Below are 57,671 nucleotides of genomic sequence, written 5' to 3'. Positions count from 1 at the left end.
GAGCCGAACTCCTTCTGGAGGTCGCGGATCAGGTCGAGGATCTGCGCCTGGACGGTGACGTCGAGGGCGGTGGTCGGCTCGTCGGCGATCAGCAGCGAGGGGTCGTTGACCAGCGCCATCGCGATCATGGCGCGCTGGCGCATGCCGCCGGAGAACTCGTGCGGGTAGTTGTCGACCCGCTTGTCGGGCTGCGGGATGCCGACCCGGTCGAGCATCTCGACCGCCCGGGTGCGGGCCTCCTTCTTGGAGGCGCCGGGGTGGTGGGCCCGGTAGCCCTCGACGATCTGGGCGCCGACCGTGTAGTAGGGGTGCATCGCGGTCAGCGGGTCCTGGAAGATCATCGCCATCTTCTGGCCGCGCAGCTTGCGCACCCGCTCGGGGCCGGCCGCGACCAGCTCCTCGCCGTCGAGCCAGATCTCGCCGGTGATCCGCGGGGCGCCGCGCTTGGTGCCGGTGCGGTGCAGGCCCATGATCGACAGCGAGGTGACGGACTTCCCGGAGCCGGACTCGCCGACGATGCCGAGCGTCCTGCCGCGCTCCAGGTCGAAGCTGAGCCCGTTGACGGACTTGACCAGTCCGTCGTCGGTGGGGAAGTGCACCTTCAGGTCGCGGACGGACAGGAAAGGCTTGTCGGTGTTGCTCATGTCAGCCTCACCCGGGGGTCGACGACGGCGTACAGCAGGTCAACCGCGAGGTTGGCCATGATGATGAAGAACGCGGCGAACAGGGTCACGCCCATGATCACCGGGAGGTCGCTGGACTGGATCGAGGTGACCGCCTCGTAGCCGAGTCCGCGCAGGTTGAAGGTCTTCTCGGTGAGCACCGCGCCGCCGAGCAGGCCGCCGAGGTCCATGCCGAAGATGGTCAGGATCGGGGTCAGCGTGGAGCGCATGGCGTGCTTGCCGATGACCACCGGCTCCCGGAGGCCCTTGGCCCGCGCGGTGCGGATGTAGTCCTCGCCCAGCACGTCCAGCAGGGTGGCCCGGCTGAGCCGGGCGTAGGTCGCGGCGAACAGGAACGCCAGGGTCACCCAGGGCAGCACCAGCCCCTGGAACCAGGAGACCGGGTCGTCCGCGAAGTCGGTGTAGTTGTTGGGGAACCAGCCGAGCTGGTTGACGAACACCGCGAGCGCGACCAGGCCGGTGAAGTACATCGGCAGCGAGACGCCGGCCAGCGCGACGGTCATGGTGACGCGGTCCAGCGCGGTGCCGCGGCGCAGCGCGGAGATGATGCCGGTGGCGGTGCCGAACACCAGCCAGAGCACGGAGGCCCCGACCGCGAGCGAGATGTCGACGCCGACCCGGTTGAGCAGGAGCGGCCAGACCTCCTGCTCGGTCTTGAACGAGTAGCCCAGGCAGGGGGCAGCGCAGTGGGTCAGGTCGGTGCCGGCGTTGAAGTCGCGGCCGGCGAACACCCCGCGCAGGAAGAGCCAGAACTGTTCGATGATCGACTTGTCGAGGCCCATCTTGTGGCGGATGCCCTCGACCGCCGCCTTGTCCGCGATCTTGCCCACGTAGAGCATCGCGGGGTCGGTCCCGGTGAGCTTCGGCACCATGAAGAAGATGCCGAAGGTCACCGCGGCGACCACCAACAGCATGAAGGCGACGTTGAGCAGTCGCCTGACGAGATACACGAGCACTGCGGTCGGCCCTGCCGCGGGCCGGCCGGGTCTCCCCGGTGGGGGAGCTCCCGGCCGGCCCCGGCAGGGCCTTCACCTGCCCTTCGGACTAGCGGTGAGAACTCAGGAGAAGGTCAGGTCACTTGCCGTCGGAGACGCCGAGCGCCTGGAAGTCGACCTCGCCGTAGGCGTCGGTGATGTAGACGTTGGTCAGGCGCGGGTTGCGCCAGTTCAGCGCCTTGTCCGCCACGATCGGCAGGTAGTAGGCGCCGTCGACCACCTTGTGGTTGATCTTCTTGTACAGGTCGGCGGCCTTGGCCGGGTCGGTCTCCTGCGCGGCCTGGTCGAACCAGCCGTTGATCTCCGGGTCGTTGATCTCGGCGTAGTTGTTGTTGCCGTTGCTGGCGATGAAGCGGCCGTCGACCAGCGGCTGGAGGTAGCCGGAGCCGGTCGGGTAGTCGGCGCCCCAGCCCATCACGATCAGGCCGTAGCCCTTGGACTTGACCACGTCGGGCGCGCCGATCACCGAGGAGATCAGCTTGCCGTCGTACTGGTCGACGGTGACGTCGATGTTGGCGGCCTTGAGGGCGGTCTGCAGCGCCACCGCGGAGTTGACCTCCTTCGGCTTGTTGCCGCGCACCGCGATGGTGGTGTGGAAGCCGTTGGGCTGGCCGCAGGCCGCCAGCTCCTCCTTGGCCTTGTCCAGGTTCGGCTTGCCCTTGGTCAGGCCGAACGGGTCGTAGTCGTCGGAGCCGAGGATGTTCGGGGGCAGCATCGAGCCGAACAGCGAACCGGCCACCGAGCCGCCGCGGGCGGTCTGCAGGGCGGTGGAGTCGGCCGCGTACAGCACCGCGTTGCGGCAGTGGATGTTGTCGAACGGGGCGACCGACGGGGCCATCGTGACGTACCGGATGAAGCCGTTGTACGGGTCGTCGGTGTTGGCCTTGAGGGTCGGGTCCTGGAGCACCTTGACCTGGGCGGCCTGCGACAGGCCGGTCTGGGCCCAGTCGAGGTCGGCGGTGTTCGCCAGCAGGCGGGCGTCCATGTCGTCGGCGTTGGTGGTGACGGTCAGCTTGACGACGTCCGGCAGCGCCTTGCGGAACGGGTCGGTGGAGGCGTCCCAGTTCTCGTTGCGGACCAGCTCGTAGCCCTTGCCCGGCTCGACCGACTTGAACTTGTACGGGCCGGAGGAGACCGGCTTGTCGCCGTACTTGGAGCCGGTGTCCAGCTTCTGCGGGACCGGGGCGGCGGAGCCCATGGCCAGCAGGTACGGGAAGTCCGAGTTCGGCTTGGCCAGGTGGAAGACGATGGTGGTGTCGTCCGGGGTCTCCACCGTCTTGAGGCCGAGCTTGTTCGGGTCGGCGTCGGTGTAGGGGCCCTTGTAGCCCTGGCCCTGGTCCAGCTCGTTGATCAGGTAGGTCGGGCCGCCGGAGACGACGTCCTGCGCGAAGATGCGCTCGATGCCGTACTTGACGTCCTTCGAGGTGATGACCGAGCCGTCCTCGAACTTCAGGCCGGACTTCAGCTTGAAGGTGTAGGTCTTGCCGTCGGCGGAGATCTCCGGCTTGGCGGTGGCCAGGTCGGGGACGAGGTTCAGGCCGTCCTTGCCCGGCTTGCCGTCGAAGGCCAGCAGGGTGCGGGTGTAGAAGCGCTCGTAGTTCCACACCGAGGCGTAGTACGCGCGACCGGGGTCGAGCGAGTCCACGTCGGTGGTGGTCCACAGGTTGAGGGTGCCGCCCTTCTTGTCGGACGGGTTCACCACCTTCTCGGCCGCCGCGTTGAACCCCGCCGAACCGCCCTTGCTCGCGTTGTCGCCGCCCGAGCCGCCCTTGCTGCCGCCGCAGGCCGCGGTGGTGAGGGCGAGGGCGGCCACCAGGGCAGCGGCCGCGAGCGTCCTGTTTCGCTTCATGGGTTGGAGATCCTCCAGAGTTGCGGGCTCAGTTGCCCTTGGGGTCGAGAGCGTCACGCAGGCCGTCACCGAAGAGGTTGAAGGCGAGCACGGTGATGAAGATGGCGAGACCGGGGATCACCATGTAGGTGGGATCGGCCTGGTAGATCCCGACCGCGTCCGAGAGCATCTGGCCCCAGGACGGGGTGGGCGGCCGGACGCCGGCCCCGAGGAAGCTGAGCGCCGCCTCGTTCAGGATGTTGGTGGGGATGATCAGGGTCGTGTAGACCAGGATCGGCGCCACCAGGTTGGGCAGCAGTTCGCGGAACAGGATGTGCGCGCGGCCGGCGCCGAGGCTGCGGGCGGCGTCGACGAACTCGCGTTCGCGCAGCGACATCGCCTGGCCCCGGACGATGCGTCCGATGTACGGCCAGCCGAAGAAGCCGATCACCGTCATCAGCACCAGGACGCGCACCGTCGTGTCGCCCAGTCCGAGCACCGAGTTGGGGATCACCGAGACCAGCGCGATGCTGAACAGCAGCTGCGGGAAGGCCAGCAGGACGTCCATCACCCGGCTGATGACCGAGTCCACCCAGCCGCCGAAGTAGCCGGCCATGATGCCCAGCACCACGCCGATGACGATCGCCACCGCCGCCGCGCCGAGCGCGACCAGCAGCGAGATCCGGGCGCCGTAGAGGATCCGGGAGAACACGTCACGGCCGAAGGTCGGGTCGACACCGAGCAGGTAGTCGCCGCTGATGCCGCCGAAGGCGCCCTTGGGCAGGCCCAGGTCGGGGTTGATCTGGTCCGCGTGCGGCTCGTCGACCGGGTGCCCGAACAGCGCGGTGAGCACCGGCGCCAGGAGGGCCGCGAGGATCAGCAGGATCACCACGGCGCCGCCGGCCAGCGCGACCTTGTCGCGCTTGAGGCGCTCCCAGGCGATGCGGCCGGGTGATCGTCCCTCGATCTTCTTGGGCGGCTCGGCGGTTGACGAGCCGTCAGGCTGTGCGTCGGCCGCCGAACCAGGGGTCTCGGTGGGTGTGGTCATGAGTCAGTTCGTTCCCCTCGCCGACGGTGGCCGGCCCACGGAGTCGCGTGCGGTGCGGAAGTGCAGAGCGGTTTCGGTGGTGCCGGGCGCCGATGCGGCGGTGCAGAAGTGCGTTGAGCAAGCAGGGCGTTGCTGGTGGTGCGGGCATCCCTCGGTCGCCTCCGGCCGGAGGCGCGCCGAGCTGGGGCGCTCCGGGTCAGGAGGCCTCCGACGTGCACGGTGCTGCCGCACGGAGAAACGCGTCGTGCGGTTCATGCGCTGGCGGGGACGCGTTCACCTTCGTGGGGTTCGAGTCGCGCTCCGCATTGCGCAGCACTCTCTGTCATGGGAAGTGCCCGGCGGAAGACCCCCATGCCGAAGGATGCCTAACTGTGATCTGTTGGCATGCAATTCCGTTGTCGACGCATATCGTTCTTCACACAGCTGTTACGCGTCCGTCAAGGGGCACACTGACGACACCCCGCCAGTGGCGGGAAAACGCCAGGTGGCACGCGGGGTTGCGCGCGTAGATCATGGGGCGGTAAAAAACCCCCGCCGACCGGGCAAAAGGTCGAGGCGGGGGTTTTCCGACGGGGCGTCAGGGTAGGTTCAACGGCCCGGATAGCCCGGCCAGGGAGCCTGCGGCCACCCCGGGGCCGGCCCGGCCGGCGGTTGCGCTGCGTAACCGAAGCCGGTCGGCCCGGGCTGCGGGGCGCCCTGCCGGTCGAAGAACGGGCGGGTGTTGGCCCACATCCACATCGCCACCGGGTCGAACTCGTCGGCCAGCATCACGGTGGACACCCCGGGCCCCTCCGGCGCCTGCGCGGCCGCCCGCTGCACCAGCGCCCGGGCCGCCTCCACGGACGGCGGGGAGGTGTCGTACAGGTCCAGCCCGACCGCCAGGTAGCCCTCGCCCAGCACCGGCTGCACCCAGGCCCGGCGCAGCGAGCGCAGCGGCCGCACCTCGCCCGCCTGCCGCTCCAGCACGGTGAAGAACGGCGAGCCCTGCACCGGGGGTTCGGAGATCCGCAGCGGCCCGGCCGGCAGCCGGTCCAGGCCGAGCGCGATCCGCCGCAGGTCGGCCCAGGGCACGCCGACGCCGCCGCCGGGGCGGTGCGGGTCGAGCCACAGGCCCCAGCGCGAGCGGTACAGCGCGGCGGCGATCTCCAGCCCGGAGACCACCTCGTGGGCGCGCGTCCAGCCGCTGGCCGCGAGCTGCCCGGGGGAGGTCGCGCAGGGCGCGTAGCCGTGGCCGCCGACGTCCATGTTCCCGTACTGGGCGTCCGGACTGCCGGGGCTGCCGTGCCAGAGCAGCATCCAGACCTGCCCGCCGGCCAGGGCCCGCAGCAGCCCCTCGTACGCCTCCCAGCGCTCCGGCGCGACCGCTGCGAGGGCGCGTTCGACCGCCCCCGGGTCGCCGGCTGCTCCCGTCACGTCGCCGCCTACTCTCTTCGTCCGTTCCGCCGTGCTCCGGTGTTCCGGGCAACCCTATGGGGCGCACCCGACAGCCGTCATGCCGCCGTGCCCCGCGCGGCGGACCGGGGCCGCCGTCACGGCCGCACGTAGAAGGGCTGTACCCGCCCCAGCATCCAGTCCACCACCGGATCGGCGACCAGGTCGAGCAGCACCAGGTGGACGCCCCAGCTCGGCGGGGCGGTTCCGAGCGCCCGGCCCAGCGCGGTGTTCACCTCGGCCGGGTCGGCGGGGGCCGCCGGGTCCAGCTGCACGCCGACGTACAGCAGGGTCGGCTCGCCCTCCACCCGGGCCAGCGCCCGACGGGCCGTCAGGACCCCGGGCAGCGCGACGAGTTCGCCGGTCGCGGCGGCCAGGAAGGCGAACGGCTCCTGGTGCGGCTCGGGCTCCTTGAGCGCCACCCGGGCACCCTCGGTCACCCCCTGCGCCTCCCACTGCTCGCCGCGCGGCCCGCGCCGCAGCTCGCCGACGCCCTCCGGCGGCACCGGGATGCCCACCGGCGCCTCCGGGTTGACCGCGACGCCGATGCCCAGCGGCAGCCCGCGGGCGAACTCCCACATCGGGGCGATCGCGAACGGGATGCCCGGGCAGTGCCGGAGGTACTGCTCCTGCGAGGAGTACACCGGGACGTACGGCGCCCCGGCCAGCTCCAGCGTCGGCAGGTCCAGCGCCTCGGCGTCCGGGGAGGTGCCGGACGGCAGCGGGATCCACACCTGGCTGCGGGCCAGCACCTCGATCACCCGGGGCGTCGCCCCGGGGTCGCCGAGCGCGGCCGTCAGCACCTGCTCCAGCTCGTTGGCCGGCCAGGCCCCGCCCTCCAGCACCCCGTCCAGCGGGAACCCCATCTCGCCCTCCACATCCGCGGTTGCGCTCAGGTTAGCGGCGCGCGGCCCCGGTGCGGCGGCCCGGTGGGCCCCGTCCACCGCGGCCCGCTCCGGCCCCGTCCGCCGCGGCCCGCTCCGGCCCCCTCTCCCGCGACCCGCCCCCGGCATGCCATGATGGGCCCGCCCACAACTTCACACCGGCCGCTCGAACCCGCGCGGGAGAGCCGGAACGGCCTGGCGACAGGCCGCGACCGGCGCCGAAGGAGCAAGTCCTCCCCGGAATCTCTCAGGCCCCCCTACCGCCCGGGCGAGGCAGATCTGGAAAGTGGACACGGCCGCGCCGTGCGCCCACCCACGGTGCAAGCCGCCATCCTGTTCAGGAGGCGGCGAAGCTCTCAGGTTCGACGACAGATGGGGAGATTCGCCCCAGCCTGCCCGTTTCCAGATCCCGGGAGTCCTGTCGTGTCCCTCCGCCTGACCGCGCTCGACGCGCTGCACCGCTCGCTCGGCGCCACCATGACCGACTTCGCGGGCTGGGACATGCCGCTGCGCTACGGCAGCGAGCGCGAGGAGCACCTCGCGGTCCGCACGAAGGCGGGCCTGTTCGACCTCTCGCACATGGGCGAGATCACCGTCTCCGGCCCGCAGGCCGGCGAGCTGCTCGACCACGCGCTGGTCGGCTTCATCTCCGCGCTCGGCGTGCTGCGCGCCCGCTACACCATGATCTGCCGCGAGGACGGCGGCATCCTGGACGACCTGATCGTCTACCGCACCGCCGAGCAGGAGTACCTGGTGGTGGCCAACGCCTCCAACGCCCAGGTGGTGCTGGACGCGCTGACCGAGCGCGCGGCCGGCTTCGACGCCGTCGTCCGCGACGACCGGGACGCCTACGCGCTGCTCGCCGTCCAGGGCCCGGAGGCGAACGGCATCCTGGCCAAGACCACCGACGCCGACCTGCCCGGCCTCAAGTACTACGCGCTGCTGCCCGCCACCGTCGCCGGCCGCCAGGTCTGGCTGGCCCGCACCGGCTACACCGGCGAGGACGGCTTCGAGGTGTTCTGCGCCCCGGCCGACGCCGCGCACCTGTGGACCGCGCTGACCGAGGCGGGCACCGCCGAGGGCCTGGTCCCGTGCGGCCTGTCCTGCCGCGACACGCTGCGCCTGGAGGCCGGCATGCCGCTGTACGGGCACGAGCTGTCCACCGGGCTGACCCCGTTCGACGCGGGCCTGGGCCGGGTGGTGCGCTTCGACAAGACCACCAACGACGGGCGGTTCGTCGGCCGCAAGGCGCTGGAGGAGGCCGCCGCCGCGGCCGGGTCCAACCCGCCGCGCAAGCTGGTCGGCCTGGTCTCCGAGGGCCGGCGCGTCCCGCGCGCCGAGTACGCGGTGGTGGACGCCGAGGGCGCCGTGATCGGCCGGATCACCTCCGGCGCGCCGTCCCCGACCCTGGGCAAGCCGATCGCCATCGCGTACGTGGACGCCGCGCACGCCGAGCCGGGCGGCACCCTCGCGGTGGACGTCCGCGGCCGGGCCGAGCCGGTCGAGGTCGTCGCGCTGCCGTTCTACCGGCGTGCCCGCTGACCTCGGCCTTCCCCCGACCCCACCCCGAGCCGGTCCTCCTCCGGTTCGTCCGCCCAGCGGACGGCCGCGCCCTCCCCTCCCGCGATCCTGGAGAATGACGCCATGAGCAACCCCACGCACCTGCAGTACACCAAGGAGCACGAGTGGCTGACCGCCGCCGTGGACGGGGTGTCGACGGTCGGCATCACCGCGCACGCGGCCGACGCCCTCGGCGACATCGTGTACGTCCAGCTCCCCGCGGTGGGTGACACCGTCACCGCGGGTGAGACCTGCGGCGAGCTCGAATCCACCAAGTCGGTCAGCGACCTCTTCTCCCCCGCCACCGGCGAGGTCACCGAGGTCAACCAGGCCGTCATCGACGAGCCGGCCCTGGTCAACTCGGAGCCCTTCGAGGGCGGTTGGCTGTTCAAGGTCCGGGTCGAGGCGACCGACGAGCTGCTCGACGCCGACGGCTACACCGCCTTCACCGGCGCCTGACCGGGAGACCCCCCTGATGACGGTTCTCAACCAGTCCCTGCACGCGCTCGACCCGGAGATCGCCGCCGCGGTCGACGCCGAGCTGCACCGCCAGCAGACCACCCTGGAAATGATCGCCTCCGAGAACTTCGCCCCGGTGGCGGTCATGGAGGCCCAGGGCTCGGTGCTCACCAACAAGTACGCCGAGGGCTACCCCGGCCGCCGCTACTACGGCGGCTGCGAGCACGTCGACGTGGTCGAGCAGATCGCCATCGACCGGATCAAGGAGCTGTTCGGCGCCGAGCACGCCAACGTGCAGCCGCACTCCGGCGCGCAGGCGAACGCCGCGGCGATGTTCGCGCTGATCCAGCCGGGCGACACCATCCTGGGCCTGAACCTGGCCCACGGCGGCCACCTGACCCACGGCATGAAGATCAACTTCTCCGGCAAGCTCTACAACGTGGTCGCCTACCACGTGGACGAGAAGTCCGGCCAGGTCGACATGGCCGAGGTCGAGCGCCTCGCCAAGGAGCACCGGCCCAAGCTGATCATCGCCGGCTGGTCCGCCTACCCGCGCCAGCTGGACTTCGCCGAGTTCCGCCGGGTCGCGGACGAGGTCGGCGCCCTGCTGATGGTCGACATGGCGCACTTCGCCGGCCTGGTCGCCGCCGGGCTGCACCCCTCCCCGGTGCCGTACGCGGACGTGGTCACCACCACCACCCACAAGACCCTGGGCGGCCCGCGCGGCGGCGTCATCCTCTCCAAGGCCGAGTGGGCCAAGAAGATCAACTCCGCGGTCTTCCCCGGCCAGCAGGGCGGCCCGCTGGAGCACGTGATCGCCGCCAAGGCCGTCGCGTTCAAGGTCGCGGCCTCCGAGGAGTTCAAGGAGCGCCAGCGTCGCACCCTGGAGGGCGCGAAGATCCTCGCCGAGCGCCTGCTCCAGGACGACGTGACCGCCTCCGGCGTCTCCGTCCTCTCCGGCGGCACCGACGTGCACCTGGTCCTGGTCGACCTGCGCCACAGCGAGCTCAACGGCCAGGACGCCGAGGACCGCCTGCACGAGGTCGGCATCACGGTCAACCGCAACGCCGTCCCGAACGACCCGCGCCCGCCGATGGTCACCTCCGGCCTGCGGATCGGCACCCCGGCGCTGGCCACCCGCGGCTTCGGCGCCGAGGACTTCCGCGAGGTCGCCGACGTCATCGCCGAGGCGCTCAAGCCCGGCTTCGACGAGGCCAAGGCCGAGGCGCTCAAGGCCCGGGTGACCGCGCTCGCGGCCGCCCACCCGCTCTACCCGGAGCTGTAGGACCCCGCTCGGCGGGCCGCCCGACCGGCGGCCCGCCCGGGCTTCCCGGGGCACCACGCACACTGGAGAGGTGCGCGCGGTGCCCCGTTCCATGCCGCGCCCCGCCCCACCGGGCGGGAACCGGCACACCACCACGAGACCGGACAAGGACGTCACCCCGTGGCCATCAGCGTCTTCGACCTCTTCTCCATCGGCATCGGCCCCTCCTCCTCGCACACCGTGGGCCCGATGCGCGCGGCCCGGATGTTCGCCCGCCGGCTCGGCTCCGAGGGCCTGCTGGAGCGGGTCGCCACCGTCCGCGCCGAGCTGTACGGCTCGCTCGGCGCCACCGGGCACGGCCACGGCACCCCCAAGGCCGTCCTGCTCGGCCTGGAGAACCACTCGCCCCGCACGGTCGACGTCGACCGCGCCGACCTGGACGTCGAGCGGATCCGCGCCGACAAGCGGCTCAGCCTGCTCGGCCGGCACGAGATCCCGTTCGACCCGGACCACGACCTGGTCCTGCACCGCCGCAAGGCCCTCGCCTACCACGCCAACGGCATGGCCCTGTGGGCGTACGACGCCTCCGGCGAGACGCTGCTGGAGAAGACCTACTACTCGGTCGGCGGCGGCTTCGTGGTCGACGAGGACGCCCTCGGCGAGGCCCGGATCAAGCCCGACGACACCGCCCTGCGGTACCCCTTCCGCACCGGCGAGGAGCTGCTGCGGCTGACCAGGGAGACCGGCCTGTCCATCTCCGGCCTGATGCTGGAGAACGAGAAGGCGTGGCGCACCGAGGCCGAGATCCGGGCCGGGCTGCTGGAGATCTGGGCCGTCATGAAGGAGTGCGTCGCGGCCGGCATGTCCCGCGAGGGCATCCTCCCCGGCGGCCTCAAGGTCCGCCGCCGGGCCGCCTCCGCCGCCCGCGCGCTGCGCGCCGAGGGCGTCAACCCGGGCAACGCGATGGAGTGGGTCACCCTCTACGCGATGGCCGTCAACGAGGAGAACGCCTCCGGCCGCCGGGTGGTCACCGCCCCCACCAACGGCGCCGCCGGGATCATCCCGGCCGTCCTGCACTACTACCTGAACTTCATCGTCCCGGGCGCGTACTCCGAAGGAGAGGAGCAGGACGGCATCGTCCGCTTCCTGCTCGCCGCGGGCGCGATCGGCATGCTCTTCAAGGAGAACGCCTCCATCTCCGGCGCCGAGGTCGGCTGCCAGGGCGAGGTCGGCTCCGCCTGCTCGATGGCCGCGGGCGGCCTCGCCGAGGTCCTCGGCGGCACCCCCGAGCAGGTCGAGAACGCCGCCGAGATCGGCATCGAGCACAACCTCGGCCTCACCTGCGACCCGGTCGGCGGCCTGGTCCAGATCCCCTGCATCGAACGCAACGGCATGGCCTCGGTCAAGGCCGTCACCGCCGCCCGGATGGCCCTGCGCGGCGACGGGCGCCACCACGTCTCCCTCGACAAGGCGATCAAGACCATGAAGGAGACCGGCGCCGACATGAAGATCAAGTACAAGGAGACCAGCCGCGGCGGCCTCGCCGTCAACGTCATCGAGTGCTGACCCCGGAAACGGTACGGGGCCCCTGTCCGCGGTGGTGCGCGGTCCGGGGCCCCTGTGCGTCCTACGGCGGCCAAGGGGGTGCGTGCCGGCGGAGGGGAGGCGTCGGGTTGTGCTGCCCGACGTGCATGACTATCGCATGCTATGAACCGGCCGACAAAATCGAAACCAAGGCCTGTGGTTCACTTCACCTTCACATACCAGGCAGACGGCGGGGCGGGCTCAGAGTGCGGCGGCGGCGATGGCGGCGGCCCGCTCGCGGATCCTGATCTCGAACCAGACGCCCTTGCCGCGCGGCAGCAGGTCGGCGCCCCAGCGGTCGGCGAGCGACTCCACCAGCCGCAGGCCGTGGCCGTTCTGGTAGCCGACCTCGGGGGCCCGGATCAGGCAGGGCAGGGCGCGCGAGGAGTCCCGGACCTCGACCCGCAGCCAGCCGGGGCGGCGGGTCACCTTGAGTCCGATCATCCGGCCGCCCGCGTGCCGGACGGCGTTGGCCACCAGTTCGCCCGTGAGCAACTCCCCGGCCTCCAGCAGCTGGTGGAGTTTCCACGTCCGTAAGACCGAGAGGACCAGCCGGCGGGCCACCTTGGCCGACTCCGGGCGGGAGGGCAGCCGCACCTCCTCCGCGGCGTCGGGATCGCTGAGGACGCCGAAGAAGAGGTGCTCCATCTCCTCCGGCGTCAGCCGCTCCAGGTCGGCCAGCACCACGCCGGCGCCGATCACTGACGGATCGTCACCACGCCTGCCGGACACCGGAAGTGATGACCGCTCTGCTTCGCCCCATGCCGCCATGCGCCCCATCATTGCGGAACGCGAGCGGCCGCGTACGGACAATGAGCAAACGATCACTATTCATTTGGCATATGCCGCCAGCAACCGAACGGACGCCCGGGCGTCACCACTGCGCCCAGGGGGTGTTCCACCCGCCCAGGCCGTTGTCGATCGAGACGGTCGCGCCCTTGGAGTTGACCACCTTGAACACGTCCCCGACCATGCTGGAGTTGTAGAGCTTGCCCGCCGGGGTGTCGTCGCCGCCCTTGGCGGTGTCGGTGACGCCGATGCAGCCGTGGCTGCCGTTGGAGCGGCCGATCACGCCCGCGCTCCACGAGTTGCCGTGCACGTAGGTGCCGGAGTCCGTCAACCTCATGGCGTGCGGAACCACCAGGTCGTACTCGTCGCCGGAGCCCTCCTTGGTGACGCCGTTGGAGGTCATCCGGGTGGTGCCCTCCAACGCCTCGACCACCATGACGCCGTTCCAGGTGTCGTAGCCGGGCTTGCCGGCCGTGAACTCGACGGTGTCGGTCTGCCGGCCGTCCCGGACCACCGACATCCGGTGGGTGTTGACGTCCACGGTGGAGACCTGCGAGCGGCCGATGGTGAACGGCTCGTCCTTGTCCACGTCGCCGTACACGCCGGGCGCGGTCTCCACATTCTTGAGCTTGTAGTGGATGGTGACCTTGGTGTCGGCGTTCCAGTAGTTCTCCGGCCGGAAGTCGATCCGCTTGTCGTTGACCCAGTGGCCGCGGACCTCGGTGCCGTCGGAGGTCTCGAAGGTGATGCCGGCCTTGACCGCGTCCTTGTTCACCACGGACCGCTTGAACCGCACCGAGACGATCATGCCGACGCCGTAGGTGCCGGCGTCCGCGATGTTGTCGCTGGTGCCGGCCTCCTTGTCGGGGGTGAGGGTGGTGAAGCCGGAGCGCGCGTTGGCGACCACGCCCTTGTCGTCCTCGGCGAGCGCGTCCACGGTGTAGGCGGTGGCCACCAGGAGGCTGCCGGTGGGGGCCCAGCTGCCGTCGGCGGCGATCTGGCCGGGCACCTCGACGCCGTCCGGGCCGGTGACCTTGACCGAGGTGAGCTTCCCGGCCGTGGCCGTCACCTTGACCTCGCCGGTCGGCTTGACCCCGGTGGCGCCGTCGGCGGGCGCGATGGCGATGGTGGCGGCCGACGCCGCCGGCTTGCTCTCGCCGGCCGTGGCGCCGGCCGTGCCCTTGGGGCCGTCCGGCTTCGCCGCGCCGGAGCTGCATCCGGCCGTGGTCATCAGCACCAGGGCGCCCGCGAGCGCCCCCGCCACATGTGCCCCGCGCATCGCCTTCACGTTCCGCTCTCCCCAGTCACCCGCCTGTCCGCTGACAGGACTTTCGCTTGATATGACGGATCGGGGACCGGAAACGTTGCGATCCGAGTGTCCCGGTCCGGTCACGAACGGACCACGGCCCGGCGGTCGGGTGACCACCGGGCCGTGCGGGCCGTGCGTACGAGCGGGCCGTCGGCTACCACTTGCTCCACGGGACGGTCCAGCCGCTCCAGCCGTTGTCGCCGGCGACGGTCTGGCCCTTGGAGTTCTTGATCCGCACCACGTCCCCGATGATCGAGGAGTTGAAGAACTTGCCCGCCGCCGTGCTGTCGCCGCCGCCCTTGACGTCGGCCATGCCGACGCAGCCGTGGCTGGCGTTGGACTTGCCGAAGGCGGTGCTCCAGTAGTTGCCGTGCACGTAGGTGCCGGTACTGGTCAGGCGCATCGCGTGCGGCACGTCCGGGACGTCGTACTCGTCGCCCTTGACGTTGGAGACGGTGGCCGAGTTCATCCGGGTGACCTTCTCCTTGGAGGAGATCACCATGGTGCCGTTCCAGGACGCGTTCTGGTCGTTGCCGGCCGTGATCGGGATGCTCTCGGTCTTGCCGCCGCCGTGGTCCACCGTCATGGTGTGGGCCGCCGCGTCGACCGTGGAGACCTGGTAGCGGCCGATGGTGAACGGCTCGTCCTTGTCGATGTCGCCGTACACGCCGGGGGCCACCTCGACGTTCTTCAGGCGGTACTTGACCGTCACCTTGGTGCCCGGCTTCCAGAACTGCTCCGGCCGGAAGTCCAGCCGCTGGTTGGTGAACCAGTGGCCCTTGGCCACCGTGCCGTCGGAGCCGGTGACGCTGATGCCCGCCAGCACCGCGTCCTTGTTCTTGATCGGCTTGCCGAAGCTGACCGAGACGATCATGCCGACGCCGTAGGTGCCGTTGTCGGCGATGTTGTCGTTGGTCGAGGCGGTCTTCGCCGGGGTCAGCGTGGTGAAGCTGGTGGTCGAGGCGGCCACCAGCCCGGCCGCGTCCACCGCCTGCGCGGCGACCGTGTAGGTGGTGCCGACGGCCAGCTGGCCGGCGGGCTTCCAGCTCAGGCCGTCGTCGGAGATCTTGCCGTCCACCGCCTTGCCGTTCTTGTCGGTGACCTCGACGCTGGTGAGCTTCCCGCTCGCCACCGCCACCTGCAGGCCGTCCTTCGGCTGCACGTCGGTGGCCCCGTTGGCCGGGGTGACGGTCAGCTGCGCGGTCGAGACCTTCGGGGTGGGGTCGGACGCGGAGGAGGACGGACTCCCGCCGCCCGCCGTGCCCTTGGCGTCCGTCGACCCGCCGCCGCCGTCGCCGTTGCAGGCCGTGCCGAGCAGCAGTACGCCGCCCACCAGCAGGGCCGCCGCCGCCCGCCCGGCCCGGCGTCCGCGTCCCGCCACGGCCCAGGTCCCGTGAACCGTCTCCACTGCGCTGCTCCCCTCCCGGTGTTCCCATCGCGTACACGTGCCCGTGCCCGGGATCGGTTGCACCGGGCCGACCGCGATCCGGTGCCCGCGCTGTTCGACTCCGGTCGCGCGCGGCCAGGATAACCGGCCCGGCCGGGTGAATCTTCGGCGGGAGCCGGGTGCGCGTTCAGTGAACTCCCGTCGCGCTGCCCGCCGTCCACTGCCGCCAGTCCAGGTTCCAGTCGGAGAGGCCGTTGTCGGGGGCGACCCGCTCGCCGCGGGAGCCGCGCACCTCCACCACGTCGCCGGTGCGGGTGTGCGCGTAGAGCCAGCCGGCCGGGGAGTCGGCGGAGCCGCCCCTGGCGTCGGGCAGGCCGATGCAGCCGTGGCTGGTGTTGGCGGCGCCGAAGACCGCCGGGTCGCTCCAGTAGTTGCCGTGCACGAAGGTGCCGGAGGCGGTCAGCCGCAGCGCGTGCGGGACGTCCGCGATGTCGTACGCGTCGCCGAGGCCGACGGTCCGCGAGTCCATCCTGGTCACCTCGTGGCGTTCGGAGACCACCATGGTGCCCAGGTAGGTGGGGTGCCCGGGGCTGCCGCCGCTGACCGGCAGCACCCGCAGCAGCTCGCCGTCCCGGCGGACCGCCATGGTGTGCGCGTCCAGGTCGACGACGGCCACCAGCGCGCGGCCGACGGTGAAGTGCACGTCCTCGTCCTGGGTGCCGAGGTAGCCGGGCGCGCCCTCGACGTCCCTGAGCCGCAGCCGCAGGGTGACCCGGGTGCCGGCCGGCCAGTACGCGGCGGGGCGGAAGTCCAGCCGCCGGTCGCCGAACCAGTGCGGGGCGATCTCCAGCGGCGGGTCGGAGACCACCGCGACGGCCCGCTCCACCGCGGCGCGGTCCGCGATCGGGTGCGAGAAGCGCAGCGAGACCGGCATGCCGACGCCGACGGTGGAGCCGTCCCCGGGGGTGGAGGAGCCGACGAAGGTGTGCGCGGGGGCGGCGGTGGCGAAGGCCGCGTGCCGGGCGGCGCGCAGGCCGTCCGCGTCCTCGGCGACCGCGTCCAGGGTGTACCCGGTGGCGGTGGCCAGCCGGCGGTCGGCCGTCCAGCGGGTGCCGTCGGCGGTGAGGGTGCCGGGGACGGCGGCGCCCCGGTCGTCGGCGAGCCGGACGGTCAGCAGCCGGCCGCCGTCGACCTCGACCCGCACCGGGCCGTCGGCCGGGACGTCCCGCGCGCCGTCGGCGGGCCGCACCGCGAGCCGGGCCCGGGAGACCGGCGGCGGGGCGGCCGCGCCGCCCGGCGGCCGGTCGCCGCCGTCGCCACCACCGCCACCGCCGGAGCAGCCGGTCAGCAGCACCAGGGCGAGCGCCGCCGCCCGCCGGGTCCAGAGCCGTACCGCGGCGCGCATGCCGTCCTCCGTCCTCGCCTGACGTCCGTCCGACATCTTCTCCGATACCACCCCGTACCGGACCCGACGGTCGATTCCGCCGCGCGGACACGACCGGATGGTTTCCGCACCCGGCTCCGCTGGGCACATGATCGATCACGGTGCGTCACGCCGCTCGGCCCGGGGTGACGCGGGCCGTCGGACAGGGAACAACGGGAAGAACGGGGACGGGCCCCCGGACGGCTGGGAGGTTCGCCATGACGGCGTGGCAGGAGCTGGATGCGGGCACGGCCCGTCAGGCGCGGTCGGCCGCCCGGTGGGACGGCGCGGCGCCCCGGCCGGACGCCGCGCCGCCGTGGCCGGGCAACTGGCAGCCGCTGGGCGCCCGGTTCCGCACCGACCCGGAGGGCGGCCGGGGCACCAACTTCGCGCTCTGGGCCCCGCAGGCCGAGGCGGTCGACCTGTGCCTGTTCGACGAGCGCGGCCGGGAGAGCCGGCACCGGCTGACCGAGCAGACGTACCAGACCTGGCACGGCTACCTGCCGGGCGTGCTGCCCGGCACCCGCTACGGCTTCCGGGTGCACGGCCGGTGGGACCCGTGGACCGGCGCCCGGCACAATCCCGCCAAGCTGCTGCTCGACCCGTACGCCCGGGCGATCGACGGCGCCTACACGGCCCACGACGCGACCTGCGCGGCCGTCCGCAACTGGCCCGAGCGGGACGTGGCGGACACCGTCCGGGACGACCGGGACTCCGCGCCGTACGTGCCCAAGGCCGTGGTGGTGGACGACGCCGACGACTGGTACGACGACCAGCGGCCGAAGACGCCCTGGGCCGAGACGGTGCTGTACGAGCTGCACGTGCGCGGCTTCACCATGCGCCACCCGGAGGTGCCGCCCGAGCTGCGCGGCACCTACGCGGGGCTGGCGCACCCGGCGGCGGTCGCGCACCTGACCGGGCTGGGGGTGACGGCGGTGGAGCTGCTGCCGGTGCACCACCACGTCAGCGAGGACCACCTGCAGGCCCGCGGGCTGGTCAACTACTGGGGCTACAACACGCTCGGCTACTTCGCCCCGCACGCGGGCTACGCGGCGGGCGGCAGCCGGGGCCAGCAGGTCGGCGAGTTCAAGCGGATGGTGCGGGCGCTGCACGCCGCGGGCATCGAGGTGATCCTCGACGTGGTCTACAACCACACGGCCGAGCAGGGCGTGATGGGCCCGGCGCTCTCCTTCCGCGGCATCGACAACACCGGCTACTACCGGCCGGACCGCTCCCGGCGCGGCTACGCGGACTACACCGGCTGCGGCAACACGCTGGACACCCGCCGTCCGCAGGTGATCCGGCTGATCACCGACTCGCTGCGGTACTGGGTGGCCGAGATGGGCGTGGACGGCTTCCGGTTCGACCTGGCGGCGGCGCTGGCCCGCGGCGCGGACGGCGTGGAGATGGAGCACCCGTTCCTCGCCGCGGTCTCCCAGGACCCGCTGCTCAGCCGGGTGAAGCTGATCGCCGAGCCGTGGGACGTCGGCCCGGGCGGCTACCAGGTGGGCGGCTTCCCGCCGCTGTGGGGCGAGTGGAACGACCACTACCGGGACACCGTCCGGGACTTCTGGCGCGGCGCCCGGCCGGACGTCCGGGAGCTGGCCACCCGGCTCTCCGGCTCCTCCGACCTGTACCAGCGCGGCGGCCGCCGCCCGTACGCCTCGGTCAACTTCGTCACCGCGCACGACGGCTTCACCCTGCGCGACCTGGTCAGCTACGACCGCAAGCACAACGGGGCCAACGGCGAGGACAACCGGGACGGCACCGACGACAACCGGTCCTGGAACCACGGCGCGGAGGGCGAGAGCGACGACCCGGCGGTCCGCTCGCTGCGGGTGCGCCAGCTGCGCAACCTGCTGACCACGCTGCTGCTCTCCAGCGGGGTGCCGATGATCACCGCGGGCGACGAGATGGGCCGCACCCAGGGCGGCAACAACAACGCGTACTGCCAGGACAACGAGACCGGCTGGGTGGACTGGTCGCTGCTGGACGATCCGGACTGGCGCTCGCTGGCCGAGCTGACCGCCAGGCTGGTGCACCTGCGCCGGGCGCACCCGGTGCTGCGGCAGCGGGCGTTCTTCTCCGGCCGCCCGGCCGGGCCGGACGGGCAGCGGGACCTCACCTGGCTGACCCCGGCGGGCACCGAGATGACCGACGCGGACTGGTTCTCGCCGGGGCAGGCGCTGGCGATGCGGCTGTCCGGCGGCGCGATCTCCGAGCGCGACCAGCGGGGCCGGGAGGTGCGGGACGCCGACTTCCTGCTGCTGCTGAACGCCGCCCCCGAGCCGCGGCGCTTCACGCTGCCCGCCCCGCACGTGCCGCTGCTGGACACCGCGCTGGCCGGCCCGCCGGACGCCGTGCCGGTGGCGGAGGTGCTGCTGACGGGCCGTTCGGCGGTGCTGCTGACGGCCGGCTGACCGCGCGGGGCCCCCGCGGCCCGGCCGGTTCTCGCCGACAGGGGCAAAAAACCGGATGAGAAATGTCGGCGGGACGGCCTACCCTCTCGGCGATGGCCGAGAACCAGAACCCCGCTCCGCCCACCCCCGCGGATTCGAACGCACCGTCAACAGGCGGCGCCCACGGTTCACCCGCACCGGCACCCCGGTCCGCGGTGCGCTCGCTGCTGCGCCTGTGGCCCTACGCGCGCGAGGCCCGCTGGCGGATCTTCGGCTCGATGGCCGCCGCCGGGCTCGCCTCGCTCAGCGTGCTGGCCGTCCCGGTCGTGCTGCGCCGGATCGTCGACGGCCCGGTCGCCCACCGGGAGCTGTCCGCCCTGTGGCCGCTGGCCGGCCTGCTGCTGCTCCTCGGCGTGGCCGAGGCCGTGCTGTTCGGCGTCCGCCGGGTGATCGTGGCCCGCCCGCTGGCCCGGGTCGAGACCAGGCTGCGCGGCGAGCTGTTCGCCAAGCTCCAGCGGCTGCCGATCTCCTTCCACGACCGCTGGCCCTCGGGGCAGTTGCTCTCCCGGGCCACCTCGGACCTGTTCGTGCTGCGGCTGTTCCTGGCCTTCCCGCTGGTCTTCCTGGTCGTCAACTCCACGGTCTTCCTGACCGGCACCGCCCTGATGTTCGCCCTCGACTGGCGGCTCGCCCTGATCACCGTGCTCCCGGCGATCCCGCTGCTGTACTTCACCCGCCGCTTCGAGGCCGGGTACTCGGCCGCCTCCCGGCTCGCCCAGGACCAGAACGGGGACCTGGCCACCGTGGTCGAGGAGTCGGTGCTCGGCATCCGCGTCCTCAAGGCCTTCGGCCGGCACCGCACCATGGCCGAGGAGTTCCGCCGGCACAGCGCCGCCCTGCGCGAGACCGAGCTGCGCAAGGCCGGCCTGCTCGGCAACCTGTGGGCGGTCATCGTCGGCCTGCCCGAGCTCGCCCTCGGCGGCGCCCTGGCCGCCGGCGCCGTCCTGGTCGCGCACGACCGGCTCTCGGTCGGCACCCTGGTCGCCTTCCTGTCCACCGCGCTGGCCCTGCGCTGGCCGGTCGAGTCGCTCGGCTGGCTGCTCGGCTTCGCCGCCGAGGCCGCCAGCGCCGCCAACCGCTACTTCGAGGTGATGGACGAGCCGGAGCCGGCCGACCCGCCGTCCGGCCTGGCGCCGTCCGACGACCGCGGCATCCGCTTCACCGGCGTCCGCTTCCGCTACCCCGACGCGCCCGCCGGCTCCCCCGACCTGCTGGCCGGCGTCGACCTGCACGTCCGCCCCGGCGAGACGCTCGCCCTGGTCGGCGCCACCGGCAGCGGCAAGACCACCCTCACCGCGCTGCTCCCCCGGCTGTACGAGCCCACCGCCGGCTCGATCACCCTGGACGGCACCGACCTCCGGGACGTGCCGCGCGCCGAGCTGCGTCGCGACCTCGCCGTCGCCTTCGAGGAGCCCACCCTGTTCTCCGCCACCGTCCGGGAGAACGTGCTGATGGGCGCCCCCGACGCCACCCCCGAGCAGGTCGCCGCCGCCCTGGCCACCGCGCAGGCCGGGTTCGTCGACCGGCTCCCGGACGGCCTGGACACCGAGGTCGGCGAGCAGGGCCTGAGCCTGTCCGGCGGCCAGCGCCAGCGCCTGGCGCTGGCCCGCGCCGTGGTCGGCGCCCCGCGCTTCCTGGTCCTGGACGACCCGCTCTCCGCGCTCGACGTGCACACCGAGGCGCTGGTCGAGCGCGCCCTGCGCCGGGTGCTGGCCGGCACCACCGCCCTGGTCGTCGCGCACCGCCCGTCCACGGTGCTGCTGGCCGACCGGGTCGCACTGCTCGCCGACGGCCGGATCGCCGCCGTCGGCACCCACCAGGAGCTGCTGCGCTCCTGTCCCGCCTACCGGGCCCTGATGTCCGGCGAGTCCGAGCTGGAAGGGGCGCTGGCCCGATGACCACCGCCGTCGCCGCACCCGCCGCCGAGGAGGACGAGCTCCTCCCCCCGGCCACCGACGACCAGGACATCCCCGTCCCGCCCGGCGCCCCGCGCGCCCTGCTCGGCTCGCTGCTGTCCCCGCACCGCCGCCGGATCACCGTCGCCGTGCTGGCCGTGCTGCTCCAGCAGGCCGCGCTGCAGTCCGGTCCGCTGCTGGTCGCCTACGCCATCGACCGCGGCATCCCCGCCCTGCGCGGCCACGACGCCGGCCCGCTGATCGCCGTCACCCTCTCCTACCTGGGCTGCGCGCTGGCCGCCACCCTGCTCCAGCGGGCGTTCATCCGGGTCGCCGCCCGGATCAACCAGGACGTCCTGCTGGACCTGCGCGGCCGGATCTTCCGGCACGCCCAGCGGCTCAGCCTCGACTTCCACGAGCGCTACACCTCCGGCCGGATCATCTCCCGCGCCACCAGCGACGTGGACACCCTGCGCGAGCTGCTCTCCGAGGGCCTGCAGGAACTGCTGATGGTCTGCCTGTCGGTCGGCTACATCACGGTCGTCCTGGTGGTCGTCGACTGGCGCCTCGGCCTGGCCGCGCTGGCCTCCTTCCTGCCGATGTACCTGGTCGTCCGGTCGTTCCGGCGCCGCTCCCAGCAGGTCTACCGGCGCTCCCGCACCGTCTCCGCCGGGCTGATCGTCCGCTTCACCGAGACCATGAACGGCATCCGCCCGGTGCAGGCGTTCCGCCGCGAGGCCGCCAACGACAGGGCGTTCGGCACCGTCAACCGGCAGTCCGCCACCGCCACCGCGGACGGCCTACTGGAGATGGCCCGGTACGTCTTCCTGTCCCGGCTGACGGCCAACGTCTGGATCACCGGCGTGGTCGTCCTCGGGGCCTTCCTGGTCACCGACGGCAGCCTCGAACTCGGCGTCCTGACCGCCTTCGTGCTCTACCTGCGGCGGCTGTACGACCCGATCGACCAGCTGGCGATGTTCCTCAACAGCTACCAGTCCGCGGCCGCCGCGCTGGAGAAGATGGCCGGCCTGCTCGCCCACGAGCCGTCCGTCCCCGAGCCCGCCGCGCCCGCCGCCCTGCCCGCCGCGCGCGGCAAGGGCCGCGAGGTCGCCTTCCGGGCCGCCTCCTTCGGCTACGCCGACGGCAAGCAGGTGCTCGCCCCGTTCGACCTGGTGCTGCCCGCCGGGCGGACCACCGCCGTGGTCGGCGCCACCGGCGCGGGCAAGTCCACCCTGGCCAAGCTGCTGGCCCGGTTCTACGACCCCACCGCCGGCCGGATCACCCTCGACGGCGTCGACCTGCGCGAGCTCTCCACCGCCGAGCTGCGCGCGAACGTCGTGATGGTCACCCAGGAGTCCTTCCTGTTCTCCGGGACGGTCGCCGAGAACATCGCCGTCGGCAAGCCCGACGCGACCCGCGCCGAGGTCGAGGCCGCGGCCCGCGCGATCGGCGCCCACCCGTTCATCGCCGCCCTGCCCGACGGCTACGACACCGACGTCCGCAAGCGCGGCGGCCGGATCTCGGCCGGCCAGCGCCAACTCGTGGCCTTCGCCCGCGCCCTGCTCGCCGACCCCGCCGTCCTCATCCTCGACGAGGCCACCTCCTCGCTGGACGTCCCCGGCGAACAGGCCGTCCAGCACGCCATGCGCACCGTCCTGGCCGGCCGCACCGCCGTGATCATCGCCCACCGCCTCTCCACCGTCGAGATCGCCGACCGCGTCCTGGTGATGGACCAGGGCCGCGTCGTCGAGGACGGCACCCCCGCCGCCCTGATCGCCGGCGAGGGCCGCTTCGCCACCCTCCACCAGACCTGGAAGGACAGCCTGGTCTGACCGCTCCCGCCCCGGCCGTCCGCCCCTCCACCCGCGCGCGTGCCGCGACCGGATCCTCGGCAAGCCGGATCTTGCGATCAAACTGTCGATTATTTACGTCATGTGTCACGTCTATTGCCGCCGGATGTGGCCCTCACTACGATCCCGACGGCAGGTCGAGGACCTGACAAGGTGTCGGTCAACCGGGCGGAGGCAACGGCATGGTGGTATCGCGACGGACGTTCCTGCAGGCTGCGGCGGCGGCGGGCGTGCTCGGGGCGGTGGGCCTGGGCGAGGGCGCCGCGCAGGCGGCCAGCCCGGCGGGCGACGTGGTCGGGAAGGTGACGGTCGGCTACCAGGGCTGGTTCGCCTGCCCGGGCGACGGCGCCCCGATCAACGGCTGGTGGCACTGGGCCCGGAACTGGGGCGCCTCCCCCTCGCCCTCGAACAGCGCGATCGTCGCCTGGCCGGACGTCCGCGAGTACCCGAAGACGTACGCCACGGCCTTCCCGAACCTGAACAACGGCCAGCCGGCCTCGCTGTTCTCCTCCTACGACCAGTCCACGGTCGACGTGCACTTCCGCTGGATGAAGCAGTACGGCATCGACACCGCCGCCCTGCAGCGCTTCAACCCGACCGGCGGCGAGGGCCCGACCCGGGACGCGATGGCGGGGAAGGTGCGCAGCGCCGCGGAGTCGCAGGGCGTGAAGTTCTACGTCATGTACGACGTCTCGGACTGGACGACCATGCAGTCGGACATCAAGGCCGACTGGACGAACAAGATGCGCGCCCACACCGCCTCGCCCGCGTACGCCCGGCAGAACGGGAAGCCGGTGGTCTGCGTCTGGGGCTTCGGGTTCAACGACAACCAGCGCCCGTTCACCCCGGCGCAGTGCCTGGACGTGCTCAACTGGTTCAAGGCGCAGGGCTGTTACGTGATCGGCGGGGTGCCGACCTGGTGGCGCACCGGCGACCGGGACTCCCGGGCGGGCTTCTCGGAGGTCTACCACTCCTTCGACATGCTCTCGCCGTGGCTGGTCGGCCGGATCGGCAGCGCCGCGGACGCCGACAACTTCTACAACGTGGCGACCGTCCCGGACCTCGCGGAGTGCAACGCGCACGGCATCGACTACCAGCCGTGCGTGCTGCCGGGCGGGGTGGGCGACCGGCAGCGGGCGCACGGCGACTTCATGTGGCGGCAGTTCTACAACATGGCCCGGGCGGGGGTGGCGTCCGCGTACATCTCGATGTTCGACGAGTACAACGAGGGCAACCAGATCGCCAAGACCGCCGAGTCGCAGGCGTGGGTGCCGGCCGGGGCAGGGTTCCTGGCGCTGGACGAGGACGGCACGGCCTGCTCCTCGGACTACTACCTGCGGCTGACCGGCGACGGCGGCCGGATGCTCAAGGGGCAGCTGGCCGTGACGGCGGCCCGGCCGACCCAGCCGTTCCCGTCCCGGCCGGACACCTCGGCGCCGACCGCGCCGGGCGGGCTGCGGGTGACCGGGCAGAGCGACACCACGGTCTCGCTGGCCTGGAACGCCTCGACCGACGACGTGGGCGTCACCGGCTACCGGGTCCGGGTCGGCGGCGCGGTCCGGGCCACCACCACCGCGACCTCGTTCACCGTCACCGGCCTGTCCGCCGCCACCGCGTACACCTTCGACGTGCTGGCGCTGGACGCGGCGGGCAACACCTCCCCCGCCTCCGGCCAGGTCTCGGCGACCACCTCCCCCGCCACCGTCCCCACCGGCAACCTGGCGCTGCACCGGCCGACCGCGGAGAGCGGACACACCCAGAACTACGGCTCGGGCAACGCGGTGGACGGCGACCCGAACAGCTACTGGGAGAGCCCCAACAACTCCTTCCCGCAGTGGCTGCAGGCCGACCTGGGCTCGACCCTCCCGGTCCGCCGGATCGTCCTCTCGGTGCCCCCGGCCGCCGCCTGGGCCGCCCGCACCCAGACCGTGGAGGTGCAGGGCAGCACCGACGGAGCGACCTTCTCCCGCCTGCTGGCGCCCGCCGGGTACGTGTTCGACCCGGCGAGCGGCAACAGCGCGACCCTCACCCTCCCCTCCGGGGTGAGCGCCCGTCAGGTGCGCCTGGTGTTCACCGCCAACACCGGCTGGCCGGCCGGCCAGGTCGCCGAACTCCAGGTCTTCGCCGCGTGACCCGGAGCGCCCCCACCCGGCGGGCCGCCGCCCCTCCGCCTTAGCGTCACAGTGACGCTAACGGAGGGACGGCCGTCCGCGCAAGGGCCTTCCGGCGGCCGGGAAAATACCGCCCGGAATGTCGATCGTGCGCAGTACGCTTCCCGCGCCCCCGGTGCCAGAGCGGTACCGGGGGGCTCTGTGGAGGGGAATCCTGATGACACGCACCTCGGACCGCCGCGCCCGTATCCCCCTGGCCGCGGCCGCCGCCGTCTCCCTGGTCCTGCTGACCCCCGGCACCTCCGGGGCCGCCACCGGTACGCCGACCGTCCCGACCGACCTGTACAACAGCCTGCGCGCCTGCTCCACCGACCCGGGCGCACCGCTCTTCGCGAACGGCTCGCAGGAACTCACGGTCGAGGCCATCGCCGGCTCCACCGACCCGTCCACCACCCGCCTCACCGCGCAGTTCCGCTACTGGCCGGTCACGGACCCCGCGCAGGCCGCCACCGTGGACCACCCCTACGCGGTCCCCGGTCTGGAGGCGAGCGCCCGGCTCCCCCAGCTCGCCGACGCCACCGACTACGCCTGGCAGGCCCGCACGATCGACCCCGCGACCGGCTCGGCCTCCGACTGGTCGGCCTCCTGCTACGTCACCACGGACAACACGGCGCCCGCCGCCGCACCCGCCGTCAGCTCGCCCAACTACCCGGAGGGGCAGTGGAACCCGGGCGGCACGCCGCTGGAGTTCCGGTTCGACCCGAACGGCGTCGCCGACATCGCCGGGTACCAGTTCAGCTGGACCGGCACCTTCCCGGTGTCCGGCGCGGACATCGGCGAGCACGGCATCCCGGCGTACCACGGCCCGTACGAGGACCCGCAGTACGGCGTCCGCGCCGAGAACCCCGGTGGCGGCGTCACCGTGCGGCTGGTCCCGCCCGCCGGGTGGAGCAGCGGCCCGGTGCGGCTGCTGGTCCGCGCCCTCGACCGGGCCGGCAACCTGTCGCAGACCACCACCTACTCGACGTACATCAGGACGACCTCGCCGACGGTCACCGAACTCTCTCCCGCGCCGGCGTTCGGCGAGCCCGTCGGCTTGCGGTTCACCCCGGACCCGGACGTACGGGCCGCCGGTCCGGTGGCCAGCTACACCGTGTACGACACCTCGACGTACCGGACCACGGTCGTCCCGGCCGGCCCCGACGGGACCGCCGAGACCACCCTGCTGCTGAACTCCCCGGTGGGCGACCAGTTGCAGATCACCTCCACGAGCGCCAACGGCTGGATCAGCTCGGCGGCGACCTGGGGCGGCTACCTCGACACCACCCCGACGATCACCTCCACCGACTTCCCCGAGTACGAGGCCGCGGGCGCGGTCGGCACCCCCGGCACCTTCCACCTCGCCCCGAAGATCGACGGCGGCCGGATCGCGAGCTACACCTACTCCCTGGGCTGGAACACCGACCAGGTCACCGTGCCGGCCGGCCCGCAGGGCGAGGCCGACATCAGCTACACCCCGACCGCCAGCGGCTGGTTCGACCTGGAGGTCTACGCGACCACCACGGACGGCACCCAACTGACCACCGGCACCTACACCTTCGTCGTCAACTGACGGCACCGCGGGCCCCGGCGGGCGGCCGGGGCCCGCCGCGGTCGGCCGGGGCGAATCCGATCGACCCCGGCCCGGCGCGGCCGTTAGCCTCGCTCCGTGAACGATCCGACGGCCGGGGAGCCCGGCGAGCCAGACACCCGCGGTCCGCTGCGCTTCCTGTGCTGGCTGGCCGTCAGCCAGCTCGGCCGTTCGCTGGCGGGCACCTTCTTCGGCACCGCCTGGATGCTCGGGCTCACCGTCCAGCCCTACCTGCTCTCCCGGGCCGTGGACGACGGGCTGCGCACCGGCCGGACCGGCACCGTCCTCGGCTGGGCCGGCGCGATGCTCGGCTCCGGCCTGCTCAGCGCCGCGCTCGCCTGGTACCGGCACCGCACCATGACGCTGGTCCGCGCCGACGCCACCTTCCGCACCGTCGGCGTGGTGCTGCGGCACAGCACCTGGCTGGGCGCGGCGCTGCCCCGGCAGGTGTCCGCGGGCGAGGTGGTCACCATCGGGATCTCCGACGTGGTCCGGATGTCCCTGGCGCTGACCTTCGTCGGGCCCGGCGTCGGCGCGGTGGTCTGCTACCTGACGGTCGCCGCGGTCCTGCTCACCCTCTCCCCGCCGCTGGCCCTGGTGGTGCTGCTCGGCCTGCCGCTGCTCGGTCTGGCGCTGCGCCCGCTGCTCGCCCGCCAGCAGCGGGTGGAGGGCGAGTACCGCGACCGGCAGGGGCGGCTCACCGCCCGCTTCGAGGACCTGGCCGGCGGGCTGCGGGTGCTGAACGGCCTCGGCGGCAAGGAGGTGTTCGCGGCCCGCTACCGGGCGGACTCCGGGCGGCTGCGCGCCGAGGGCTACCGGGTCGGCGCCGTCACCAGCTGGATCCAGGCCCTCGGCTCCGGCCTGCCCGTCCTGCTGCTGGCCGCCGTCACCTGGCTCGGCGCCCGCCTCGCCGTCGAGGGCCGGCTGACGCCCGGCCAGCTCGCGGCGGTGTTCGGGTACGCGGCCGTGCTGGTCGCCCCGGTCTACTTCCTGCTGGAGAGCAGCCAGGACATCGGCCGCGCCCTGGTCTCCGCCCGCCGGGTGGTCGCCTTCCTCCGGCTCGCCCCCGCGCCCGACCACGGCACCGCGCCGGCCCCCGCCGGGCCCGCCGCGCTGACCGACCCCGAGTCCGGCGTCCGGGCCGCCCCCGGCGAACTCACCGTGCTCGCCTCCGCCCGCCCCGCCGACACCGCCGCCGTCGCCGAACGCCTCGCCCGGCTGGACGCCGCCACCCGCGCCGAGTGGGGTGGCACCCCGCTCGCCGACCTGCCGCTGGCCGCCGTCCGGGACGGGATCGTCCTCGCCGAGAACGAGGCCGCCCTGTTCGCGGGCACCCTGCGCGAGACCGTTCGCGGCCGCACCGGGGCCGACGACGCGGTCCTGCTGGCCGCGATCGACGCCGCCGCCGCCCGCGACGTGCACGACGCCCTGCCCGGCGGCCTGGCCGCCCCGATCGCCCCCGACGGCCGCAACCTCTCCGGCGGCCAGCGCCAACGGCTGCGCCTGGCAAGGGCGTTGACCGCCGACCCGGAGGTCCTGCTGGCCGTCGAGCCCACCTCCGCGGTCGACGCCCACACCGAGGCCGCGATGGCCGCCGGCCTGTCCGCCGCCCGGAGCGGCCGCACCACCCTGCTCACCAGCACCTCCCCGCTGCTGCTCGACCGGGCCGACACCGTCCACTACCTGGTCGACGGCAAGGTCGCCGCCACCGGCACCCACCGCGAGCTGCTGCGCACCCGCCCCGGCTACCGCGCCCTGGTCACCCGCGGCACCGAACCCGACGAAGCCCAACCCGACGAAGCCGGACCCGACGGCACCGAGCCCGTCGGCACCGGACCCGCCGAAGCCGGGCCGCCCGCCGGAAGCCCCACCGCCCTGCTCCGGGAGGGCAGTTGAGCACCCTGCCGATCGCCACCCCCCGCCAGGTCCGGCGGGCCGCCGTCGCCCTGGTCCGGGCCGACGGCCGGGCCTTCGCGGCCGTGCTGGCCCTCAACGCGGCGGCCGCCCTGCTCGGCCTGGCCGGGCCCTGGCTCCTCGGCCGGATCATCGACCTGGTCGCCGCCGGCGCCACCACCGCGGACGTCGACCGGCTCGGCCTGCTGCTGCTCGGCTGCGCCGTCGTCCAGATCCTGACCGGCCGCCAGGCCCGCTACCTGGCGCACCGGTTCGGCGAGCGCTCCGCCGCCGCGGTCCGCGAACAGCTGCTCGACCGGGTCCTCGCGCTGCCCGCCGCCACCGCCGAACGGGCCGGCACCGGCGACCTCACCGCCCGCGGCACCGCCGACTCCACCGCCGTCGGCGAGACGCTCCGGGACGCCGCGCCCGAGCTGTTCGTGGCCGGCGCGCAGATCCTGTTCATCCTCGGCGCGATCCTCACCGTCAGCCCGCTGCTGGGCGGTTGCGGGCTGATCGGCATCCTGGGCATCGTCCTCGGCGCGCGCTGGTACCTGCGCCGCTCCCGCCCCGCCTACCTCGCCGACCGGGCCGCGAACGCCGGCCTGGCCGAGACCCTCTCCGCCACCGCGAACGGCGCCCGCACCGTCGACGCCCTCGGCCTGCGGCAGCAGCGGCTGGCCGCCGGACGCGCGGCCGTCGCCGCCGCGTACCGGACCCGGATGCGCACCCTGGACCTGCGGCTGCGCTTCTTCGCCGCCATCAACCTCTCCTACACCGTCCCGACCGTCCTGGTCCTCCCGCTCGGCGCCGTCCTGGTCGCCCACCACACCGTCACCCTCGGCGCGGCCGTCTCCACCGCGCTGTACCTACAGCGCCTGGTCGACCCGCTGGACAACGTCGTCATCCTGCTCGAATCCCTGCAGAGCAGCACCGCCGCGTACGCCCGGGTCGAGGGCCTGGCCGCCGCCCCCGCCACCGTCCCCGCCCAGGCCCGCGCCGGGGGCGCCGAACCGGCCGACGGCCGGATCGAGGTCCGCGGCGTCCACCACGCCTACCCGGACGGGCCCGACGTCCTGCACGGCCTCGACCTGGAGCTGACCCCGGGCGAGCGGCTGGCCGTGGTCGGCCCCTCCGGCTCCGGCAAGTCCACCCTCGGCCGCCTCCTCGCGGGCGTCGACCGCCCCCGGTCCGGGAGCGTCACGGTCGGCGGCGTCCCGCTCGCCGACCTCTCCCCCGACCGGCTGCGCCGCCAGGTCGTCCTGGTCACCCAGGAGCACCACGTCTTCCTCGGCACCCTCCGCGACAACCTGCGGATCGCCGCCCCGGGGGCCGACGACGCCGCCCTGGCCGCCGCGCTGGACGCGGTCGGCTGGCAGCACGACCTCCCGGCGGGCCTGGACACCGAGCTGGGCCCGGCCGCGACCCGCCTCGACGGCGCCCGGGCCCAGCAGGTCGCGCTGGCCCGGGTCATCCTGGCCGACCCGCACACCCTGGTCCTCGACGAGGCCACCGCCCTGCTCGACCCCGCCACCGCCCGCCACACCGAGCGGGCGCTGGCCGCCACCCTCGCCGGCCGCACCGTCATCGCCATCGCCCACCGGCTGCACACCGCGCACGACGCCGACCGGGTGGCCGTCCTCACCCACGGCCGCCTCACCGACCTGGGCCCGCACGAGGACCTGCTCGCCGCCCGGGGCAGCTACGCCGCCCTCTGGCACACCTGGCAGGGCCCGGACGGGGGCCGGGGCCCGGAGAGCGGCTGACCCCGCGCGACGCGGCGGCCGACAGCTCCCCGGGCTCCGGGCCCCGTCCGGGCCCCGGGAACGCCCGCGGGGGACGTCCTAGCGCAGCACCCCCGCGTCCATCCCGCCGGTCTCCACCGGCACCGCCAGCAGCCCGAGCTCGGCGACCGAGGCGAGGCGGGGGTGGGTGGGCAGCACCCGGACGGTGTAGCCGAACGGGCCGGTGCGGGCGAGTTCGAGGTGGCCCTCGTAGCGGATCCGGCCGTCCAGGTCGGTGCCGCCGCCCGCGGGCTTGAGCGCGAGCGTGGTGGCCTCGGAGATCCGGTCGCTCTCGTCGACCCGCCCGGAGACGACCTGCACCTCGACGTCCTCGGGCCGCAGCCGCCCGAGGTTGACCTGGACCCGCAGGGCCAGCGTCGCGCCGAGCTCCTGCGCCTCGCCCGCCCCGTCCGCCTCGACGTGCTCGACCCGGACGGCCGGCCACGCCTCCCGGACGCCGGCCTTCCAGCCCGCCAGGGCCTGCGCGGCGGCGTAGTCGCCGTCCTCGCCCGCGAGCCGCCGCTTCGCCGCGGCGGCCGGGGCGTACAGCCGCTCGACGTACTCGCGCACCATCCGGCCGGCCAGCACCTTCGGGCCGAGGGTGACCAGGGTGTGCCGGACCATGGAGATCCACCGGTGCGGGAGCCCGTCCGCGCCGCGGTCGTAGAACCGGGCGGCGACCTGGTGCTCGATCAGGTCGTAGAGCGCGGCGGCCTCGATGTCGTCGCGGCGCTCGGCCTCCCTGCTCTCCGGGTCGACCACGCCCTCCCCGGTGCCGCCGTCGGCGGTGGGGATGGCCCAGCCGTTCTGGCCGTCGTACCACTCGTCCCACCACCCGTCGAGGATGGACAGGTTGAGGCAGCCGTTCAGCGCGGCCTTCATCCCGGAGGTGCCGCAGGCCTCCAGCGGGCGCAGCGGGTTGTTCAGCCAGACGTCGCAGCCGGGGTAGAGCGTCTTGGCCATCGCCATGTCGTAGTCGGGCAGGAAGACGATCCGGTGCCGCACCGCGGGGTCGTCGGCGAAGGCGACCAGCTTCTGGATGAGCCGCTTGCCGCCGTCGTCGGCGGGGTGCGCCTTGCCGGCGATGACGATCTGCACCGGCCGCTCGGGGTCGAGCAGCAGGGCGCGCAGCCGGGCCGGGTCGCGCAGCATCAGGGTGAGGCGCTTGTACGAGGGGACCCGGCGGGCGAAGCCGATGGTCAGCACGTCGGGGTCGAGGACGGCGCCGGTCCAGCCCAGTTCGGCCTCGCCGGCGCCGCGCTGCTTCCAGGAGGCGCGCAGCCGGCGGCGGGCCTCGTCGACCAGTTGGGCGCGCAGCGCGCGGCGCAGCGCCCAGACCTCGGCGTTGCCGATCCGCTCCAGGCCGGTCCACTGCTCGGCGGTGCCGACGGCCATCGCGTGCTCGGCGCGCTCCTGGCCGAGCTCGGTGGCGCCGAGCCGGACGACGGCGGGGTCGATCCAGGTGGGGGCGTGCACGCCGTTGGTGATCGAGGTGATCGGGACCTCGGGCGTGTCGAAGCCGGGCCACAGGCCGCCGAACATCTCCCGGCTGACGGCACCGTGCAGGGTGGAGACGCCGTTGGCGCGCTGGGCCAGCCGCAGGCCCATCGCGGCCATGTTGAACAGCTTGGGGTCGCCGTCGCTCCAGCTCTCCGCGCCGAGCGCGAGCACCTGGTCGACGGGGACGCCGGGCAGGGCGGCGTCGCCGCCGAAGTGCCGGGCGACCAGGTCGCGGTCGAAGCGGTCGATGCCGGCCGGGACGGGCGTGTGGGTGGTGAACACCGTTCCGGCCCGGACGGCCTCCAGGGCGTCGGCGAAGCCGAGTCCGGGGTGGGCGGTGACGAGTTCGCCGATCCGCTCCAGGCCGAGGAAGCCGGCGTGGCCCTCGTTGGTGTGGAAGACCTCGGGCTCGGGGTGGCCGGTGAGCCGGCAGTAGGTGCGGACGGCGCGGACGCCGCCGATGCCCAGCAGTATTTCCTGCAGCAGCCGGTGCTCGCTGCCGCCGCCGTAGAGCCGGTCGGTGACGTCGCGTTCGGCGGGGCTGTTGGCCTCGACGTCGGAGTCGAGCAGCAGCAGCGGGACGCGGCCGACCTGGGCCCGCCAGACCTGGGCGGCCAGGGTGCGGCCGCCGGGGAGGGCGAGGTCGATCCGGCAGGGGGTGCCGTCGGGTTCGCGGAGCAGGGCGACGGCGAGCGCGTCGGGGTCGAGCAGGGGGTAGCGCTCCTGCTGCCAGCCGTCCCGGTCGAGGGACTGCCGGAAGTAGCCGTGCCGGTAGAACAGGCCGACGCCGATGATCGGGACGCCGAGGTCGGAGGCGGCCTTGAGGTGGTCGCCGGCCAGGATGCCGAGCCCGCCGGAGTACTGCGGGAGGGCGGCGGCGATGCCGTACTCGGGCGAGAAGTAGGCGATGGCGGCGGGCAGGCCGCCCTCGGGGTCGACGGGGTCGGTCGCTCTCTGGTACCAGCGCGGGCCGGTGAGGTAGTCGCGCAGTTCGTCGGACAGGTCGCCGAGGCGGCGCAGGAAGCGCCGGTCGCCGGCCAGCGCGGCGAGCCTGGCGGCGGGGACTTCGCCGAGCAGTCGGACCGGGTCCTCGCCGACGGCGGCCCAGACGTCCGGGTCGACGGAGCGGAACAGCTCCCTCGTCTCGGGGTGCCAGGACCAGCGGAGGTTCAGCGCGAGCTCGTGCAGTGGCTGCAGTTGTTCGGGCAGGACGGTGCGGACGGTGAACCTGCGGATTGCCTTCACGGCAAGGAGCGTAGTCCCGCCCGGGCGCCTGAGGGGGCGTCAACCGTCGTTCGCCGCACCCGTTCGGAGCAGTGTTGAGATCGTTCCGGGCGCGTGGTGGCAAAACCCGGCGCGCAGGGGGCGCACACTGGGAAAAGAAGCGCCGTCAGGTGTGAACTTCTGGGAACGGAGGTGTTGCGGGAGTCTTCCGCAGTGCGACATAGCGGCTTAAAGAGCGCGCCGACCCACACACAGCCCTTGCCCGTGGTGCGAGGATGCAACAGGGTCGTGAGTGCCGCTGGTGCGCGATCGGGTGGTCGCCCCTGCTGCCTCGGCCGCTGCATGCCCTGTTCGACGAACCCTCACTTTCCTTCGCCCGTTCGGCCCCAGTCGCCGCGTCTCCGCGTGTCCTTGTTCCCTGCCCGGTCGTTTTCCGGTGGGTTGGGTCACGTGGGGGGCGTGCATCGAACGGCGCGCGCCGGGACGCGCGTGTCCGGTTCCTGCACGCCGCCGCGTGACCGCGACCGGTGGGCGGGGTTGCCGGGTCCGTCCGCACGGGCAGGCTGCGACCGCACGTCCTTCCTCACCCCAGCAGTCCTCCCGGTACTCCCTCGGCGCCGCTGCCCGGGAGCTGCCGCCGATCTCGGGCAGGAGCATTGGCATGCACGGCGACACGCGGGACCAGTCCACGGTGCCGACGGACCACACACCCGACACCCCGTCGGCCGGGGAGCCCCCGGTACCGGCCCCGCGCATCGGCGCGGCCCGCCGGAAGGCCGCCGAACCGGGCGTGAATCGGGCCGCGGGCACCCCCCGCAAGGCCGCGGCGAAACGGACCACCACCGTCAGGTCCGCCACCGCCGGTGCCACCGCCGGCGCGGCCGGAACGGCGGACGGGGCGACGGCCGCCGAGCCGCCGGCGAGACCCGCCCGGAAGTCCGCGGCCAAGACCGCCACCAGGTCCGCCGGCGAGGCCGCCGGGACCTCCGCCGAGACCGCCGCGCGGCCGGCCGCCAAGCGCGCCGCCGCCCGTCCCGCCCGCAAGACGACAGAGAGCGACACCGTGATCGGCCGCATCCCCGTGCTTGACGTGACCCCGCTCGTCGACGCCGGCCGGCGTCCGGCCAAGGCCGTGGAGGGGGAGCGCTTCCTGGTCTCCGCCACGGTGTTCCGCGAGGGCCACGACGCGGTCGGCGCCAACGTGGTGCTGCGCGACCCGCGCGGCCGCTCGGGCCCGTGGACGCCGATGCGCGAGCTGTCCGAGGGCAGCGACCGCTGGGGCGCGCACGTCACGCCGACCGTGCCGGGCCGCTGGTCGTACCTGGTGGAGGCGTGGTCCGACCCGGTGGCGACCTGGAAGAAGCACGCGGCGGTGAAGCTCCCGGCCGGGATCGACACCGCGCTGGTGCTGGAGGAGGGCGCGCAGCTGCTGGAGCGGGCCGCCGCCGGGGTGCCGAAGAAGGACGGCCGGGCCCAGGTGCTGGCGGCGGTGGACGCGCTGCGCGACACCGGCCTGCCGCCGCTGAGCCGCTACGCGGCGGCGCTCGGCCCGGAGGTGACGGCGCTGCTGGACCGGTACCCGCTGCGGGAGCTGGTTTCGGCCACTCGCTCGCAGCCGCTCCAGGTGGACCGCAAGCGGGCGCTGTTCGGCTCCTGGTACGAGTTCTTCCCGCGCTCGGAGGGCGCGGTGGTCGACCCCTCGGGCGTCGAGCCGCCGGTGTCGGGCACCTTCCGGACGGCCGCCGAGCGGCTGCCCGCGGTGGCCGCGATGGGCTTCGACGTGGTGTACCTGCCGCCGGTCCACCCGATCGGCCGGGCCCACCGCAAGGGCCCGGACAACGCGCTGACGGCCGGTCCGCGGGACGTCGGCTCGCCGTGGGCGATCGGCTCGCCGGAGGGCGGGCACGACGCGGTCCACCCGGACCTGGGCACCCTGGAGGACTTCGACCACTTCGTGGCGGAGGCGGGCGCGCTGGGCCTGGAGGTGGCGCTGGACTTCGCGCTGCAGTGCTCGCCGGACCACCCGTGGGTGCACAAGCACCCGGAGTGGTTCAGCCACCGCGCGGACGGCACCATCGCGTACGCGGAGAACCCGCCGAAGAAGTACCAGGACATCTATCCGGTCAACTTCGACCAGGACTTCGACGGGATCGTCCGCGAGACGGTGCGGGTCCTGCGGTTCTGGATGGCCCGCGGGGTGCGGATCTTCCGGGTCGACAACCCGCACACCAAGCCGGTGAACTTCTGGGAGAAGGTGCTCGCGGACATCGCCCGCACCGACCCGGACGTGCTGTTCCTGGCCGAGGCGTTCACCCGCCCGGCGATGATGCACACCCTGGGCAAGGTCGGCTTCCACCAGTCCTACACGTACTTCACCTGGCGCAATACCAAGGCCGAGCTGACCGAGTACCTGACCGAGCTGACCGGCGAGGCGGCCGCGTACATGCGGCCGAACTTCTTCGCCAACACCCCGGACATCCTGCCCGAGTACCTCCAGCACGGCGGCCCGGCCGCGTTCGCGGTGCGCGCGGTGCTGGCGGCGGCGCTCTCCCCGTCCTTCGGGGTGTACGCGGGCTTCGAGCTGTTCGAGAACGAGGCGGCGGCGCCCGGCTCGGAGGAGTACCTGCACTCGGAGAAGTACGAGCTGCGCCCGCGCGACTGGTCCCGGCAGGACTCGCTGGCGCCGCTGCTGACCGCGCTGAACCGGCTGCGCCGCCGCCACCCCGCGCTCCAGCAGCTGCGGGACCTGCGCTTCCACCCCGTGGACAACGACCGGATCATCGCGTTCTCCAAGACCGCCGTCACCGAGGACGGCCTGGAGGACCGGGTGATCTGCGTGGTCAACCTGGACCCGCACCACGTCCAGGAGGCCACGGTGACGCTCGACGCGCCGGGGCCGCTGACGGTGCACGACGAGCTGACCGGCGCCACCTACGCCTGGGGCCGTCACAACTACGTCCGGCTCGACCCCTCTTCCGGGCCGGCCCACCTCCTCACGGTTCGGAGGAACCCGCAGTGACAGTCAACGAGCCCGTCCCCGACACCTTCGCCGACACCCCCGCCCGGGACCGCGACCCCGAGTGGTTCAAACGCGCGGTCTTCTACGAAGTGCTGGTGCGTTCGTTCCAGGACAGCAACGGCGACGGCATCGGCGACCTCAAGGGACTCACCTCGCGGCTCGACTACCTCCAGTGGCTGGGGGTGGACTGCCTCTGGCTGCCCCCGTTCATGAACTCCCCCCTGCGGGACGGCGGTTACGACGTCTCGGACTACCAGTCGGTGCTCCCCGAGTTCGGCAACCTGGCCGACTTCGTGGAGTTCGTGGACGCGGCGCACCTGCGCGGCATGCGGGTGATCATCGACTTCGTGGTCAACCACACCAGCGACCAGCACGCGTGGTTCCAGGCGTCCCGCAGCGACCCGGACGGCCCGTACGGCGACTTCTACATGTGGGCCGACGACGACAAGCAGTACCCGGACGCGCGGATCATCTTCGTCGACACCGAGTCCTCGAACTGGACCTTCGACCCGGTCCGCAAGCAGTACTACTGGCACCGCTTCTTCAGCCACCAGCCGGACCTGAACTACGACAACCCGCGGGTGCAGGAGGAGGTGATGGCGGCGCTGAAGTTCTGGCTCGACCTCGGCATCGACGGCTTCCGGCTGGACGCGGTGCCGTACCTCTACGCCCGGGAGGGCACCAACTGCGAGAACCTGCCGGAGACCCACGACTTCCTGAAGCGGGTCCGCAAGGAGATCGACGCCAACTACCCGGACACCGTGCTGCTGGCGGAGGCCAACCAGTGGCCGGAGGACGTGGTCGACTACTTCGGCGACTTCGGCTCCGGCGGCGACGAGTGCCACATGGCGTTCCACTTCCCGGTGATGCCGCGGATCTTCATGGCGGTCCGCCGGGAGTCCCGCTACCCGGTCTCCGAGATCCTGGCGAAGACCCCGGAGATCCCCTCGGGCTGCCAGTGGGGCATCTTCCTGCGCAACCACGACGAGCTGACCCTGGAGATGGTCACCGACGAGGAGCGCGACTACATGTACGCGGAGTACGCGAAGGACCCGCGGATGCGGGCCAACGTGGGCATCCGCCGCCGGCTCTCCCCGCTGCTGGAGAACGACAGCAACCAGGTCGAGCTGTTCACCGCGCTGCTGCTCTCGCTGCCCGGCTCGCCGGTGCTGTACTACGGCGACGAGATCGGCATGGGCGACAACATCTGGCTGGGCGACCGGGACGGCGTCCGCACCCCGATGCAGTGGACGCCGGACCGCAATGCGGGTTTCTCATCGGCGGACCCGGGCAGGCTCAGTCTGCCGCCCATCATGGACCCGGTGTACGGCTTTCAGGTGACCAACGTCGAGGCGCAGCAGAGTAGTTCGAGTTCGCTGCTGCACTGGACGCGTCGCATGATCGAGATCCGCAAGCTCAACCCCGCGTTCGGCCTCGGCAGCTACACCGAGCTGCCCTCCAGCAATCCCGCGGTGCTGGCCTTCGTGCGCGAGTACGAGGGCGACCTGGTCATGTGCGTGAACAACTTCTCGCGGTTCGCGCAGCCGACCGAACTGGACCTGCGGCAGTACGGGGGGCGGTACCCGGTCGAGCTGATCGGCGGCGTGCGCTTCCCCACCATCGGCGAGTGGCCGTACCTGCTGACGCTGGCCGGCCACGGGTTCTACTGGTTCCAACTGCGCCAGGACCGGACGAAGCCGTCCGGGTCCCGGTAGCGGCCGGAACGCCGCAGCACGTCCAAGAAGTAACGATCCCTCAGGCCCCGAACGGGACGTCACCCTCCGCGGGCGCGCGGGAATCCCCGCGCGCCCCCGGGGGTCTTCGCACCACCGCGTACGGAGAACAGCCCAACGGCCACCCACACGAAGGCGTGACACCGAGCCGCTGCTCGCGTGCCGTCGCCGCCGCGCCGCCGAAATCCGGAAGACTGCTGGGCCCGGCCACGATTCGTCGGGCAGCCGCCCGCTTCCGGGGAAAGGGAGTCATGTCCGAACCCTCCCGTTCTCAAGCCCACGTGCACCGTGAGCCCTCCGACGCCGCCATGGGGCCGGTGGGAACGCGCACACCGGGGGTCCGGAGAACCGCCGCCGGAGTCGGCGAGCTGGTCCAGGCGGCCGTGCCGCTGATCGCCGAGTGGCTGCCCACCCAGCGCTGGTACGCCGGCAAGGGCCGGCCGATCGCCGCGCTCACCCCGGTGGTCGGCACCCCGCTCCAGGTCGGCGACCCGGCCCTGCTGCACCTGCTGGTGCGGGTCGAGTACGGCGGTGCCTCCGCCGGCCCGGAGGACGTCTACCAGCTGCTGCTGGGCATCCGCTCGGAGCAGCCCGCCTCGGTCGGCCCGATGGCGGTGCTGGGCCGGCTGACGGGCGGCACCTACGACGGGGCGACGCTCTACGACGCGGTGCACGACCCGGAGCTGACCGGCCGGCTGCTGGAGCACCTGGCGACCGGCGACCGGTTCGGCTCGCTGTCGTTCCGCCGCACCCCCGGCCCGGGCCTGCCGGGCAACCTGCCGGGGCGGGCGTCCACCGCCGAGCAGTCCAACTCCTCGGTGATCTACGACACCGAGTTCATCCTCAAGCTGTTCCGCCGGATCAGCCCGGGCACCAACCCCGACCTGGAACTCTCGCTGGCGCTGTCCCGGGCCGGGTCGACCCGCATCCCGCGGGTCGCCGCCTGGTTCGAGTGCCGGCTGGAGCGCTCCGAGCCCGCCACCCTGGGCCTGCTCCAGCGCTACCTGGCGGACGCCGAGGACGGCTGGGAGCTGGCCCTCGACCAGGTCGCCCGGCTCAAGGGCGACCCCTCGCCGGGCAACTTCGCGATCGAGGCGCACCGGCTGGGCCGGGCCACCGCCGAGGTGCACCGGGTGCTGGCCCGCAGCATGCCGACCGCCCGGCTGGACCGGACGAAGATCGCCGAGCTGGCCGACGCGATGGCCGCCCGGCTGGACTCCGCGGTCACCGCCGTGCCCGGCCTGATGCGCTACCGCCCCGCGCTGCGCGCCGCGTTCCAGCAGCTCACCGAGGCCCACCTGGACGGCCTGCTGGTCCAGCGGATCCACGGCGACCTGCACCTGGGCCAGGCGATGCGCACCCCGCAGGGCTGGGTGCTGCTGGACTTCGAGGGCGAGCCGGCCAAGCCGCTGGCCGAGCGCCGCCTCCCGCAGCCCGCGCTGCGGGACGTCGCCGCGATGCTCCGCTCCTTCGACTACGCGGCCGCCCACCTGCTGGCCGGCGCCCCCGGCCAGGACCCGGAGCTGGCCCTGCTCGCCTCGGCCTGGGCCGCCCGCAACCGGGCCGCGTACTGCGCGGGCTACACCGCGGGCGGCGGCGTCGACCCGGCCGGCACCCCGGAGCTGATGCGGGCGCTGGAGATCGACAAGGCGGTCTACGAGGTGGTGTACGAGGCCCGGCACCGGCCGAGCTGGCTGCCCATCCCGCTGGCCGCGATCAACCGCCTGGCGGACTCCGTCTGACCCGGGCCCGGCCGCCCGCCCGGCGGCCGGGCCGCCGCGCGCCCGCGCGCCACCCGTACGACCGGCGCGGCCCGTACGACCCGTGCCACCCGTCCCTCCCCGACAGCTCCCCGCGTCCCCCGCGTCCCCCGCGCAAGGCACCCCGATCCTGGAGGATTCCGCCGTGACCCCGCTCGGTCCGCTCGACCCGTCCGCCGACCGCCCCCCGGCCGTCCCGGCCACGTTCCGCAGCGGTCCGCGCAGCAAGGCCACCGCCGGGCGGCCCGCTGCGAAGCCCGCCGCGAAGGCCCCCGCCGCGAAGACCCCGGCCGCGGCCCCGGCGAAGTCCACCGCGGCGAAGCCGGCCGGGCGGGCGGGCGCGGCGGACTCCGCCGCGGCCCGGCCGCCGGCCGCCGGGGGCGCGCTGCGGCTGCCGGAGGCCCCGCTGCCGCCGGCCGAGGTGGAGCGGCTGGTCTCCGGCGCGCACCACGACCCGCACGCGCTGCTGGGCGCGCACGAGGTGCCGACGGGCACCGCGATCCGGGTGCTGCGGCCGTTCGCGGAGCGGGTGGTGGTGGAGACCGAGCTGGGCCCGGCGGAGCTGACCCACCAGCAGGGCGGCCTGTTCACCGGCCTGCTGACCGGGCAGAGCTTCCCGCGCTACACCCTGCGGGTGACGTACCCGGGCGGCGAGCCGCTGGCCCAGGAGGACGGCTACCGGTTCGCCCCGACGCTGGGCGAGCTGGACCTGCACCTGATCCGGGAGGGCCGGCACGAGCAGCTGTGGCAGGCGCTGGGCTCGCACCCGCGCACGGTCGACGGGGTGGCCGGCACGGCGTTCGCGGTCTGGGCGCCGAACGCGGTCGGGGTGCGGGTGATCGGCTCGTTCAACCACTGGGACGGCACCGCGCACCCGATGCGCTCGCTGGGCTCCTCGGGCGTGTGGGAGGTGTTCCTGCCGGGGGTCGGCGAGGGCGAGTGCTACAAGTACCAGATCCTCACCCGGCAGGGGCACCGGCTGGAGAAGGCCGACCCGCTGGCCCGGGCCACCCAGTGCCCGCCGGACACCGCCTCGGTGGTGACCGTCTCCCGGCACGAGTGGCAGGACGCCGACTGGATGGCGCGGCGCGCCCGCACCGTGCACCACCGCGCCCCGATGTCCGTCTACGAGCTGCACCTGGCGTCCTGGCGGCCGGAGCTGACGTCCTACCGGGAGATCGCCGAGGTGCTGCCCGGCTACCTGAACGAACTCGGCTTCACCCACGTCGAGTTCATGCCGGTGATGGAGCACCCGTTCGGCGGCTCCTGGGGCTACCAGGTCTCCGGCTTCTACGCCCCGACCGCCCGGCTCGGCACCCCGGACGACTTCCGGCACCTGGTCGACACCCTGCACCGGCACGGCATCGGCGTGCTGGTCGACTGGGTGCCCGCGCACTTCCCCAAGGACGGCTTCGCGCTGGCCCGGTTCGACGGCGAGCCGCTGTACGAGCCGGCCGACCCGCTGCGCGCCGAGCACCCGGACTGGGGGACGCTGGAGTTCGACTACGGCCGCACCGAGGTGCGCAACTTCCTGGTCGCCAACGCGGTGTACTGGTGCGAGGAGTTCCACGTCGACGGCCTGCGGGTGGACGCGGTGGCCTCGATGCTCTACCTGGACTACTCCCGGGAGGGCGGCGCCTGGACGCCCAACCAGTACGGCGGCCGGGAGAACCTGGACGCGGCCTCCTTCCTGCAGGAGATGAACGCCACCGTCTACCGGCGCTGCCCGGGCGTGCTGACGGTCGCCGAGGAGTCCACCGCCTGGGAGGGGGTGACCCGGCCGACCGACAGCGGCGGGCTGGGCTTCGGCCTGAAGTGGAACATGGGCTGGATGCACGACTCGCTGGTGTACATCGCCAAGGAGCCGGTGCACCGCAAGTACCACCACAACGAGCTGACCTTCTCGATGGTCTACGCCTACTCGGAGAACTACGTCCTGCCGATCTCGCACGACGAGGTGGTGCACGGGAAGCAGTCGCTGGTCGCCAAGATGCCCGGCGACTGGTGGCAGCAGCGTGCCAACCACCGGGCCTACCTGGGCTTCATGTGGGCCCACCCGGGCAAGCAACTGCTGTTCATGGGGCAGGAGTTCGCCCAGGGCGCGGAGTGGGACCACGAGCACGGCCCGCAGTGGTGGGTGCTGGACGAGGGCTGGCCGGCGCACGCCGACCACCGCGGCGTGCAGCGCCTGGTCGGCGCGCTCAACCACGTCTACCGGGACACCCCGGCGCTGTACGAGCAGGACACCGTCCCGGCCGGGTTCGCCTGGCTGGACGGCGGGGCGGCCGAGGACAACGTGCTGTCCTTCGTCCGCTTCGCCGCCGACGGCAGCCCGCTGGTGGCGGTCTGCAACTTCTCCCCGGTGGTCCGGCACGGCTTCCGGGTCGGCCTGCCCCGGCTGGAGGGGGCCGAGCAGGTCTGGGAGGAGGTGCTCAACACCGACGCCGAGGAGTACGGCGGCAGCGGGGTGGGCAACTCCGGCCCGGTGAAGTCCGAGTCCGAGCCGTGGAACGCGCAGCCGCGCTCGGCCGAGCTGGTCCTGCCGCCGCTGGCCACCGTCTGGCTCCGCCCGGCCCGCTGAACCGCTCCGCCACCGCCGCGCGGCGCCCGACCCGTGCGGCGGTAGCGGCGGTGCCGCAGCAAGTCCCCCGTCCGGTACGACGGTATGGTCGGTACGACCGCAGCCTGGGACGACCGGACGGAGAGCTCCACCGTGGCGCGCAGCGTGTACGTGACCGGGATCGACCGGGGGGACGGCCGGCAGGCCGTGGAGCTCGGGGTCATGGAACTGCTCACCCGCCAGGTGGACCGGGTGGGGGTGTTCCGGCCGCTGGTGCACGCCCCCGACGGCGGCGGGGCGGGCAGTGACCACGTGGTGGAGCTGCTGCGCGGCAGGTACCGGCTGGACCTGCCGGTCGACGAGCTGTACGGGCTGACCTACGACGAGGCGGCGGCGCTGCAGGCGGCCAGCGGGCAGGACGAGCTGGTCTCGGCGCTGGTGGACCGGTTCCACCGGCTGGAGCGGCGCTGCCAGGCGGTGCTGGTGCTGGGCACCGACTTCTCGGAGACCAACATCCCGGACGAGCTGGCGTTCAACGCCCGGCTGGCGAACGAGTTCGGGGCGGGCGTGCTGCCGGTGGTCGGCGGCCGGCACGAGGACCCGCAGGCGGTGGTCGCGGAGGTGCGCAACGCGCACCGGGCCTACCGGGACCTGGGGTGCTCGATCCTGGCGATGGTGGCCAACCGGGTCCGGCCGGGGGCCAAGCAGCAGGTGCAGCGGACGCTGACCGAGAAGCTGCCGGTGCCGGTGTACGTGATCCCGGAGGAGCCGGCGCTGGCCGCGCCGACGGTGGCGCAGCTGGTGGAGGCGACCGGCGCGACGGTGCTGCTGGGCGACGCGGCGGGGCTCTCCCGGGACGTGCGGAACTTCGTGTTCGGCGGGGCGATGCTGCCGACCTTCCTGGACGCGCTGACCGAGGGCGCGCTGGTGGTGACCCCGGGCGACCGGGCGGACCTGGTGATCGGGTCGCTGGCGGCGCACGCGGCGGGCTCCCCGCCGATCGCGGGCGTGCTGCTGACGCTCGGCCAGCACCCGGGCCCGAACGTGATGGCGCTGGCCTCCCGGCTGGCCCCGGGCACCCCGGTGGCGGAGGTGTCGGAGGGCTCCTGGCTGACCGCGGCGGCGCTCACCCACCTGGAGGGCCGGATCGGGCCGAGCAGCCCGCGGAAGGCCGAGATCGCCCTCGGTCTGTTCGAACTGCACGTGGACACGGCCGAGTTGACCAGCCGGATCGAGCTGAGCCGGTCCGAGCGGGTGACCCCGATGATGTTCGAGCACGCGCTGCTGGAGCGGGCCCGCGCGGACCGCCGGCACATCGTGCTGCCGGAGGGCACCGAGGACCGGGTGCTGCGCGCCGCCGAGGTGCTGCTGCGCCGCAACATCTGCGACCTGACCCTGCTCGGCGACCCGGACGCGGTGCACCGCCGGCTGGCCGCGCTGGGCATCGAGTTTCCGCAGGCCGGCGACGCGGGCGCGCAGGCCCGGATCGTCGACCCGGCGGCCAGCCCGCTGCGCCAGCAGTTCGCCGAGCTGTACGCGAAGGCCCGGGCGCACAAGGGCATGACGGTGGAGCGGGCGCTGGACGTGGTCGCCGACGTCTCGTACTTCGGCACCCTGATGGTGCAGGAGGGCATCGCGGACGGCATGGTCTCCGGCGCGGTGCACTCGACCGCGGCGACCATCCGGCCGGCCTTCGAGGTGATCAAGACCTCGCCGGGCGCGGCGATCGTCTCCTCGGTGTTCTTCATGTGCCTGGCCGACAAGGTGCTGGTGTACGGCGACTGCGCGGTCAACCCGGACCCGGACGCCCGGCAGCTGGCCGACATCGCGATCCAGTCGGCGGAGACCGCCGCCCAGTTCGGGGTGGAGCCGCGGGTGGCGATGCTGTCGTACTCGACCGGCACCTCGGGCTCCGGCGCGGACGTGGACAAGGTCCGCAGGGCCACCGAGCTGGTCCGCGAGCAGCGCCCGGACCTGCTGGTGGAGGGCCCGATCCAGTACGACGCGGCGGTGGACGCGCACGTCGCGGCGACCAAGCTGCCGGGCTCGGCGGTGGCCGGGCGGGCCACCGTGCTGATCTTCCCGGACCTGAACACCGGCAACAACACCTACAAGGCGGTGCAGCGCTCGGCCGGGGCGATCGCGGTCGGCCCGGTGCTCCAGGGCCTGAACAAGCCGGTGAACGACCTGTCCCGGGGCGCCCTGGTGGAGGACATCGTGAACACCGTGGCGATCACCGCCATCCAGTCCCAGCCCGTCGAGGACTCCCCCGCAGGAGGCGCGCAGTGACCGCCGGTACCCGTGTCCTGGTGCTGAACGCCGGGTCGTCCTCGCTGAAGTACCAGCTGATCGACATGCTGGACGGCTCGAAGCTGGCCTCCGGCCTGGTGGAGCGGATCGGCGAGGAGGGCGGCCGGCTGCTGCACCTGCCGCCGGCCGGGGAGCCGCGCGAGACGGTGCGGCGCTTCGCCGGGCACGACGTGGCGCTGGAGGCGGTGGCCGGGGAGCTGGCCGCGGACCTGATGGGCCTGGACTCGCCGGAGCTGGCGGCGATCGGCCACCGGGTGGTGCACGGCGGGCTGCGCTTCACCCGGCCGACCCTGGTCACCGACGCGGTGCTGGCCGAGATCCGCCGGCTGATCCCGGTCGCGCCGCTGCACAACCCGGCGAACATCACCGGCATTGAGGTGGCCCGGGCGCTGCGCCCGGACCTGCCGCAGGTCGCGGTCTTCGACACCGCGTTCCACGCCACGCTGCCCGAGCACGCGGCCCGCTACGCGATCGACCGGGCCACCGCCGACGCGCACCGGGTGCGCCGCTACGGCTTCCACGGCACCTCGCACCGGTACGTCTCCCGGGCCACCGCCCGGCTGCTCGGCCGGGACCCGGCGGAGCTGAACGTGATCGTGCTGCACCTGGGCAACGGCGCCTCGGCCTCGGCGGTGGCGGGCGGGGTGTGCGTGGAGACCTCGATGGGCCTGACCCCGCTGGAGGGCCTGGTGATGGGCACCCGCTCGGGCGACGTGGACCCGGGCCTGGTGTTCCACCTGCACCGGGTGGGCGGGATGAGCATCGACGGGATCGACGACCTGCTGAACCGGCGCAGCGGCCTGCTGGGCCTGTGCGGGGACAACGACATGCGCGAGGTGGTGCGCCGGGCCCAGGAGGGCGAGGAGGACGCCAAGCTGGCGTTCGACTCGTACGTGCACCGGATCCGGCGCTACCTGGGCGGCTACTACGCGGTGCTGGGGCGGGTGGACGCGGTGGCGTTCACCGCGGGTGTCGGGGAGAACTCCGTCGAGGTGCGGGCCGCGGTCTGTGCCAACCTGGAGGAGCTGGGCATTTCGGTCGACCCGGAGCTGAACGCGGTGCGCTCGCGGGAGGCGCGGACGGTCTCGCCGTCCTACTCGCGGGTCACCGTCGCCGTGGTGCCGACCGACGAGGAGCTGGAGATCGCCCAGCAGACGTTCGCGCTGGTCCACGAGGTGTAGGCCCCGCGCGGGATGACTACCCGTCAGTATCCCACCCCTCGGAATGTTCGTTGGCGATATCTGACGGTACGAGCTGAATGTACCGATAACACGAACGGATAGACTGACGGATATGCGCCGAGCGAAAATTGTCTGCACCCTGGGTCCCGCGACGGACTCCTACGAACAGCTGAAGGCCATCGTCGAAGCGGGCATGAACGTCGCCCGCCTCAACATGAGCCACGGCTCCCACGCCGAGCACGAGGACCGGTACCGCCGCGTCCGCCAGGTCTCGGAGGACACCGGCCGCACCATCGGCGTGCTGGCCGACCTGCAGGGCCCCAAGATCCGTCTGGCGACCTTCGCCAACGGCCCGGTGACCGTTGACAACGGCGACACGTTCACCATCACCACCGAGGACGTCCCCGGTGACCAGCACATCTGCGGCACCACCTATAAGGGCCTGCCCGGCGACGTGAAGCCCGGCGACCCGGTCCTGATCAACGACGGCGTCATCGCCCTGGAGGTCGTCAGCGTCGACGGCCCGCGGGTGAAGACCGTCGTGGTCGAGGGCGGCGTGCTCTCCAACAACAAGGGCATCAACCTGCCCGGCGCGGCGGTCAACGTCCCCGCGCTGTCCGAGAAGGACAAGGACGACCTGCGCTTCGCCCTCCAGCTGGGCGTCGACATGGTCGCGCTGTCGTTCGTCCGCAACGCCGCGGACATCGACGACGTGCACAAGGTCATGGACGAGGTCGGCATTCGTGTGCCGGTCATCGCCAAGATCGAGAAGCCGCAGGCCGTCGAGGCCATGGAGGAGATCGTCCTCGCCTTCGACGCGATCATGGTGGCCCGCGGCGACCTCGCCGTCGAGTACCCGCTGGAGAAGGTGCCGCTGGTCCAGAAGCGGCTGGTCACCCTCGCCCGCCGCAACGCCAAGCCGGTCATCGTCGCCACCCAGATGATGGAGTCGATGATCCACGCCTCGCGCCCGACCCGCGCCGAGGTCTCCGACGTCGCCAACGCCATCCTGGACGGGGCGGACGCGGTCATGCTGTCCGCCGAGTCGAGCGTCGGCAAGTACCCGGTCGAGACCGTCCGGACCATGAGCCGGATCGCCGAGAAGGCCGAGGAGGAGCTGCTCTCGCAGGGCCTCCAACCGCTCAACCCGGGCCGCAAGCCGCGCACCCAGGGCGGCTCGGTCGCCCGCGCCGCGTGCGAGCTGGGCGACTTCCTGGACGGCAGGGCGCTGGTCGCGTTCACCAAGTCCGGTGACACCGCGCGCCGGCTCTCCCGCTACCGCTCGCCGATCCCGGTGATCGCCTTCACCCCGGACGTCGCCACCCGCAACCAGCTCTCGCTGAGCTGGGGCGTCGAGGCGTACGTCTCGGAGCAGGTGGCCACCACCGACGAGATGGTCGAGCAGCTCGACCGCGAGCTGCTCAAGATGGGCCGCCTCGCCGAGGGCGACACCGTGATCGTCACGGCCGGCGTGCCGGTCGGCATCCCGGGCACCACCAACATGGTCCAGGTGCACCACCTGGGCGCCCGCTCGGAGAGCTGAGCACCCCGCGCGAACGCCGCAGGGGCGGGACCCGAGGACCGGGTCCCGCCCCTGCGGCGTTCCGTGGCGGCCGGTCAGCCGTCGTACGGCTCCTTGTCGTTGAACAGCCGCATGCCGGGGATGGTCAGGTCGCCGCCGAACTGGCCCGCCTGCACCGCCTTGGCGTTGGTCAGCGTCAGGTCCAGCGGGATCGGCACCGCGCCCAGCAGGTCCCACAGCCACTTCGGCAGGGTGTCCGGGGTGAGCGTGATCTGGCCCAGGTCGATCGGGATCGGCAGGCCGTAGACCGCCGCCAGGTTGCCCGACAGGCTCTCCACGTACATGGTGATCGGCCCGTTGCGCATGGTCGAGGTCGACCCCTCGCGGCTCTTCACGTGGAAGGTCAGGCCGGGGATCTGGATGGTCGACATGTCGAGGTTCTCGATGTCGACGCTGGCCGTGGTGAACTTCAGCACCCGCTTGGTGCCGCTCTCCGTGGTGACGTCGTAGACGCCGTTGAACACCGAGCCGTGCAGGGCCAGCCGGGTGGAGTGCAGCACCCAGTTCTGGTCCGGCACCACGTGGCCGGAGGGGGCCGCCTTCGCGGCCAGGCCCTTGGTGCTGACCAGGCAGTTCGGGTCCGCCGAGGCCGAGGCGGACGGCGAGGGCGAGGACGAGGACGAGGGCGCGGCGCTGCCCTTGGGCGCGGTGCCGCCGGAGGCGGTGGGCTTCGGGGCGGTGGAGCCGCTCGCGGCCGGGGCGGCGGGCGCCGACGGGGCGGCGGGCGTCCCGGCGGCGCGGGGGGCGCCGGACGGGGCCGGGGTGGCCGCGGGGGCGGTCGGCGCGGCGGTGGTGGGCCGCGCGGTCGGCGAGGGCGTCGGGGACGGGGAGGCGCTCGCGCCCGGGTGGATCAGGTCGTTCCACCAGTCGTCGATCACCCCGGCCTGCCGGACCCCGCCGGGGGCGGCGTCCGCCTTCGGCACGGTGTACACGGCGGACTGCGCCGTCGCGGGGCCGGCCTGGCCGGTGAAGACCGCCGGCACCGCGGCGGCGCTGCCCGCCGGGGCCTGCCCGGCGGTCGCGGCCCGGCTCACCGAGGAGTCCGGCAGCACCTTGATCTCGCTCTTCGGGACGGGCGTCTCCTTCAGCACCGTGTCCGGGGCGCAGGCGCCGCTCTGCTGCGGGTCGGCGGCGGCCAGCGTCGGCGCGTAGGCCGCGCCGACCAGCAGCGCGGTCGGCACGGCGGCGATCGCCAGCGCCCGTCCGCGCAGCCGGGAGCGGACCCCCTCCCGGGGGACCGCGTGCCGGGGGCCGGGGACGGTCGGCTGCTCGGGTCCGGTCACCGCTGCTCCTCTCCGGCGGGCGCCTGCGGGACGGGCCCGTGCTCCAACGGCCGCTCGGCGGCGGCCTGGGCGGGCAGCTGCGCGGCGGGGGCCGGCTGCGGGGCCGCGGCGAACTCCGCGGTGGACCCGGCGGCCGGGTCGGCGACCGGCTCCGGCAGCGGCGCCCAGGAGACCAGCAGGCCGCCGGCGATCAGGCCGGGCACCAGGCCCATGCCGAAGCCGCCGAGGTTGGAGACCGGGACGGAGATCAGCGCCAGGATGGTGGTCGCCACCCCGCAGAAGATCCGCACCACGGGCTGGAACCAGGCGGTCAGCCCGAGCGAGATCATGAGCAGGCCGATGATCATCGATCCGGCGCCGGCGGTGGTGGCCATCGCCACCGTCAGGCCGCCCAGGCTGAGGTGGGCGTAGGGGAAGTACAGGATCGGCACGCCGGCGATCATCGCGAGCAGCCCGCCCCAGAACGGCCGGGTGCGCCGCCACGCGCGGAACCCCCGCCGGGTGCGGCCGACCGGGCCGACCGGGTTCTCGGGCCAGGCCTCGACGGTTGCGCTGGACATGGTGCGACTCCTCGATGGTGGGTCCGAGGGGGAAGACGGGTGGTCCCGGGTGCGCCGGGGTGCGGTGCGAGGGGGCGGCGCGGCCGCCCCCTCGCACCGGTGGTCCGCCGTCGGGCCCGGCGGGCGGGCCCTCAGGTGCGGACTAGTAGCACTCGACGCCCGCGCCGGAGCCCTTGTTGATGTTCAGCTTCAGGCCGTTGAGCGTGAAGGTGCCGGCCGAGGTGGCCCACGCGGTCTGCTGGACGTGCTGCAGGTGCGCGGAGTCGGCGGCCTGGGCGAAGCCCTGGGCGCCGGTCGGCAGGGTGCCGCCGTCGTCCTGGAGCTTCTTGACGGCGGAGCCCTTGAGGGTGCCGGCGTCCTGGCCGATGTTGATGTTCTTGAACTCGGCGTCCGCGTTCAGCTGGTTGAGGTCGATCAGCAGCTGCTGGGCGTCGACCTGCTTCGCCTTGTCGTCGCTCTGGCCGGCGTTGAGGACCAGGGTCCACTTGCCGAGCGGGCCGAGGTCGGTGACGACCGACTGGCACAGGTTCTTCAGCGTCGCGTGGTCGAAGGCGGAGACCGCGACCGGGTGCGGGGTGCCGTTCTTCTCGACGTCCACGCCGCCGAACTGGGAGAAGCCCTCGCCCTGGAGGTCGTCGACGGTGACCTTGAACTGCTGGCCGGAGACCGAGAACGAGGCCGCGAGGGCGGAGTTGGCCAGCGAGACGCCGATCGCGGCGGTGGCCGCGATGCTGGGCACCATCACCAGGGCGAAGCGCTTCCAGCGGGTCTTGCCGTAGGACTGGGACATGCGTGGTCCTCCTTCTAGGACGTACATCTCCGGTCGTTCCGGTGCGTCCCGCACGTGGTCCGGCCCGGGATGGGAGAGAGCTACGTCCTCGGTAGCGGAGAGCGCCTGCCGCCGTGGGGACGGCGCGGGCGATCACCCCCGAGCGACAACCAGGCGGCCGCGCGGGCCGCGCGGCCGTTTCGAGGCCAGGAACCGCTGCGTGGGATCCGCGGTTACCCCCCTGCCCTCACCCGGTGGGGACCCCTCGTCGCCGAGGGACCGGGCGTGGCCGATCGTTGTCCAAACCGGGGCAGAGCACAAGAGGTCCGTTACTGACGGGTAATCCAACAGTGAACGGGGTCGATCATGGAATCGAAGGCTCCGCAACGGAGTGTGACCGAAATCGCGGGTGCGTCCGATGTCAAACTGCTGAAACACTGCCGAAACACCCCGCCGCGGTCACGAGTCGTGACCGCGGCGGGGCGTTATCAAGATTTGGTAAACCTGGCCGGACTCCACCCGAAAGTCGTCAAATCGCCGACGACACCGCAGGTCACCCGAGGTGTCACCCGGTGCCGCCGGGACGCTCCCGGGTGCCCCGTCCGGGACGCCCGGTCAGCGCCCGGACGGGCCGCTCGGGCGGCTCGTCAGAACAGCACCCGGGCCAGCGCCTGGCGGGCCGCCACGGTGCGCGGGTCCTCCGAGCCGATCACCTCGAACAGCTCCAGCAGCCGCAGCCGCGCCGCGTCCCGGTCCTCGCCGAACGTCCGGGCGACGGTGTCGACCAGGCGCCCGAAGGCGTCCTCCACGTGTCCGCCGACCAGGTCCAGGTCGGCGGCCCGCAGCTGGGCCGGCACGTCCTTCGGGTCGGCCGCCGCGTCGGCGCGCACCTGCTGCGGGTCGAGCTCCTCCACCCGCTGCAGCAGCTGCGCCTGGGCCAGGCCCAGCTTGGCCTCGACGTGCCCGGGCCGGTCGCTCAGCACGTTCTGGTACGCCCGCACCGCGCCGGCCAGGTCGCCCCGGTCCAGCGCGTCGTGCGCGGCCTCCAGCGCCGGGTCGGCCGGCACCCGGGGCTCGGCCGCCGCGCCCTCGCCGCCGCCGGCGGCCCCGCCGACGATGCCGAAGCGCTGCTCGGCCACCGCGATCAGCTGGTCCAGGATCTTGCGGACGTTCGCCTCGTTCTCGGCGCCCTGGAACAGCGGCACCAGCTGGCCCGCCACCACCGCCATCACGGCCGGAATGCCCTGGATCCCGAACTGCTGGGCGATCTCCGGGTTGGCGTCCACGTCGATCTTGGCGAGCACGATCCGGCCGGCGTACTCCTCGGCGAGGCGCTCCAGCACCGGACTGAGCTGCTTGCACGGGCCGCACCACTCGGCCCAGAAGTCCACCACCACCGGGACCTCGGCCGAGCGCTGGACCACCTCGGACTCGAAGGTCTCCTCGGTGACGTCCAGGACCAGGGGGTAGTCCGCGAGCGCCGGGCCGTCGCCCGCCGCCGCCTGCCGGGCCCGCTCGGCCCGGGTCTGCTCCGCCTTCTGGGCGGCCTCTCCGGCCGCCTTCACCGCGGCGAGGTCCACCGCACCGCGGAGGGCGGAGCTGTTGAGACGCGAATTCCGTGACTGCATGGCCCTATCCTCCCCCGTCGGAGCCGGTGCCGGGTGCCATCCACCCGGAAAAGACCGGAGCGGGCCGCCCGCCTCCCCGGCGGGGCCCGGACCGTTCGACGCGGGTCCCCACCCGCGTCGGGCGCCCGCCCGATCCCGGGGCGGGGCGCGATGGTCGTCGCTCTTTCGCTACTGGTCGTAGCGTATCTGCCCCCCGGGCTCCCCCCGCAAGCCCCCCGCACCCTCCCGGAGCGTGAGCTGTCCCACTTTCCGGTCCGGGGCGGGTGCCGGTCGACGCGGCATGTCGCTACCGTGGAAGCAACAAGTTACTTCTGAGTAAACAAGCCAGGAGGCGCGGTGGCCCCCACCACCCGGCAGCCCGCCGAGCACCAGGACCCGCCCGCCCCGGACGCCGCACCCGTCGAGGACGCCCCGCCCGGCGCGCCGCCCGCCCGCGGCAAGGGCCGCCCCCGCAGCGCCGCCGCCGACCAGGCCATCCTCGACGCCACCCGCGAGGCGCTCGCCGAACTCGGCTGGGGCGGGCTCACCATGGGCGACGTCGCCCTGCGGGCCGGCGTGGCCAAGACCACCCTCTACCGGCGCTGGCCGTCCAAGAGCGAACTCGTCGTCGACGCCATCGCCAGCCTCTTCGACCAGCTGGAGTGCGCCGACCGCGGCAGCCTCCAGGCCGACATCGAGGCCGTGGTCGCCCGCTTCGCCGAACTGCTCAGCCTCCCCGAGACCCAGGCCGCGCTGCTCGCCCTGTTCGCCGAGGGCACCCGCGACCCGCAGCTGCGCCGGCGGATCCGGGAGCGGATCGTCCAGCCGCAGAAGGTCCTGGTCGAACTCGGCCGGGCCAACGCCCAGGCCCGCGGCGAGATGGACCCGGACCGGGACCGGGCCGCCGCCGACGAGGAGATCGACATCATCTTCGACACCATCGCCGGCACCGTCGAGCACCGGCTGCTGGTGAGCGGCGAACCCGTCACCCCGGACTGGATCCGCCGCTTCACCACCCTACTGCTGGGCCCCTTCCCGGGGCTGCTGCGCTGATCCGGGCTCAGCCGTCGAGGCCGGCGGGCCCGTCAGGGCCGTCCGGGCCGGTCAGGCCGGTCAGGTCCAGCGCCGCCAGCCGCTCCGGGTCGGCCAGCACGTCGATCCGCGCGACCAGGCCGTCCACCACGGTGAACGCCATCACCGAGACCGGCGCGCCGTCCACCACCGTCAGCACCCCGTGGGCGCCGTTCACCAGCACCGGGCGGCCGAACGGCAGCAGGTGCCGGAAGCCCTGCGCCGAGGAGGCGATCGCCCGGCTGCCGCGGAGCACCTTGCTGAGCGCCGCCATCGCGGTGCCGCCGTCCGCCCGCAGCACCGCGTCCGGGGCCAGCACCGCCACCAGGGCCTCGAAGTCGCCGTCCCGGGAGGCCGCCCGGAACGCCTCCACCGCGGCCCGCTGGGCCGCCGGGTCGCGGTCCGGCTCCGGGGCGCCCTCACGCACTCGCCGGCGGGCCCGGCTCACCGCCTGCCGCACCGCCGCCGGAGACTTGTCCAGCAGCGGCGCGATCTCCTCGAACGGCACCGCGAACAGGTCGTGCAGCACGAACCCGAGCCGCTCGGCCGGGCCGAGCGTGCCCAGCACCACCTGGAGCGCGATCCCCACCCGGTCGCCCAGCAGCGCGGCCGCCTCCGGGTCGTCCCGCTCCGGCGCGGCCAGCACCGGGTCCGGCACCGAGGTGTCCAGCTCCTCCTCGCGCCGCCGCTCCCGGCCGCGCAGCTCGTTCAGGCAGACCCGGGAGGCGACGGTGGTCAGCCAGCCGCCCAGGTTCTCCACCTCCTCGGCGTGCCGGTCCAGCCGCAGCCAGGTCTCCTGCACCACGTCGTCGGCCTCGCCCAGTGACCCGAGCATCCGGTACGCCACCGCCCGCAGCCTGGGCCGGTGCTCCTCGAACCGCTCGGCGAGCCGCGCTCCCCCGGTCATCCGTCACTCCCCTTTCCCCGGGCCAGGATAGGGGCGCGGACGGACAGGCCTCCGGGGCGGCCGGGTGGTCGGGCGGGCGGTCGGGCAGGGCCTAGAAGCTGGCGTTCTCCCGGTAGGTGCCCCACTCCTCGCGCAGGGCGTGGCAGATCTCGCCGAGGGTGGCCTCGGCGCGGACGGCCCGGAGCATCGGCTCGATCATGTTGGCGCCGGAGCGGGCGGCGGCGAGCATCGCGTCGAGGCCGGCCCGGACGGCGTCCTCGTCGCGCCGCGCCTTGCGCTCGCGCAGGGCGCGGACCTGCTCGCGTTCGACCTCGTGGCTGACCCGGAGGATCTCCAGCTCGGGGGTGACGCTGCGGGGGTGGCAGTTGACGCCGACCACCCGCTTGTCGCCCTTCTCGACGCCCTGCTGGTAGCGGAAGGCGGCCTCGGCGATCTCGCCGGTGAACCAGCCCTCCTCGATGCCGCGCAGGATGCCGGAGGTCATCGGGCCGATCGGGTGCTCGGCGCCCTCCCGGCCGAGGCCGCCCTTGTCCAGGATCTGCTGGAAGATCGCCTCGGCCTGCCGCTCGATCCGGTCGGTGAGCGCCTCGACGTACCAGGAGCCGCCGAGCGGGTCGGCGACGTTGGTGACGCCGGTCTCCTCCATGATCACCTGCTGGGTGCGCAGGGCGATCTCGGCGGCCTGCTCGCTGGGGAGGGCGAGCGTCTCGTCGAGGGCGTTGGTGTGCAGCGAGTTGGTGCCGCCGAGGACGGCGGAGAGCGCCTCGACGGCGGTGCGGACCACGTTGTTGTAGGGCTGCTGGGCGGTGAGCGAGACGCCGGCGGTCTGGGTGTGGAAGCGCAGCCACTGCGCCTTGTCGGTCTTCGCGCCGAAGTGGTCGCGCATCCAGCGGGCCCAGATCCGGCGGGCGGCGCGGAACTTGGCGATCTCCTCGAAGAAGTCGAGGTGGGCGTCGAAGAAGAAGGACAGGCCGGGGGCGAAGACGTCCACGTCGAGGCCGCGGGAGAGGCCGAGCTCGACGTAGGCGAGGCCGTCGGCGAGGGTGTAGGCGAGCTCCTGGGCGGCCGTGGCCCCGGCCTCGCGGATGTGGTAGCCGGAGACGGAGAGCGGCTTGTAGGCGGGGATGCCGGCCGCGCAGTGCTCCATCAGGTCGCCGATCAGGCGCAGGTGGGGCTCGGGGGCGAAGAGCCACTCCTTCTGGGCGATGTACTCCTTGAAGATGTCGGTCTGGAGGGTGCCGTTGAGGACGGCGGGGTCGACGCCCTGGCGCTCGGCGGCGACCAGGTACATGCAGAAGACCGGGACGGCGGGGCCGCTGATGGTCATCGAGGTGGTGACCTCGCCGAGCGGGATGCCGCGGAACAGCACCTCCATGTCGGCGGCGGAGTCGATGGCGACGCCGCAGTGGCCGACCTCGCCGAGCGAGCGGGCGTCGTCGGAGTCGTAGCCCATCAGGGTCGGCATGTCGAAGGCGACGGAGAGGCCGCCGCCGCCGGAGTCGAGGATCATCCGGTAGCGCTCGTTGGTCTGCTCGGCGTTGCCGAAGCCGGCGAACTGGCGGATGGTCCAGGCCCGGCCGCGGTAGCCGGTGGGGTGCAGGCCGCGGGTGTAGGGGTACTCGCCGGGCCAGCCGATCCGCTCGAAGCCCTCGACCTCCCGGCCGGGCGGCGGGCCGTAGACCGGGGCGACCTCCTCGCCGCTCAGCGTGGTGAAGTCCGCGTCGCGCTTGCGCGCCCTGTCGTACCGCTGCTGCCAGCGCTGCCGTCCGGCCTCGATCTGCTCGGCGTCCATCGGCTCCGACTCCCGCTCCGTGCGGCCGCTCCGGTGGGGGCGGCGGAAGAACTGCTTGGATGTCCTAGTAATTTACTCGGACGTCCTAGTACCTGTCGACGGCCGGCCCCGGACACGCGGAGGGGCGCCCCTTCCGGCGGAAGGGGCGCCCCGGCAGAGCGCTGGTGCGGGCGCGGTCAGGCGGCGACCGGCTCCGGTGCGGCGACCAGCGGCGCGACCTCGCGGACGACCCGGCGCTCGACGAAGAACACGGCGGTGGGGACGGTGCCGGCCAGCAGGGTCCAGAGCAGCTTGCCCATCGGCCACTTGGCCTTGGTGCCCAGGTCGAAGGCGAACGCCAGGTAGACCACGTACAGCCAGCCGTGCGCGATGCCGACCGCGGCGGTGAAGCCGGACGCGCCCGAGACGTCGAGGACGTACTTGGCGATCACCCCGAGGGTGAGCAGGATCAGGAGCACACCGGTGACGTAGGCCATAACGCGGTAGCGGGTCAGCACACTCTGCTTCATGCAGTCGAGGGTAACCGCCCCTACGCGCCGTCCCGGTCGGGCCCCTCCCCGGCCGGGGCCTCGAAGTCGCCGGCGGCGATCCGCAGCGGGCGCAGCAGGTCGAACACCTCGCGGCAGGCGTCGGCGTCGTAGCCGTCCAGGCCGAACTCGACGGTGACGAGTTCGCGGGTGGCCTCCTCGACGACCCGGCGGCCGCGGTCGGTGATGGCGGCGAGGACGCCGCGGCCGTCGAGCGGGTTGGGGCGGCGGGTGACCAGGCCGGCCCGCTCCAGGCGGTCGACGGTGTTGGTGACGCTGGTGGGGTGGACCATCAGGCGCTCGCCGATCTTGGAGAGCGGGAGCTCGCCGGAGCGGCTGAAGGTGAGCAGCACCAGGGCCTCGTAGCGGGCGAAGGTGAGGCCGTAGGGCTTGACCACGGCGTCGACCCGGCCGAGCAGGATCTGGTGGGCGCGCATCACCGAGGTGATCGCCGCCATGGACGGCACCTTGCCCCAGCGGCGGGTCCAGAGCTCGTCGGCGCGGGCGATCGGGTCGAAGTCGAGGGCGAGGGGCTTGGGCACGCCCCCACCGTACCCGCGGGGCCGGGCGGGGGTAGCAGGTGTCCACGATGGTGGACAAGCCGCCCCACTTGGCGGGATCACGCCAAACAGACGAGAGCGGCCGGCCGACGGCCTTTTACCGTGCATATTCCGGCAATATTCAGTGATTGCACCGGAGTTGGGCCTTCGCGCAGTCCACGCGGCACGGTTCGCAGTGAAACATCCAATGTCCTGGGCTGTTCTTTTCCCGGGCGCTGGCGAGAGTTTGCCAATAGTTGCCGAACGGCTGTTCCCGGCCGCCGCCGCGTCGTCATGCTTCTGGCCAGCCCCGTTCGACACCCGCCGGCCCACCCCACCGGCGGATGTCGCCTGACCGCACGGAGCTGCACGTCAGCACCCGTTCCGCCCCAGCAGGCACTGACCCCGGTGCCCCGGGACGAGGTGTGACCGCGCACACGCGGTTGATCCGGAAGGAACCCGTACGTGAAGCGAAAGCTCGCTGTCGGCGCCGTTCTCTCTGCCTCGGCCCTGCTGGCCGGTGCGATCCAGGTGAGCGCCGGAATGGCGTACGCCGCCCCCAGTCCCGCCGCCCTGGGCCACGGCGACCAGCTCGCGCTGGCCGCCGCACAGGCGCCCGCCGCCGCCAAGGCCCTGGGCCTGGGCGCCCAGGAGAAGCTGGTCGTCAAGGACGCCGTCGTCGACGCCGACGGCACCCGTCACTTCCGTTACGAGCGCACCTACGACGGCCTGCCGGTGCTCGGCGGCGACCTGGTCGTGCACCAGGCCGCCAACGGCAAGGTGAAGTCCACCGACAAGGCCGTCCCCGGCAGCCTGGCCCCCGCCTCGCTCAGCCCGAAGCTGTCGGCCGGCCAGGCCGCCGCCAAGGCGACCGGCGCGGTGCAGGCCACCGTCGGCATCACCGCGGACGCCGACGAGGCCGCCCTCGCCTCGGTCTCCGGCGCGAGCGGCGACGCCCAGCTGGTGGTCTGGGCCGCCGACGGCGCCCCGCGGCTGGCCTACCGCACCACCGTGGAGGGCGTCCGGGCGGACGGCACCCCGAGCCACCAGGTGCTGGTCACCGACGCGGACAGCGGCGCGCTGCTCTCCAGCCACGAGCAGGTGCAGACCTCCAACGCGACCGGCACCGGCAACGGCGTCTTCGTCGGCAGCGTCTCGCTGACCACCACGCTGTCCGGCAGCACCTACACGCTGAAGGACGCCACCCGCGGCGGCCAGTACACCACCACCCTGGCCGGCAAGACCTCCGGCAAGGGCACCGTCTACTCCAAGACCAGCAACACCTGGGGCAGCGGCTCCGCCTCCAACGGCGAGTCCGCGGCCGTGGACGCCCAGTACGGCGCGGCCGTCACCTGGGACTTCTACAAGAACACCTTCGGCCGCAGCGGCATCCGCAACGACGGCGTCGGCGCGTACAGCCGGGTCCACTACGGCAGCAACTACGTCAACGCGTTCTGGGACGACAGCTGCTTCTGCATGAC

Annotated in this window: 39 protein-coding genes and 1 riboswitch (1 of these 40 running past the window's edge); of the genes, 20 read left to right on the top strand and 19 right to left on the bottom strand. The window is 73.3% G+C overall.

Going from position 1 to position 57,671, the window contains the following annotated elements; genetic code table 11:
- The 6 genes from K353_RS26885 to K353_RS26860 all read right to left on the bottom strand — a co-directional run.
- Positions 1–644, bottom strand: the 5' portion of a protein-coding gene (locus K353_RS26885) for an ABC transporter ATP-binding protein (RefSeq protein ID WP_111556119.1). The gene continues 403 nt to the left of window position 1, outside the view; the window shows 644 of its 1,047 coding nt (coding positions 1–644); its start codon is at positions 642–644; the stop codon falls past the left edge of the window.
- Complete coding sequence (locus K353_RS26880) at positions 641–1,639, bottom strand: ABC transporter permease (RefSeq protein ID WP_111556118.1); 999 nt, start codon at positions 1,637–1,639, stop codon at positions 641–643. Before K353_RS26880 ends, K353_RS26885 begins: the two co-directional genes overlap by 4 nt.
- 118 nt (positions 1,640–1,757) lie before the next feature.
- Positions 1,758–3,527 (bottom strand): ABC transporter substrate-binding protein, encoded by a 1,770-nt coding sequence (locus K353_RS26875; RefSeq protein WP_111556117.1) that lies wholly within the window; start codon positions 3,525–3,527, stop codon positions 1,758–1,760.
- A 28-nt stretch (positions 3,528–3,555) separates the two neighbouring features.
- On the bottom strand, positions 3,556–4,554 hold the full coding sequence (locus K353_RS26870; protein WP_100836280.1) for an ABC transporter permease: 999 nt from the start codon (positions 4,552–4,554) through the stop codon (positions 3,556–3,558).
- Between the two features lie 588 nt (positions 4,555–5,142).
- Positions 5,143–5,967: an enhanced serine sensitivity protein SseB C-terminal domain-containing protein gene (locus tag K353_RS26865; RefSeq protein WP_111556116.1), complete on the bottom strand. Its 825-nt coding sequence runs from the start codon at positions 5,965–5,967 to the stop codon at positions 5,143–5,145.
- Positions 5,968–6,083: 116 nt separating this feature from the next.
- Positions 6,084–6,851: an enhanced serine sensitivity protein SseB gene (locus tag K353_RS26860; protein WP_111556115.1), complete on the bottom strand. Its 768-nt coding sequence runs from the start codon at positions 6,849–6,851 to the stop codon at positions 6,084–6,086.
- 185 nt (positions 6,852–7,036) lie between these two features.
- Positions 7,037–7,142: riboswitch (glycine riboswitch) on the top strand.
- Positions 7,143–7,241: 99 nt separating this feature from the next.
- Between K353_RS26860 and gcvT the strand changes: the two genes are divergently transcribed.
- The 4 genes from gcvT (at position 7,242) to K353_RS26840 (ending at position 11,718) form a co-directional block, all read left to right on the top strand.
- Positions 7,242–8,411 carry a glycine cleavage system aminomethyltransferase GcvT gene (gene gcvT, locus K353_RS26855; RefSeq protein WP_370447665.1) on the top strand — a complete coding sequence of 390 codons (1,170 nt, stop codon included), beginning with the start codon at positions 7,242–7,244 and terminating at the stop codon, positions 8,409–8,411.
- 102 nt (positions 8,412–8,513) lie between these two features.
- Positions 8,514–8,888, top strand: a complete 375-nt coding sequence (gene gcvH, locus K353_RS26850) for a glycine cleavage system protein GcvH (protein ID WP_030919412.1) — start codon at positions 8,514–8,516, stop codon at positions 8,886–8,888.
- Between the two features lie 16 nt (positions 8,889–8,904).
- A complete protein-coding gene (gene glyA, locus K353_RS26845) occupies positions 8,905–10,173 on the top strand; it encodes a serine hydroxymethyltransferase (protein WP_111556113.1) in 1,269 nt (422 codons plus the stop codon).
- 159 nt (positions 10,174–10,332) lie between these two features.
- Positions 10,333–11,718, top strand: a complete 1,386-nt coding sequence (locus tag K353_RS26840) for an L-serine ammonia-lyase (RefSeq protein ID WP_111556112.1) — start codon at positions 10,333–10,335, stop codon at positions 11,716–11,718.
- A gap of 219 nt (positions 11,719–11,937) precedes the next feature.
- On the opposite strand, the gene K353_RS26835 is transcribed toward K353_RS26840, so the two are convergent.
- From K353_RS26835 to K353_RS26820, 4 genes are all read right to left on the bottom strand, one after another.
- Positions 11,938–12,438, bottom strand: coding sequence for an ATP-binding protein (locus K353_RS26835; RefSeq protein WP_370447664.1), 501 nt, complete (start codon positions 12,436–12,438; stop codon positions 11,938–11,940).
- Between the two features lie 172 nt (positions 12,439–12,610).
- Complete coding sequence (locus K353_RS26830) at positions 12,611–13,804, bottom strand: Ig-like domain-containing protein (RefSeq protein WP_233533856.1); 1,194 nt, start codon at positions 13,802–13,804, stop codon at positions 12,611–12,613.
- 184 nt (positions 13,805–13,988) lie between these two features.
- Positions 13,989–15,215 carry an Ig-like domain-containing protein gene (locus tag K353_RS26825; protein ID WP_233533855.1) on the bottom strand — a complete coding sequence of 409 codons (1,227 nt, stop codon included), beginning with the start codon at positions 15,213–15,215 and terminating at the stop codon, positions 13,989–13,991.
- Between the two features lie 193 nt (positions 15,216–15,408).
- Positions 15,409–16,626, bottom strand: a complete 1,218-nt coding sequence (locus K353_RS26820) for an Ig-like domain-containing protein (protein WP_111556109.1) — start codon at positions 16,624–16,626, stop codon at positions 15,409–15,411.
- 236 nt (positions 16,627–16,862) lie between these two features.
- On the opposite strand from K353_RS26820, the gene glgX reads away from it, so the two are divergent.
- From glgX to K353_RS26785, 7 genes are all read left to right on the top strand, one after another.
- Positions 16,863–19,064 (top strand): glycogen debranching protein GlgX, encoded by a 2,202-nt coding sequence (gene glgX, locus K353_RS26815; RefSeq protein ID WP_111556108.1) that lies wholly within the window; start codon positions 16,863–16,865, stop codon positions 19,062–19,064.
- A gap of 92 nt (positions 19,065–19,156) precedes the next feature.
- Positions 19,157–21,001 carry an ABC transporter ATP-binding protein gene (locus tag K353_RS26810; RefSeq protein WP_111556107.1) on the top strand — a complete coding sequence of 615 codons (1,845 nt, stop codon included), beginning with the start codon at positions 19,157–19,159 and terminating at the stop codon, positions 20,999–21,001.
- Positions 20,998–22,830 (top strand): ABC transporter ATP-binding protein, encoded by a 1,833-nt coding sequence (locus K353_RS26805; protein ID WP_111556106.1) that lies wholly within the window; start codon positions 20,998–21,000, stop codon positions 22,828–22,830. The genes K353_RS26810 and K353_RS26805 overlap by 4 nt, the downstream gene beginning before the upstream one ends.
- A 200-nt stretch (positions 22,831–23,030) precedes the next feature.
- Positions 23,031–24,980, top strand: a complete 1,950-nt coding sequence (locus tag K353_RS26800; protein ID WP_111556105.1) for a discoidin domain-containing protein — start codon at positions 23,031–23,033, stop codon at positions 24,978–24,980.
- A gap of 196 nt (positions 24,981–25,176) precedes the next feature.
- Positions 25,177–26,571, top strand: a complete 1,395-nt coding sequence (locus K353_RS26795; protein ID WP_111556104.1) for a hypothetical protein — start codon at positions 25,177–25,179, stop codon at positions 26,569–26,571.
- 96 nt (positions 26,572–26,667) lie between these two features.
- On the top strand, positions 26,668–28,485 hold the full coding sequence (locus tag K353_RS26790; protein WP_111556103.1) for an ABC transporter ATP-binding protein: 1,818 nt from the start codon (positions 26,668–26,670) through the stop codon (positions 28,483–28,485).
- On the top strand, positions 28,482–30,248 hold the full coding sequence (locus tag K353_RS26785; protein WP_111556102.1) for an ABC transporter ATP-binding protein: 1,767 nt from the start codon (positions 28,482–28,484) through the stop codon (positions 30,246–30,248). The genes K353_RS26790 and K353_RS26785 overlap by 4 nt, the downstream gene beginning before the upstream one ends.
- A 78-nt stretch (positions 30,249–30,326) precedes the next feature.
- On the opposite strand, the gene glgP is transcribed toward K353_RS26785, so the two are convergent.
- Complete coding sequence (gene glgP, locus K353_RS26780; RefSeq protein WP_111556101.1) at positions 30,327–33,011, bottom strand: alpha-glucan family phosphorylase; 2,685 nt, start codon at positions 33,009–33,011, stop codon at positions 30,327–30,329.
- 1,042 nt (positions 33,012–34,053) lie between these two features.
- Here glgP and K353_RS26770 point away from each other — a divergent pair.
- The 7 genes from K353_RS26770 to pyk all read left to right on the top strand — a co-directional run bounded on the left by K353_RS26770 (position 34,054) and on the right by pyk (position 47,096).
- Positions 34,054–36,009 carry an alpha-1,4-glucan--maltose-1-phosphate maltosyltransferase gene (locus tag K353_RS26770; protein ID WP_111556100.1) on the top strand — a complete coding sequence of 652 codons (1,956 nt, stop codon included), beginning with the start codon at positions 34,054–34,056 and terminating at the stop codon, positions 36,007–36,009.
- Entirely contained in the window at positions 36,006–37,724 is a 1,719-nt protein-coding gene (gene treS / locus K353_RS26765; protein ID WP_111556099.1) for a maltose alpha-D-glucosyltransferase, read from the top strand. Before K353_RS26770 ends, treS begins: the two co-directional genes overlap by 4 nt.
- 326 nt (positions 37,725–38,050) lie before the next feature.
- On the top strand, positions 38,051–39,484 hold the full coding sequence (locus tag K353_RS26760) for a maltokinase (RefSeq protein WP_370447666.1): 1,434 nt from the start codon (positions 38,051–38,053) through the stop codon (positions 39,482–39,484).
- A 163-nt stretch (positions 39,485–39,647) separates the two neighbouring features.
- Positions 39,648–42,083, top strand: coding sequence for a 1,4-alpha-glucan branching protein GlgB (gene glgB, locus K353_RS26755; RefSeq protein ID WP_111556098.1), 2,436 nt, complete (start codon positions 39,648–39,650; stop codon positions 42,081–42,083).
- Positions 42,084–42,215: 132 nt separating this feature from the next.
- Complete coding sequence (pta, locus tag K353_RS26750) at positions 42,216–44,351, top strand: phosphate acetyltransferase (RefSeq protein ID WP_111556146.1); 2,136 nt, start codon at positions 42,216–42,218, stop codon at positions 44,349–44,351.
- Positions 44,348–45,553 (top strand): acetate/propionate family kinase, encoded by a 1,206-nt coding sequence (locus tag K353_RS26745; protein WP_111556097.1) that lies wholly within the window; start codon positions 44,348–44,350, stop codon positions 45,551–45,553. The genes pta and K353_RS26745 overlap by 4 nt, the downstream gene beginning before the upstream one ends.
- Positions 45,554–45,665: 112 nt before the next feature.
- Positions 45,666–47,096, top strand: a complete 1,431-nt coding sequence (gene pyk, locus K353_RS26740) for a pyruvate kinase (RefSeq protein ID WP_111556096.1) — start codon at positions 45,666–45,668, stop codon at positions 47,094–47,096.
- 74 nt (positions 47,097–47,170) lie between these two features.
- Here pyk and K353_RS26735 read toward each other — a convergent pair whose 3' ends face one another.
- From K353_RS26735 to trxA, 4 genes are all read right to left on the bottom strand, one after another.
- Positions 47,171–48,418 carry a hypothetical protein gene (locus K353_RS26735; protein ID WP_111556095.1) on the bottom strand — a complete coding sequence of 416 codons (1,248 nt, stop codon included), beginning with the start codon at positions 48,416–48,418 and terminating at the stop codon, positions 47,171–47,173.
- On the bottom strand, positions 48,415–48,978 hold the full coding sequence (locus tag K353_RS26730; protein ID WP_111556094.1) for a DUF6114 domain-containing protein: 564 nt from the start codon (positions 48,976–48,978) through the stop codon (positions 48,415–48,417). Before K353_RS26730 ends, K353_RS26735 begins: the two co-directional genes overlap by 4 nt.
- Positions 48,979–49,120: 142 nt before the next feature.
- Complete coding sequence (locus tag K353_RS26725; protein ID WP_100836306.1) at positions 49,121–49,768, bottom strand: DUF6230 family protein; 648 nt, start codon at positions 49,766–49,768, stop codon at positions 49,121–49,123.
- 626 nt (positions 49,769–50,394) lie between these two features.
- On the bottom strand, positions 50,395–51,375 hold the full coding sequence (gene trxA / locus K353_RS26720) for a thioredoxin (RefSeq protein WP_111556093.1): 981 nt from the start codon (positions 51,373–51,375) through the stop codon (positions 50,395–50,397).
- Between the two features lie 336 nt (positions 51,376–51,711).
- Between trxA and K353_RS26715 the strand changes: the two genes are divergently transcribed.
- Positions 51,712–52,407: a TetR/AcrR family transcriptional regulator gene (locus K353_RS26715; protein ID WP_199528256.1), complete on the top strand. Its 696-nt coding sequence runs from the start codon at positions 51,712–51,714 to the stop codon at positions 52,405–52,407.
- Between the two features lie 7 nt (positions 52,408–52,414).
- On the opposite strand, the gene K353_RS26710 is transcribed toward K353_RS26715, so the two are convergent.
- The 4 genes from K353_RS26710 to K353_RS26695 form a co-directional block, all read right to left on the bottom strand.
- A complete protein-coding gene (locus K353_RS26710; protein WP_111556092.1) occupies positions 52,415–53,332 on the bottom strand; it encodes a sigma-70 family RNA polymerase sigma factor in 918 nt (305 codons plus the stop codon).
- Positions 53,333–53,423: 91 nt separating this feature from the next.
- Positions 53,424–55,124 carry a methylmalonyl-CoA mutase gene (locus K353_RS26705; protein WP_111556091.1) on the bottom strand — a complete coding sequence of 567 codons (1,701 nt, stop codon included), beginning with the start codon at positions 55,122–55,124 and terminating at the stop codon, positions 53,424–53,426.
- Positions 55,125–55,300: 176 nt separating this feature from the next.
- Positions 55,301–55,633 carry a DUF3817 domain-containing protein gene (locus K353_RS26700; RefSeq protein ID WP_111556090.1) on the bottom strand — a complete coding sequence of 111 codons (333 nt, stop codon included), beginning with the start codon at positions 55,631–55,633 and terminating at the stop codon, positions 55,301–55,303.
- A gap of 20 nt (positions 55,634–55,653) precedes the next feature.
- Positions 55,654–56,193, bottom strand: a complete 540-nt coding sequence (locus K353_RS26695) for a MarR family winged helix-turn-helix transcriptional regulator (RefSeq protein WP_100836312.1) — start codon at positions 56,191–56,193, stop codon at positions 55,654–55,656.
- Between the two features lie 462 nt (positions 56,194–56,655).
- Between K353_RS26695 and K353_RS26690 the strand changes: the two genes are divergently transcribed.
- Positions 56,656–57,671, top strand: a 1,016-nt coding sequence (locus tag K353_RS26690; RefSeq protein WP_370447663.1) for a M4 family metallopeptidase, incomplete at its 3' end; no start/stop codon positions are given.

It is taken from the genome of Kitasatospora sp. SolWspMP-SS2h (genome assembly GCF_003259315.1).
GTDB classification, from domain to species: Bacteria; Actinomycetota; Actinomycetes; order Streptomycetales; family Streptomycetaceae; genus Kitasatospora; species Kitasatospora fiedleri.
The sequence above is the reverse complement of the archived record's forward strand: the minus strand, read 5'-3'. Positions and strand labels throughout refer to the sequence as shown.

Bases quoted from the DNA above. Each gene is read 5' to 3' on its own strand.
- K353_RS26875 (WP_111556117.1), bottom strand. From the start codon at position 3,527: ATGAAGCGAAACAGGACGCTCGCGGCCGCTGCCCTGGTGGCCGCCCTC.
- K353_RS26870 (WP_100836280.1), bottom strand. From the start codon at position 4,554: ATGACCACACCCACCGAGACCCCTGGTTCGGCGGCCGACGCACAGCCT.
- K353_RS26860 (WP_111556115.1), bottom strand. From the start codon at position 6,851: ATGGGGTTCCCGCTGGACGGGGTGCTGGAGGGCGGGGCCTGGCCGGCC.
- gcvT (WP_370447665.1), top strand. From the start codon at position 7,242: ATGGGGAGATTCGCCCCAGCCTGCCCGTTTCCAGATCCCGGGAGTCCT.
- gcvH (WP_030919412.1), top strand. From the start codon at position 8,514: ATGAGCAACCCCACGCACCTGCAGTACACCAAGGAGCACGAGTGGCTG.
- glyA (WP_111556113.1), top strand. From the start codon at position 8,905: ATGACGGTTCTCAACCAGTCCCTGCACGCGCTCGACCCGGAGATCGCC.
- K353_RS26830 (WP_233533856.1), bottom strand. From the start codon at position 13,804: ATGCGCGGGGCACATGTGGCGGGGGCGCTCGCGGGCGCCCTGGTGCTG.
- K353_RS26820 (WP_111556109.1), bottom strand. From the start codon at position 16,626: ATGCGCGCCGCGGTACGGCTCTGGACCCGGCGGGCGGCGGCGCTCGCC.
- glgX (WP_111556108.1), top strand. From the start codon at position 16,863: ATGACGGCGTGGCAGGAGCTGGATGCGGGCACGGCCCGTCAGGCGCGG.
- K353_RS26810 (WP_111556107.1), top strand. From the start codon at position 19,157: ATGGCCGAGAACCAGAACCCCGCTCCGCCCACCCCCGCGGATTCGAAC.
- K353_RS26805 (WP_111556106.1), top strand. From the start codon at position 20,998: ATGACCACCGCCGTCGCCGCACCCGCCGCCGAGGAGGACGAGCTCCTC.
- K353_RS26800 (WP_111556105.1), top strand. From the start codon at position 23,031: ATGGTGGTATCGCGACGGACGTTCCTGCAGGCTGCGGCGGCGGCGGGC.
- K353_RS26795 (WP_111556104.1), top strand. From the start codon at position 25,177: ATGACACGCACCTCGGACCGCCGCGCCCGTATCCCCCTGGCCGCGGCC.
- K353_RS26760 (WP_370447666.1), top strand. From the start codon at position 38,051: ATGGGGCCGGTGGGAACGCGCACACCGGGGGTCCGGAGAACCGCCGCC.
- pyk (WP_111556096.1), top strand. From the start codon at position 45,666: ATGCGCCGAGCGAAAATTGTCTGCACCCTGGGTCCCGCGACGGACTCC.
- K353_RS26730 (WP_111556094.1), bottom strand. From the start codon at position 48,978: ATGTCCAGCGCAACCGTCGAGGCCTGGCCCGAGAACCCGGTCGGCCCG.
- K353_RS26725 (WP_100836306.1), bottom strand. From the start codon at position 49,768: ATGTCCCAGTCCTACGGCAAGACCCGCTGGAAGCGCTTCGCCCTGGTG.
- trxA (WP_111556093.1), bottom strand. From the start codon at position 51,375: ATGCAGTCACGGAATTCGCGTCTCAACAGCTCCGCCCTCCGCGGTGCG.
- K353_RS26710 (WP_111556092.1), bottom strand. From the start codon at position 53,332: ATGACCGGGGGAGCGCGGCTCGCCGAGCGGTTCGAGGAGCACCGGCCC.
- K353_RS26705 (WP_111556091.1), bottom strand. From the start codon at position 55,124: ATGGACGCCGAGCAGATCGAGGCCGGACGGCAGCGCTGGCAGCAGCGG.
- K353_RS26700 (WP_111556090.1), bottom strand. From the start codon at position 55,633: ATGAAGCAGAGTGTGCTGACCCGCTACCGCGTTATGGCCTACGTCACC.